The sequence below is a fragment of the Planococcus sp. NCCP-2050 genome (assembly GCF_023708025.1).
GTDB lineage: Bacteria > Bacillota > Bacilli > Bacillales_A > Planococcaceae > Planococcus.
In genome coordinates this window covers 57,672-115,342 of record NZ_BRCX01000001.1, presented here as the reverse complement: position 1 = coordinate 115,342, position 57,671 = coordinate 57,672, and the positions used below count along the sequence as shown (strand labels likewise).

Annotated in this window: 53 protein-coding genes, 1 riboswitch and 1 other annotated feature (2 of these 55 cut by a window edge); of the genes, 7 read left to right on the top strand and 46 right to left on the bottom strand. The window is 45.6% G+C overall.

The features are described from left to right. From NFU07_RS00555 to NFU07_RS00535, 5 genes are all read right to left on the bottom strand, one after another. A protein-coding gene (locus tag NFU07_RS00555; RefSeq protein ID WP_251473094.1) for an ABC transporter transmembrane domain-containing protein crosses the window boundary here: on the bottom strand, positions 1 to 482 show its beginning. Its footprint begins 1,273 nt before the window's first position; only the first 482 of its 1,755 coding nucleotides appear in the window; it begins with the start codon at positions 480 to 482; the stop codon falls past the left edge of the window. Between the two features lie 265 nt (positions 483 to 747). After that, positions 748 to 2,121, bottom strand: a complete 1,374-nt coding sequence (gene argH / locus NFU07_RS00550; protein WP_251473091.1) for an argininosuccinate lyase — start codon at positions 2,119 to 2,121, stop codon at positions 748 to 750. Beyond that, the gene (locus tag NFU07_RS00545) at positions 2,118 to 3,350 is read right to left on the bottom strand and encodes an argininosuccinate synthase (protein WP_285835914.1); all 1,233 of its coding nucleotides are present in this window, start codon (positions 3,348 to 3,350) and stop codon (positions 2,118 to 2,120) included. The genes argH and NFU07_RS00545 overlap by 4 nt, the downstream gene beginning before the upstream one ends. A 196-nt stretch (positions 3,351 to 3,546) precedes the next feature. After that, entirely contained in the window at positions 3,547 to 4,101 is a 555-nt protein-coding gene (locus tag NFU07_RS00540) for a YobA family protein (protein WP_251473085.1), read from the bottom strand. A gap of 116 nt (positions 4,102 to 4,217) precedes the next feature. After that, positions 4,218 to 5,165 (bottom strand): MBL fold metallo-hydrolase, encoded by a 948-nt coding sequence (locus tag NFU07_RS00535; RefSeq protein ID WP_251473082.1) that lies wholly within the window; start codon positions 5,163 to 5,165, stop codon positions 4,218 to 4,220. Between the two features lie 119 nt (positions 5,166 to 5,284). Then, positions 5,285 to 5,492 (top strand) — a binding site (T-box leader). Between the two features lie 80 nt (positions 5,493 to 5,572). Here NFU07_RS00535 and proC point away from each other — a divergent pair. Together proC and namA are read left to right on the top strand one after the other, a co-directional pair. Next, on the top strand, positions 5,573 to 6,376 hold the full coding sequence (gene proC, locus NFU07_RS00530) for a pyrroline-5-carboxylate reductase (protein WP_251473079.1): 804 nt from the start codon (positions 5,573 to 5,575) through the stop codon (positions 6,374 to 6,376). A gap of 56 nt (positions 6,377 to 6,432) precedes the next feature. Further along, complete coding sequence (gene namA, locus NFU07_RS00525; protein WP_251473073.1) at positions 6,433 to 7,449, top strand: NADPH dehydrogenase NamA; 1,017 nt, start codon at positions 6,433 to 6,435, stop codon at positions 7,447 to 7,449. A 435-nt stretch (positions 7,450 to 7,884) separates the two neighbouring features. Here the strand turns inward: namA and rnz are convergent, their stop codons facing one another. From rnz to mce, 5 genes are all read right to left on the bottom strand, one after another. Further along, positions 7,885 to 8,844 (bottom strand): ribonuclease Z, encoded by a 960-nt coding sequence (gene rnz, locus NFU07_RS00520; RefSeq protein WP_251473072.1) that lies wholly within the window; start codon positions 8,842 to 8,844, stop codon positions 7,885 to 7,887. A 7-nt stretch (positions 8,845 to 8,851) separates the two neighbouring features. Next, positions 8,852 to 10,087, bottom strand: coding sequence for a DNA polymerase IV (locus NFU07_RS00515; protein ID WP_251473069.1), 1,236 nt, complete (start codon positions 10,085 to 10,087; stop codon positions 8,852 to 8,854). Between the two features lie 91 nt (positions 10,088 to 10,178). Beyond that, complete coding sequence (locus tag NFU07_RS00510) at positions 10,179 to 11,300, bottom strand: M20/M25/M40 family metallo-hydrolase (protein ID WP_251473065.1); 1,122 nt, start codon at positions 11,298 to 11,300, stop codon at positions 10,179 to 10,181. Positions 11,301 to 11,741: 441 nt separating this feature from the next. Next, positions 11,742 to 13,283, bottom strand: a complete 1,542-nt coding sequence (locus NFU07_RS00505; protein WP_251473062.1) for an acyl-CoA carboxylase subunit beta — start codon at positions 13,281 to 13,283, stop codon at positions 11,742 to 11,744. 15 nt (positions 13,284 to 13,298) lie between these two features. Then, positions 13,299 to 13,697, bottom strand: coding sequence for a methylmalonyl-CoA epimerase (mce, locus tag NFU07_RS00500; protein ID WP_235199118.1), 399 nt, complete (start codon positions 13,695 to 13,697; stop codon positions 13,299 to 13,301). A gap of 167 nt (positions 13,698 to 13,864) precedes the next feature. Here mce and prli42 point away from each other — a divergent pair, with 167 nt between their 5' ends. Further along, complete coding sequence (gene prli42, locus NFU07_RS00495) at positions 13,865 to 13,960, top strand: stressosome-associated protein Prli42 (protein WP_199876604.1); 96 nt, start codon at positions 13,865 to 13,867, stop codon at positions 13,958 to 13,960. A 60-nt stretch (positions 13,961 to 14,020) separates the two neighbouring features. Here prli42 and NFU07_RS00490 read toward each other — a convergent pair whose 3' ends face one another. Continuing rightward, positions 14,021 to 14,632, bottom strand: a complete 612-nt coding sequence (locus NFU07_RS00490; protein WP_251473060.1) for a 3'-5' exonuclease — start codon at positions 14,630 to 14,632, stop codon at positions 14,021 to 14,023. Between the two features lie 103 nt (positions 14,633 to 14,735). Here NFU07_RS00490 and NFU07_RS00485 point away from each other — a divergent pair, with 103 nt between their 5' ends. Then, positions 14,736 to 14,915 carry a CsbD family protein gene (locus NFU07_RS00485; RefSeq protein WP_235199116.1) on the top strand — a complete coding sequence of 60 codons (180 nt, stop codon included), beginning with the start codon at positions 14,736 to 14,738 and terminating at the stop codon, positions 14,913 to 14,915. A 44-nt stretch (positions 14,916 to 14,959) separates the two neighbouring features. Here the strand turns inward: NFU07_RS00485 and NFU07_RS00480 are convergent, their stop codons facing one another. From NFU07_RS00480 to NFU07_RS00420, 13 genes are all read right to left on the bottom strand, one after another. Beyond that, positions 14,960 to 15,952, bottom strand: a complete 993-nt coding sequence (locus NFU07_RS00480; RefSeq protein ID WP_251473057.1) for an aromatic acid exporter family protein — start codon at positions 15,950 to 15,952, stop codon at positions 14,960 to 14,962. Between the two features lie 113 nt (positions 15,953 to 16,065). Then, positions 16,066 to 16,506, bottom strand: a complete 441-nt coding sequence (locus tag NFU07_RS00475; protein WP_235199114.1) for a BrxA/BrxB family bacilliredoxin — start codon at positions 16,504 to 16,506, stop codon at positions 16,066 to 16,068. 65 nt (positions 16,507 to 16,571) lie between these two features. Beyond that, complete coding sequence (gene meaB, locus NFU07_RS00470) at positions 16,572 to 17,639, bottom strand: methylmalonyl Co-A mutase-associated GTPase MeaB (protein WP_251473055.1); 1,068 nt, start codon at positions 17,637 to 17,639, stop codon at positions 16,572 to 16,574. After that, complete coding sequence (gene scpA / locus NFU07_RS00465; RefSeq protein WP_251473053.1) at positions 17,639 to 19,786, bottom strand: methylmalonyl-CoA mutase; 2,148 nt, start codon at positions 19,784 to 19,786, stop codon at positions 17,639 to 17,641. Before scpA ends, meaB begins: the two co-directional genes overlap by 1 nt. Further along, positions 19,783 to 21,483, bottom strand: coding sequence for a methylmalonyl-CoA mutase family protein (locus tag NFU07_RS00460; protein ID WP_251473046.1), 1,701 nt, complete (start codon positions 21,481 to 21,483; stop codon positions 19,783 to 19,785). Before NFU07_RS00460 ends, scpA begins: the two co-directional genes overlap by 4 nt. 139 nt (positions 21,484 to 21,622) lie before the next feature. Continuing rightward, positions 21,623 to 22,966: a dihydrolipoamide acetyltransferase family protein gene (locus NFU07_RS00455; RefSeq protein WP_251473043.1), complete on the bottom strand. Its 1,344-nt coding sequence runs from the start codon at positions 22,964 to 22,966 to the stop codon at positions 21,623 to 21,625. A gap of 289 nt (positions 22,967 to 23,255) precedes the next feature. Next, positions 23,256 to 24,239, bottom strand: coding sequence for an alpha-ketoacid dehydrogenase subunit beta (locus NFU07_RS00450; RefSeq protein WP_251473040.1), 984 nt, complete (start codon positions 24,237 to 24,239; stop codon positions 23,256 to 23,258). Beyond that, the gene (locus tag NFU07_RS00445) at positions 24,239 to 25,243 is read right to left on the bottom strand and encodes a thiamine pyrophosphate-dependent dehydrogenase E1 component subunit alpha (RefSeq protein WP_251473038.1); all 1,005 of its coding nucleotides are present in this window, start codon (positions 25,241 to 25,243) and stop codon (positions 24,239 to 24,241) included. Before NFU07_RS00445 ends, NFU07_RS00450 begins: the two co-directional genes overlap by 1 nt. A 13-nt stretch (positions 25,244 to 25,256) precedes the next feature. Then, on the bottom strand, positions 25,257 to 26,684 hold the full coding sequence (gene lpdA, locus NFU07_RS00440; protein ID WP_251473035.1) for a dihydrolipoyl dehydrogenase: 1,428 nt from the start codon (positions 26,682 to 26,684) through the stop codon (positions 25,257 to 25,259). 17 nt (positions 26,685 to 26,701) lie between these two features. After that, positions 26,702 to 27,793, bottom strand: a complete 1,092-nt coding sequence (buk, locus tag NFU07_RS00435) for a butyrate kinase (protein WP_251473033.1) — start codon at positions 27,791 to 27,793, stop codon at positions 26,702 to 26,704. Between the two features lie 22 nt (positions 27,794 to 27,815). After that, entirely contained in the window at positions 27,816 to 28,910 is a 1,095-nt protein-coding gene (bcd, locus tag NFU07_RS00430; RefSeq protein ID WP_251473031.1) for a branched-chain amino acid dehydrogenase, read from the bottom strand. Between the two features lie 25 nt (positions 28,911 to 28,935). Then, the gene (gene yqiS, locus NFU07_RS00425; protein ID WP_251473020.1) at positions 28,936 to 29,844 is read right to left on the bottom strand and encodes a phosphate butyryltransferase; all 909 of its coding nucleotides are present in this window, start codon (positions 29,842 to 29,844) and stop codon (positions 28,936 to 28,938) included. Positions 29,845 to 29,976: 132 nt separating this feature from the next. Beyond that, on the bottom strand, positions 29,977 to 32,022 hold the full coding sequence (locus tag NFU07_RS00420; protein WP_251473015.1) for a sigma-54 interaction domain-containing protein: 2,046 nt from the start codon (positions 32,020 to 32,022) through the stop codon (positions 29,977 to 29,979). Positions 32,023 to 32,145: 123 nt separating this feature from the next. Between NFU07_RS00420 and NFU07_RS00415 the strand changes: the two genes are divergently transcribed. Further along, positions 32,146 to 32,391 carry a DUF2627 domain-containing protein gene (locus NFU07_RS00415; protein ID WP_052651730.1) on the top strand — a complete coding sequence of 82 codons (246 nt, stop codon included), beginning with the start codon at positions 32,146 to 32,148 and terminating at the stop codon, positions 32,389 to 32,391. A 27-nt stretch (positions 32,392 to 32,418) separates the two neighbouring features. Here NFU07_RS00415 and NFU07_RS00410 read toward each other — a convergent pair whose 3' ends face one another. From NFU07_RS00410 to NFU07_RS00320, 19 genes are all read right to left on the bottom strand, one after another. Further along, complete coding sequence (locus tag NFU07_RS00410) at positions 32,419 to 33,144, bottom strand: glycerophosphodiester phosphodiesterase (RefSeq protein WP_251473012.1); 726 nt, start codon at positions 33,142 to 33,144, stop codon at positions 32,419 to 32,421. A 136-nt stretch (positions 33,145 to 33,280) separates the two neighbouring features. Next, positions 33,281 to 34,039, bottom strand: a complete 759-nt coding sequence (gene spo0A / locus NFU07_RS00405) for a sporulation transcription factor Spo0A (protein WP_251473009.1) — start codon at positions 34,037 to 34,039, stop codon at positions 33,281 to 33,283. Between the two features lie 33 nt (positions 34,040 to 34,072). Further along, on the bottom strand, positions 34,073 to 35,770 hold the full coding sequence (gene recN, locus NFU07_RS00400; RefSeq protein WP_251473006.1) for a DNA repair protein RecN: 1,698 nt from the start codon (positions 35,768 to 35,770) through the stop codon (positions 34,073 to 34,075). Positions 35,771 to 35,787: 17 nt separating this feature from the next. Beyond that, complete coding sequence (gene ahrC / locus NFU07_RS00395) at positions 35,788 to 36,237, bottom strand: transcriptional regulator AhrC/ArgR (RefSeq protein WP_052651734.1); 450 nt, start codon at positions 36,235 to 36,237, stop codon at positions 35,788 to 35,790. A gap of 194 nt (positions 36,238 to 36,431) precedes the next feature. Further along, positions 36,432 to 37,256, bottom strand: a complete 825-nt coding sequence (locus tag NFU07_RS00390; RefSeq protein WP_251473002.1) for a TlyA family RNA methyltransferase — start codon at positions 37,254 to 37,256, stop codon at positions 36,432 to 36,434. Beyond that, the gene (dxs, locus tag NFU07_RS00385) at positions 37,253 to 39,154 is read right to left on the bottom strand and encodes a 1-deoxy-D-xylulose-5-phosphate synthase (protein ID WP_251472999.1); all 1,902 of its coding nucleotides are present in this window, start codon (positions 39,152 to 39,154) and stop codon (positions 37,253 to 37,255) included. Before dxs ends, NFU07_RS00390 begins: the two co-directional genes overlap by 4 nt. 93 nt (positions 39,155 to 39,247) lie before the next feature. Next, complete coding sequence (locus tag NFU07_RS00380) at positions 39,248 to 40,126, bottom strand: polyprenyl synthetase family protein (RefSeq protein WP_251472987.1); 879 nt, start codon at positions 40,124 to 40,126, stop codon at positions 39,248 to 39,250. Next, positions 40,123 to 40,359: an exodeoxyribonuclease VII small subunit gene (xseB, locus tag NFU07_RS00375; protein ID WP_235199098.1), complete on the bottom strand. Its 237-nt coding sequence runs from the start codon at positions 40,357 to 40,359 to the stop codon at positions 40,123 to 40,125. The genes NFU07_RS00380 and xseB overlap by 4 nt, the downstream gene beginning before the upstream one ends. Then, positions 40,352 to 41,713 carry an exodeoxyribonuclease VII large subunit gene (xseA, locus tag NFU07_RS00370; protein WP_251477001.1) on the bottom strand — a complete coding sequence of 454 codons (1,362 nt, stop codon included), beginning with the start codon at positions 41,711 to 41,713 and terminating at the stop codon, positions 40,352 to 40,354. The genes xseB and xseA overlap by 8 nt, the downstream gene beginning before the upstream one ends. Before the next feature lie 72 nt (positions 41,714 to 41,785). Further along, on the bottom strand, positions 41,786 to 42,661 hold the full coding sequence (gene folD, locus NFU07_RS00365; RefSeq protein WP_251472983.1) for a bifunctional methylenetetrahydrofolate dehydrogenase/methenyltetrahydrofolate cyclohydrolase FolD: 876 nt from the start codon (positions 42,659 to 42,661) through the stop codon (positions 41,786 to 41,788). A 14-nt stretch (positions 42,662 to 42,675) separates the two neighbouring features. Then, complete coding sequence (nusB, locus tag NFU07_RS00360) at positions 42,676 to 43,065, bottom strand: transcription antitermination factor NusB (protein WP_251472973.1); 390 nt, start codon at positions 43,063 to 43,065, stop codon at positions 42,676 to 42,678. A 228-nt stretch (positions 43,066 to 43,293) separates the two neighbouring features. Beyond that, complete coding sequence (locus tag NFU07_RS00355; RefSeq protein WP_251472971.1) at positions 43,294 to 43,689, bottom strand: Asp23/Gls24 family envelope stress response protein; 396 nt, start codon at positions 43,687 to 43,689, stop codon at positions 43,294 to 43,296. Positions 43,690 to 43,706: 17 nt separating this feature from the next. After that, positions 43,707 to 45,056 (bottom strand): acetyl-CoA carboxylase biotin carboxylase subunit, encoded by a 1,350-nt coding sequence (gene accC, locus NFU07_RS00350; RefSeq protein WP_251472969.1) that lies wholly within the window; start codon positions 45,054 to 45,056, stop codon positions 43,707 to 43,709. A gap of 14 nt (positions 45,057 to 45,070) precedes the next feature. Beyond that, on the bottom strand, positions 45,071 to 45,580 hold the full coding sequence (gene accB / locus NFU07_RS00345; protein ID WP_251472959.1) for an acetyl-CoA carboxylase biotin carboxyl carrier protein: 510 nt from the start codon (positions 45,578 to 45,580) through the stop codon (positions 45,071 to 45,073). 229 nt (positions 45,581 to 45,809) lie between these two features. Then, positions 45,810 to 46,370 carry an elongation factor P gene (gene efp, locus NFU07_RS00340; protein WP_251472950.1) on the bottom strand — a complete coding sequence of 187 codons (561 nt, stop codon included), beginning with the start codon at positions 46,368 to 46,370 and terminating at the stop codon, positions 45,810 to 45,812. A 17-nt stretch (positions 46,371 to 46,387) separates the two neighbouring features. Then, positions 46,388 to 47,455 carry a M24 family metallopeptidase gene (locus NFU07_RS00335; protein WP_285835913.1) on the bottom strand — a complete coding sequence of 356 codons (1,068 nt, stop codon included), beginning with the start codon at positions 47,453 to 47,455 and terminating at the stop codon, positions 46,388 to 46,390. Between the two features lie 6 nt (positions 47,456 to 47,461). Further along, on the bottom strand, positions 47,462 to 47,893 hold the full coding sequence (gene aroQ, locus NFU07_RS00330; RefSeq protein WP_251472944.1) for a type II 3-dehydroquinate dehydratase: 432 nt from the start codon (positions 47,891 to 47,893) through the stop codon (positions 47,462 to 47,464). 240 nt (positions 47,894 to 48,133) lie between these two features. Next, positions 48,134 to 50,692 (bottom strand): vitamin B12-dependent ribonucleotide reductase, encoded by a 2,559-nt coding sequence (locus NFU07_RS00325; RefSeq protein WP_251472941.1) that lies wholly within the window; start codon positions 50,690 to 50,692, stop codon positions 48,134 to 48,136. Between the two features lie 177 nt (positions 50,693 to 50,869). Continuing rightward, positions 50,870 to 51,706 carry a lipoate--protein ligase family protein gene (locus NFU07_RS00320; RefSeq protein WP_251472937.1) on the bottom strand — a complete coding sequence of 279 codons (837 nt, stop codon included), beginning with the start codon at positions 51,704 to 51,706 and terminating at the stop codon, positions 50,870 to 50,872. 98 nt (positions 51,707 to 51,804) lie between these two features. Here NFU07_RS00320 and NFU07_RS00315 point away from each other — a divergent pair, with 98 nt between their 5' ends. Beyond that, a complete protein-coding gene (locus tag NFU07_RS00315) occupies positions 51,805 to 52,188 on the top strand; it encodes a rhodanese-like domain-containing protein (protein WP_052651746.1) in 384 nt (127 codons plus the stop codon). A gap of 78 nt (positions 52,189 to 52,266) precedes the next feature. Next, the gene (locus NFU07_RS00310) at positions 52,267 to 53,538 is read left to right on the top strand and encodes an AAA family ATPase (protein ID WP_251472934.1); all 1,272 of its coding nucleotides are present in this window, start codon (positions 52,267 to 52,269) and stop codon (positions 53,536 to 53,538) included. Between the two features lie 58 nt (positions 53,539 to 53,596). On the opposite strand, the gene gcvPB is transcribed toward NFU07_RS00310, so the two are convergent. From gcvPB to gcvT, 3 genes are read right to left on the bottom strand one after another with little or no spacing between them, the layout of a single operon-like run. Continuing rightward, the gene (gcvPB, locus tag NFU07_RS00305) at positions 53,597 to 55,060 is read right to left on the bottom strand and encodes an aminomethyl-transferring glycine dehydrogenase subunit GcvPB (RefSeq protein ID WP_251472926.1); all 1,464 of its coding nucleotides are present in this window, start codon (positions 55,058 to 55,060) and stop codon (positions 53,597 to 53,599) included. Continuing rightward, a complete protein-coding gene (gene gcvPA / locus NFU07_RS00300; RefSeq protein WP_251472906.1) occupies positions 55,053 to 56,420 on the bottom strand; it encodes an aminomethyl-transferring glycine dehydrogenase subunit GcvPA in 1,368 nt (455 codons plus the stop codon). The genes gcvPB and gcvPA overlap by 8 nt, the downstream gene beginning before the upstream one ends. A gap of 27 nt (positions 56,421 to 56,447) precedes the next feature. After that, a complete protein-coding gene (gene gcvT, locus NFU07_RS00295; protein WP_251472904.1) occupies positions 56,448 to 57,557 on the bottom strand; it encodes a glycine cleavage system aminomethyltransferase GcvT in 1,110 nt (369 codons plus the stop codon). A gap of 111 nt (positions 57,558 to 57,668) precedes the next feature. After that, positions 57,669 to 57,671, bottom strand: a riboswitch (glycine riboswitch) (it continues 73 nt past the right edge of the window).

Sequence of the window (57,671 nt, the reverse complement as noted above, 5' to 3'; positions counted from 1 at the left end):
GTCAACTTCCAGCTGATTGTCAACGCCATGGCCGCAATGACAAACCCGCCAGTAGCCAAGGAATCGACAAGCGTCAAAACTCCGGCCCCTGCAGTCTGCTGGACGGCTTGAATATCATTCGTTGCATGAGCCATCAAATCGCCGACCCGCCGCTTCTGATAAAACGCCGGAGACATCCGGGTAAAATGCCGGAAAAGCTGTTCCCGTAAATTTCTTGCCAAAAGAATCGAAGATCCAAAAATCATGATCCGCCATGCATAGCGAAGTGCGTACATGGCAAGTGCTGCACCGGCCAACACCCCTAGCCACATTAGCAGATAAGATTTTGTCAACGTCCCTTTGCTGATTTCATCCACTACAAAACCGATAATCCGCGGTGGCAACACTCCGAGAAATGCCACAATCAGCAGCATGAAAATACCGACAGCATAATGAAGTTTCCGTTCTTTAAAAAACCATCCTAACTCGAAAAACACACGCATATTCTCTTCCCCTTGCTGTTCGATATGGAACTACCTGTCTTATTTTATCAATACCATTATGTAAAAGGAATAAATATTTCGATTCTTGAAGTAAATCAGACAATAGACTGAGAATTTTCGAGATGAGCGTTCTTTCCATCATAGGTTTCCTAGTTAATCCTGTTTGAGAAATCAAAAAAGCGGAATTCCTAAGGGGGATAGGAATTCCGGTCAAAGGTGCCGATAGCGGGTACCAAGCGCTACGGCTTTATAAGATTGGACTTGATTACCCGATGAGTTGCTTGGCAAGTCCCAACTGGTGGTGTACTTGTTCAAAGCCGGTGCCGCCAAGTGAGTTGCGGCGTTTAACTGCGGTTTTGGGCATTAAGGTCTCATAAATATCTTCTTCTATCAACACACTTGCTTGCTGCAGATCGGCAAGCGGAAGATCTTTTAAATAATAGCCTCGTTGAATGCACGTAAAGACCAGTTTTCCGGTAACATCATGCGCTTCGCGGAATGGCATGCCTTTAGCTGCCAAATAATCGGCAAGTTCTGTGGCATTGGAAAAGTCGGAATGGACGGCTTTTTCCATCGAATCGGTACGGACAATCATCGTCCGGACCATGCCTTCAAATATCGGCAATGAACCCATTAATGTATGGACAGTGTCAAACATGCCTTCTTTATCTTCTTGCATGTCTTTATTGTAAGCGAGCGGCAACCCTTTTAAAGTCGTCAGCAATCCAAACAGATTGCCGTAGACACGGCCTGTTTTGCCGCGGATCAGTTCCGCCATATCCGGATTTTTCTTTTGCGGCATGATGCTCGATCCTGTAGAAAAAGCATCATCCAGTTCAATAAAGCGGAATTCTTCGCTTGACCAAAGAATGATTTCTTCAGCAAAACGCGACATATGCATCATCAACATCGATGCATTGCTTAGAAATTCCACAATGAAATCTCGGTCGCTCACGGCATCCAGGCTGTTTTGGTAGACGCCTGAAAATCCGAGCAGGCTCGCTGACAATTCCCGGTCAATCGGGAATGTCGTTCCGGACATCGCCCCAGCGCCAAGCGGCGAAAGGTCGATGCGTTTTAAGGATTCCGACAAACGTTCCTTATCGCGTTCAAGCATCCAGAAATACGTCAGCAAATGATGGCCGAATGAAATCGGCTGGGCACGCTGAAGATGTGTATAACCGGGTACAATTGTTTCCACATGAGTTTCAGCCTGATCGACGATAGCCGACTGGAATGCTGTCACAGCTTCTATTATTTCTGTTACCCGATTTTTCAAATAAAGATGCATATCTGTCGCAACTTGATCATTCCGGCTTCTCGCCGTATGAAGCTTGCCGCCGACCGGACCGATTTCATCAATCAAGAACTTCTCCAGATTTAAATGAATGTCTTCGTTTGCCACGCTGAATTCCAAATCGCCTGCCGCTGCTTTGCCTTTCAAGGTCTGCAGCCCAGATAAAATAAGAGCTGCATCTTCTTCTGAAAGGATGCCGCAAGCCGATAGCATTTTAACATGGGCCGTGCTGCCTTCTAGATCTTCTAGTACAAGTTTTTGGTCAAAGGAAATCGATGCGCCGAACTCATCCACCCACTGTTCGGCCGATTTCTGGAAACGGCCTCCCCACAGTTTGGTCATGATTGAACGCCTACCTTCACGTTTTCAGGGATCGCGACTTCTTTCTTATTGACTTGTGCATTGACCACCGTTGGAAGCCCCCACAATTCGATAAATCCGACTGCCGATTCGTGGTTGAATGTATCATCAGTCGAATAAGTAGCCAATTGTTCGCTATAAAGAGAATTCGCTGACTTACGGCCTTCAACGATTGCATGGCCTTTAAACAATTTCACACGCACTGTGCCGTTGACAAAGGTTTGCGTTTCTTGCAAAAATGCTTGAAGCGCTGTACGAAGCGGCGAGAACCAAAGGCCTTCGTAAATCAATTCCGTCAATTTCTTTTCAATTACCGGCTTGAAATGCGCCATTTCTTTTACGAGTGTAATGTCTTCAAGCTCTTTATGCGCTGCAATTAAAGTCATCGCAGCTGGAGCTTCATAAATTTCACGTGATTTGATGCCGACGAGACGGTTTTCAACATGGTCGATTCTGCCGACGCCGTGCTTGCCTGCAAGCTTGTTCAATTCAAGGATCAAATTGGCGAAGGTATAAGAAACTCCGTCCAACTGGACAGGAACGCCATTTGCAAATTCAATTTCCACCACATCCGGTGTATCCGGTGTATTTTCCAAAGAGTTTGTAATGTCATATGCTTCTTCTGGCGGTGCAGCCCATGGATCTTCTAAAACGCCGCATTCGTTGGCGCGGCCCCATAAGTTTTGGTCGATTGAAAACGGGCTGTCCAAGTTGACCGGAATCGGCACATTGTTTTCTTTCGCATAAGCAATTTCTTCATCACGTGACCATGCCCAAGCACGAACCGGGGCGATTACTTCAAGTGCCGGGTTCAACGATTTGATGGAAACTTCAAAACGGACTTGGTCATTGCCTTTGCCCGTACAGCCGTGCGCTACTGCAGTCGATCCTGTCGCTTCTGCAATTTCCACCAATTTTTTCGAAATCAATGGACGGGATAACGCGGAAACAAGCGGATATTTGCCTTCGTATAGCGTATGAGCCTGCATGGATACAAGTGCATATTCATTCGCAAATTCTTCTCTCGCATCGATCATATAACTTTCAACCGCTCCGACTTGAAGCGCTTTTTGTTTAATGAAATTCAAATCTTTTCCTTCCCCGATATCCAGGCACACAGCGACGACGTCGTAGCCTTGTCCTTTCAGCCACGGAATGGCCACCGATGTATCTAATCCACCTGAGTATGCGAGTACGATCTTTTTATTCAATAGGAAAACCTCCAATGTATTTTTATGCATTATTTAATATGAATATTCATATACTAACACGGAATATTTATTAGTGCAAGTGAATTTAATTACATTCAAATAAAAAAAAGAAAAGCAGCCGCAGCTACCTTTCTTGTTGAAATATTCGCACAAATAAACAGATTTTCTTAAAGAACTCTCGTTTAGAAGAGAAAGTTTATTCTCCCCCAATTGTATATTCATGTGTATCTAAATCGATTTTGACTTCAGACATTTTGCCGTTCTCCATATTGGTGAACAGGAAGCCGATTTCGTTTTCGCGCACAATCGGCTGGCCAAGCATCAATAAGCGCGGAAGTTTCTCGCCTTCGATAAAGGCAGTCAAAGCTTCGGCTTCTTCTAATGACGCTTCATCTTCTTGGATAGACACGGTTTCAGCCTTGCCTTCCATCGGGAAGGAATCTTCGAGCGGACCTTTATAATCAACAACCACTTTCATGCCGGTGCGGATATCGCTGATTACACCGTCTTTCTGTTCCTTGCCATCATCATGCTTTATGCTAACTTCTTCAGGAATCGTGAAGTAAATATTATTGACGAGGATCTGGTCTGTCGTAACTTGAGTGATAAATCCTTCTTCTGTCATCTCTTGCTGCTGCTCCGTCGCCACTTCTTCTTTTTTAGGTTCTTCAACTTTCGGCTTTGCCTCTTCATCATTTGAACACGCGGCTAAAAATAACAAACTTGCCATCAACATAGTGAATTTCTTCAAAATAATCCATTCCTTTTCGTGTTAATCTCAGTTGTGCTGTCCATATTTTGAAAAGTCCAACGGCTTTATTTTAACCTTTAAACCGGCATTACGCAATAACAAACCAATGACGGCAATTACGCTTTTTGGTAATAAAACAGGCCATCGCCATCCAGCCTTTCGGTAATGAGCCCATCCTCCAATAGATAGTCGATCTGGCCGATCGTTTCGGAAAGCGTCAATCCAAGTTCTTTCACATACGCATGCGGGAACAATTCCTTAGCAAGCATATAGACGGTCTTTTCTTCGTCTTCAATCATTTTCAATACTTTCATGGCACGGAGATGCTGCTTTTCTAAGCGTGCAGTAATCAACTCTTTCATATTTCGGACTTCTTCACCATGACCGCTATAAATGACATCAATCGGCATCTTCAATAGTCTCCCGAGCGATTCATTGTATTGAAGCAATGATTTCGGACGCCCTTGATCCGGATCAAGCGGCGGTTCAATTAGCGGATTTGACGATACTTTCGCGATGACGTGGTCGCCGCCGATCATTTCACTTGTTTCCGTATTCCAAAAAGACAGATGGCTTTGGGCGTGCCCGAGCGTCTCCATGACTTTCCATTCCTCATGGCCTGGCAGGACATCGCCTTCATTGATCGACATATCGAGCGGACGGCTGCCCATTAGATTCAACGGCCGCTTCATCTTTTTAACCCAATATTCCAAGTCATCCGGTACGCCTTCTTCTTTTAGGCGTTCCATATAGAAGGCATCGTGGTATTGAAAAAAGGCTTCATCTCTTCTTAACCACAAGTCGTTATAAGGATGGCCATATAATTTAGCATTCTCAAAACCATCCACCCAGCCTGCATGGTCGGGATGGTGGTGCGTTAAAACAACTTGCTCGATATCCTGCGGACGCAAATTCACTTCCTTAAGCCCCGCTTTTATCGCTTCCCATGCTTCCGGAGTTTTTGGCCCAGCATCTATTAAAGTAAGGGCATCGCCTTTTAATAAGTAGGAGTTCACATCTCCTACTGCAAAAGGTGTTGGAATAATAATCTTATGTACACTCATAACTTCAGCTCCTTAAAGAATGAATGGCTATTCATCTATCATACAGCTTAAAAACCGAGCCGTCACGCCTAAAAGCCATTTGACAAATATTCAGCCCTCCCCCTATAATGCAGTTACATAGTCGAGCGAAGAAAAAGACCAGTAAAGACGGTGATGGTGTATAGAGAGTGCGCTTTTGGTGAAATGTGCATCCCCGCTCCCTTCTTGAACCTACTTTTGAGCTGCCGTGAAAACACGGACGTTTTATCCGCGGTAAGGATTTCGAGTCGTGCCGTTTACCGGCAAACTTAGGTGGTACCGCGGAAACCAAGCGTTTTCGTCCTTGCAAATGCTGGGACGGATGCGCTTTTTTTAATGCGTAAAAACATGCTCGCATTTTCTTACTTATGACAAAGGACGTGATGAAGATGGATATCGTATGTGTAGGCGCTGGGTCGATGGCAGAGTCCATGGTGCATGGATGGATCCAGAAAAAGATTTTAAAGCCGGAAGAAATTTCCGTGATGAATAAATCCGATAAAGAACGGCTCGAATTTTTGAAAGATGAGTACGGTGTGAAAATTGTCCAGAAAGAGAAAAAAGAATTGAGGCAAGCCGATTTTATTTTATTGGCGATGAAGCCGAAAGATGTAGCAGCCGCCCTTACCGATATTAAAGACAAGCTTTCTGATAAAACGGTTATTCTTTCCGTGGTGGCTGGTGTTTCCATTGAAACGATCCAAAAATATGTCGGCAATTTGCCGGTGGCTCGCGCCATGCCAAATACTTCTGCAAAAATCGGCAAATCCGCGACTGGGGTCGCATGGAGCCGCTACGTCTCCACGAGCCAACAACACGATTTAAGAAATTTGCTTTCCTCGATTGGCGGCGTCACCGTTGTCGAAGAATCCCAGCTTGACGCCGTGACGGCTGTGGCTGGCAGCGGGCCGGCATTCATCTATTATTTTGCTGAGGCGATGACGGAAGCTGCCATTCAAAACGGCCTGTCTCCTGGAGATGCAAAAAAACTAGTACGCCAAACTTTCTCCGGCGCAGCTGACATGCTGCAGCAAGACGACTTTGCAGAGCTGCGAAAAAAAGTCACTAGCCCGAACGGCACAACTGCAGCAGGCATTGCTTCGCTTGAAAAAAATAATTTCAAAGGGACGATCGGGCAATGCATCGAACAGGCTGCGGCAAGATCCCGAGCTTTGGGACGAGAGTTCGAATAAGGTATTTTGCTATACTTAAACTCTAATTGTTTTGTAAATTAGAGGAGGCATTTGGAATGGCAAAATTATTCGAAGAATACACCATTAAAAACACCACGTTTAAAAATCGCATCGTCATGGCTCCGATGTGCATGTACCAAAGCGATAAAGAAGACGGCCAAGTCACCGATTGGCACCGCATCCATTATCCGGCGCGTGCTGTCGGCCAAGTTGGGCTGATCATATTAGAGGCTACCGCTGTCCAGCCTCAAGGCAGAATCTCTGCGCAAGACCTTGGAATCTGGGAAGATGGCCATGTCGAAGGTCTGGCTGAACTCGTCCGCCTGATGAAATTGCACGGTTCGAAAACCGGCATCCAATTAGCACATGCCGGCAGAAAAGCGACCGTAGACGGACCGATTCAAGCTCCGAGTGCAATCGCTTTTAGTGACCAATACAAATTGCCGGTAGAAATGAGCGTCGAGGAAATCCAGGAAACGGTCGAGGCGTTTAAGATGGCTGCCGTACGTTCCAAGCAAGCTGGATTTGATGTAATTGAACTGCATGCGGCACATGGTTATTTGATCAACCAGTTCCTGTCGCCGCTAAGCAATAAACGCAGCGATGAATACGGCGGATCGGCGGAGAACCGCTACCGCATTTTGAAAGAAATCATCGATGGCGTCAACGAAGTGTGGGATGGCCCCTTATTTGTCCGCATTTCTGCTCATGACTATACAGAAGGCGGCATGACGCCAGAATTATATGTGGAAATGACGAAGTGGATGAAGGAACAAGGCGTAGATTTGATTGATGTCAGTTCAGGAGCTGTCGTTCCTGCAAAAATCAACGCTTTTCCAGGATATCAAGTTCCGTTTGCAGAAACCATAAAGCATAAGACACCTATTGAAGTAGGCGCAGTCGGATTGATTACAAACGCCCTGCATGCAGAAGAAATCCTGCAAAATGGACGCGCTGATTTAGTCTTCCTGGCCCGCGAATTGCTTCGTGACCCTTATTGGGCATATACCGCTGCTAAAGAGTTGAACGCGGATATCGACGTGCCAGTGCCCTATAAGCGCGGATGGGTGTAAGGCAGTTGCAAAAAACTCAAAATTTAGTATACTAAAGGTAACTCAATGAAGAATGGACGGGTCTGATTTCGATTCAGATTTGGACTTCTTCAAAAAAAACCGAATGCAGAGCGCATTCGGCCAGCTGCATACCGCTTGAGAGCGGTTCGGCTGGAATTAGGCTTTGAAAAATAACCGTCATTCCTCACCACAGGGACGGTTATTTTTTTTTATTGATGACGAGAATCATTGAAACGACGAAAGTCAATGCACTAATGGTCAGGCCAATGCTCGTAAAAACAAGGCCGAATGATTCTGTAATCGTCATGTTACCACCCCCTTTCCTGGGGAATGGCCTTACCGCCCTCTGCAGCTGTACCTTTATTTTAACACAAAAAGAACGTATGTTCTATTATTTGCATAAAAAATTTTGAACTCTCAAAAAAAGCCATCTTTTTATCGATGGCTTTCCAGTTTCTTCTTGAATTTTCGTGTATGCAGGTTCCAATCAAATTCCATAAAATCCCGCGCAATCACAAGATCTGGAAATATGTCTTTGACTTGATTTTTTAAGATTTTTTCATCTTCCGGCAAAAATCTTGCGCTGATGTGGTTGGCAATCAGCAAGTTGGCCTCAGCTCTCCGCGCCGTTTCAGCTGCGTCGGAAATTGTGGAATGGCCATAGTCTTTCGCCAATTTTTGGGTCTCAGCATCGAATGTGGCTTCGTGGACTACCGCATCCGCCCCGCGGCTTAAATCAATCGCGGCTTGGCAAAAACGGGTGTCTCCCAAAATGGATAGGATAAACCCAGGCTGCTCCGCTTCCGTCACTTCTGAGCTTTTTACCATCTTGCCGTCTTCAAGCTCTACATCTACCCCGCTTTTCAATTTCGCGAGCAACGGGCCTTTCGGAACACCTAGAGCGGTTGCTTTTTCAATATTTAATTTCGGTGGCCGCGGTTTTTGCGTGATCCGGTAGCCGTAGGAAGGGATGACATGGTCTAGCAAAGCCGTTTCTACGGTCATCGTGTCATCTTCAAAAATTCGGCCTTCCAGCTTCTCGTTAAAGAGAATCGGATACGTAAGATGAGTCCGGCTGATTTTCAAGACGCTTTCTACGAATTCCTTGATGCCTTTCGGTCCATAGATTTCAAGCGGCTGATCGCTCCCTTGGAAAGACCGGGAGCCAAGCAATCCCGGCAATCCGAAAATATGGTCGCCATGTAAATGGGTGATGAAGATTTTCTCGATTTTCCGGGGTTTCAAGGTCGTATGAAGGATTTGATGCTGAGTAGCTTCTCCAACGTCGAAAAGCCAGATGGTGCCGCGTTCTTCGAGCAATTTAAGTGCAAGCGAACTGGTATTTCGCTGTTTGGACGGCATGCCCGCTCCTGTCCCAAGAAATAATAATTGCATAATTCCCCTACTTTCTTTCGTGGTCATCCAAGAAGTCTTTGCTGAAGCTCGTTTTGGAATCATATGAGGGTTTTTTAAGTTTAACCCCTTTGCTCAGCACATTTTTGCCGAATTTGGTTTCAAGCTGCGAAATCAAATTCAGAATTGGCTCTTCTTTGGCATGTTCTTGAAAATTAAAAATGGATAATTGCTCGGTCATGTCTTCTTTTGCCGCTACATTCGATACGGTTACACCGACTAAGCGCAAAGGCTCCCCGTTCCAATTCTTGATGAACAACTGCCAAGCGTTGCGAAAGATATCATCGGCTTTCCATACCGTATTCCGTAAAGTCACACTGCGTGTCCGGTTTTTCCATTCTGAGCTGCGCGTCTGAATGCTGACAGTTGGTCCAGCCAATTCCTTTGCTTCCAACCGGTTTGCCACTTTTGCACTGAGTTTCCGGAAGATAGCTTTTAAATTTTCTTCATCCGTTTCATCAATCGGCAAGGTAGTGGAAGTTCCAACGCTTTTTGTATCGTATATGGATTCAGGATCCACAGCCCGGTCGTCGATTCCGTTCGCCCGATTTTGCAGCCTCAAGCCGTTCTTGCCCATTTTTTCTTTGATTAATCCGGCATTTGCCTGAGCTAAATCGCCGATTGTCGCAATGCTTAAGTTTTTCAGTTTGTCTGCTGTACTTTCGCCGATGCCATGCATTTCAATGACTGGAAGCGGCCACAGCTTCTCTCGGATTTCCCGTTTCCTCAAAATGGTGATGCCCATCGGTTTCTTCATATCCGAAGCTGTTTTTGCCAGAAATTTATTCGGCGCTATGCCAATCGAACAAGGAAGGTCCAGTTCCGCCAAAATCCGTTGCTGAATTTCTTCTGCCAGCGAAACGGCATTCCGTTCCTGGGCTAATTCCGTCATATCGATATAGCCTTCGTCTATCGACACCGGCTCGACCAGATCGGTATAGGAACGCAGAATTTCGAACATGGCTTTTGAGGCAATGCGATACCGTTCAAAATTAGGAGGCAAAAGAATCAATTCCGGAAACTTGCGCTTCGCTTCAAAAACTTGCATGGTCGTGTAAATGCCGTGCGCCCGTGCTTCGTAAGAACATGTCACGATGATGCCGCGCCGTTCTTTCGGGTTCCCGGCAATCGCAATAGCTTTCCCTTTTAAGGACGGGTCATGAGATTGCTCGACTGATGCATAAAAACTATTCATATCAATATGGAATATCACTCGCCCGCTCATGGAAATCGCTTCACTTTCGCTTTTTCTTTCATTCTAACAAAAAAAGAGAGAACAAACAGCTTGTTCTCTCATTGTACAACTTATTCGATTATTAGTAGGCTTTAGTTGATTCTTTAACGATTTCAATCAGCAACTCAGCTAATTTCTCTAATTCTTCCACCGGAATGCGTTCTTTTGTCGTATGGATTTCTTCATAGCCCACACAAAGATTTGCGGTCGGAATGCCAAAGCCATTGAAGATATTCGCATCGCTTCCTCCACCGCTCGTCAAAACAGGCGATGGCCGGCCTATTTTTTCCGCTGCTCTCTTCGCAATCTGAACAACGCGTTCCGTTTCTTCAAAATGGAAGCCTGGATACATCAATTTAACTTCGGTTACAGCCTTCCCGCCCATTTGTTTCGCGACTGTTTCAAAAACGGATTCCATATGCGCCGTCTGGGCAGCTAATTTATCTTCGCTGATTGACCGTGCTTCAGAAAGGATATGCACTTCATCGCAGACGATATTCGTTGCTTGTCCGCCTTCGAAGCGGCCGATATTGGCTGTCGTTTCCTCATCGATGCGGCCAAGGTTCATCTTCGCAATTGCTTTTGCGGCGATTGTAATTGCTGAAATCCCTTTTTCCGGTGCAACGCCCGCATGCGCCGTTTTCCCATGGATGGTCGTCCATAGTTTCGCTTGATTTGGAGCTGAAGTGACAATTCCGCCGACTTTCCCATCGCTGTCAACAGCATAGCCATATTCTGCAATCAATAGGGACGGATCCAATTCTTTCGCTCCAGCGAGTCCGCTTTCTTCTCCAGCCGTTATGACAAACTGGATATCGCCGTGTTCGACTTGCTGTTCTTGGATTGTCCGAACCATTTCAAACAAAGCGGCAATCCCTGCTTTATCATCAGCACCAAGTATGGTTGTACCATCCGAAACCACATAACCGTCGCGCACTTCCGGCTTAATGCCTTTTCCTGGCACTACCGTATCCATATGCACGGTGAAATAAATGGCAGGCACTTCCGTAAAGGCACCGCGCAATGTCGCAATTAAATTATTCGCACCATGTCCGTTGCGGACAGATGAATCGTCTTCCGCCACATGGAAGCCGATATCCTCTAATTTTCGTTTTAAAACCGAAGCGATTTCCGCTTCATTTTTTGTTTCCGAATCAATCTGGACCAATTCCAGAAACTCATTTAATAATCTATCCTTGTTCATCTGGCACCCCTCTTTTATAAAATCTATGAAAGTAAAGACATTCCAGTTTGAAAAGGAATGGAAAGGAACTTGTCTTATTCGGACAACTGTTTCTCTTTTCTTTAATTCTTGCAGCGTGAAGGGCCTTCAGAAATACGATGGCCGCTTCCGCTTTTCTTATGCCTGTCGAACCTGAACGGCCGTTTACGCTTTTCTTATTGTCTAGACTCCAACGGCCAGGGTCTCGGACATAAGCCATTCTGGCTGTGCGGCAAAAAGCGCCGCTTCGCCAGCTCGCCTTATGCCTGTCGAACCTGAACGGCCGTTTACGCTTTTCTTATTGTCTAGACTCCAACGGCCAGGGTCTCGGACATAAGCCATTCTGGCTGTGCGGCAAAAAACGCCGCTTCGCCAGCCCGTCTTATGCCTGTCGAACCTGAACGGCCGTTTACGCTTTTCTTATTACAAAGGCATATTTCCGTGTTTTTTCGCTGGTCGTGTATCTTTTTTATTGCGCATCATTTCAAGTGCCTGGATCAGTTTGATGCGGGTTTCACGCGGGTCGATGACGTCATCAACCATTCCCCGGGCAGCTGCCACGTAAGGATTCGCGAATTTCTCGCGGTATTCCTCGATTTTAGCAGCTCGTGTTTCTTCCGGATTATCGCTTGCCGCAATTTCGCGGGCGAAGATGATATTCGCTGCTCCTTGAGGCCCCATCACTGCAATTTCAGCATTTGGCCATGAATAAACAAGATCAGCACCGATTGACTTCGAGTTAAGCGCTACATATGCACCGCCGTATGCTTTTCGAAGAATAACCGTCATTTTCGGAACTGTCGCTTCTGAATAAGCGTAAAGGATTTTCGCGCCGTGGCGGATAATGCCCCCGTGCTCTTGTTTAATGCCCGGGAAGAAACCCGTCACATCTTCAAATGTGATCAACGGAATATTAAATGAATCACAGAAACGGATAAAGCGCGCTGCTTTATCGGATGAATCGATATCCAGGCCTCCAGCCATCACTTTCGGCTGGTTGCAGACCAACCCGACTGTTTCGCCTTTAATGCGCGCAAGTCCAATGACGATATTGCGGGCAAACTCCGGCTGTACTTCCATGAAGCTATCCGTATCCACCACTTGTTCCGCCACTTTGCGGACGTCATAGGGACGGATTGCTTCAAATGGAACGATATCTGCAAGATCCGGACGGTAATCGTCTTTTTCATCCACTTCCAATCGCGGCGGCATTTCCTGATTATTTTGCGGTAAGTAGCTGATCAAGCGGCGCACCATCTTCAGCACTTCCTGTTCGGAATCCGAACGGAAATGTGCATTTCCGCTTATTGCTGTATGTACACGAGATCCACCAAGGTCTTCAGAAGAAATCTTTTCTCCTGTCACTGTTTCAATTACTTTCGGTCCTGTAATGAACATCTGGCTCGTTTTATCGACCATGAACACAAAATCCGTGATAGCTGGCGAATAAACTGCACCCCCTGCAGAAGGCCCCATAATGACCGAGATTTGAGGGATAACGCCTGAATAGATGGAATTCCGGTAGAAAATATGGCCATAACCATCCAGCGACAAGACGCCTTCCTGGATGCGGGCTCCGCCTGAATCGTTCAACCCGATGAACGGCGCTCCATTTTTAGCAGCTAAGTCCATGACGTTGGCGATTTTTTGGGCATGCATTTCGCCGAGTGCCCCGCCGAACACTGTGAAGTCTTGCGAAAACAAATAGATTGGACGTCCGTTCACTTTCCCGTATCCCGTAACAACTCCTTCGCCTGGCCCTTTTGCCATGCCGAAATCAGTCGTGCGATGTTCCACAAACGGGCTAAGTTCGACAAAGGAACCTTCATCGACAAGCAATTCGATGCGCTCCCGGGCAGTCAATTTCCCTTTTTCGTGCTGTTTGTCTATCCGTTCTTCCCCGCCTCCGAGTTCAATCTCCCGTTTGCGATCGTATAATTCATTGATTCTTTCGTAAATGTCCATTTCCCCACTCCTCAATCATTGCTTTTCACAAAGTTCGTATAATACGCCATTTGAAGATTTCGGATGCAAGAAAGCCACTAAAGCGCCGCCTGCCCCTGGATTTGCATGTTCACTTAACAATTGTACCCCATTTTCACGAAGTTCTTTCATACGGGATTCGATGTCATCCACTCCGAAAGCGATGTGGTGGATGCCTTCGCCTCTTTTTTCGATAAATTTATAAACTGCTCCAGCACTATCCATTGGCTCGAGCAATTCCAGTTTAATATTGCCGGCATCGATAAAAGCCACACGCACCTTCTGCGATTCCACTTCTTCAATTTTCAATAAAGGACAGCCGAGCGTTTCCGTATAATAAGGAAGCACTTCGTTAATGTTTCGTACCGCAATTCCGATATGGTCGACTTTCTTCATTAAATTCACTTCCTTTTTTTATGTTCTCTTTTATTGTACAGATTCAGATAGGAAAACTCTAGTTCTTCTTGAATATTTGGATAATGCCAGAGCTCCGCCTATAAAATGCGCTCGAACTATGCTATTATAGAAACAAAGTTCAACTATCTATAAAGGAGTTTCGATGGATGAGAAATAGTGCTTTCCGAAAAGTGATCGTCTACACAATGGTCGGTTTAATGCTGCTTTCAAGTTTGCTAATGGGCATCAGCTTCATCATTTAATGACTGCAAAATAGAAAAAGACGGAAAATCGCACATGCCGATTTTCCGTCTTTTCTTTTGTCAGCGCAGCCGCTCCACACAAAATTGATAAATGGATGCTGTCGCGAGGCAATCCCCTAAAGCATCATGCGCATCATGCTCCAATTTCAAAAAAGCGGTCAGCGTCGTCAGCTTATGGTTCGGCGTTTCCGTAATGGCTCTTCTGGCAAGTTTGACCGTATCGATGACTGTGTATTCCGGAATCGGCGTAATGTCTTCTAACGCATAAAGAAAACCCATATCAAACGGGGCATTATGTGCGACAATCGGCAGTCCGCCAATGAAGGCAATCAGTTCATGTGCCACTTCTTCAATTACGGGTGCATTTTCAACATCCTTATTCGTAATGCCGGTGATCCGGGTGATGGTTCCAGAAATTGGACATTCCGGATTCACCATTAAATACATCGTTTCTTTGCGTTCATGCTGAATGTATTTAACCGCTCCGATCTGGATGATTTTATCACTGCCGGAACGGAGCCCGGTCGTTTCAAAATCCAGTACCACATAATCTTCAGGTGTTTGCGTAGTCGATCTATATTTTTTAGGGCGCGCAGATTGGTTTCTTGTCCACTTCGGCCGCGTCTCTTTCATTTTTTGTTCAAGAATTTGCCTGGCATCGCGTTTTTCCATGCTTTCCCTCCTCGGTTTCATGCTTTTATTATACGCGAGTTTGTTTTAAATTTCCGTTTTAAGGCTATACAAAGAGTAAGACAACATCGAGGAGGAACACAAAATGGCAGAAAACAATGGTTTGGGTGACAAACTTAAAGGCACGGTCAGCAAAGCAAAAGGCGAAATGAAAGACCAGATCGGCAATGCGACTGACGACCCTAAAATGCAGCGTGACGGAAAAGCAGACAAATTAAAAGGCAAAGCACAAGATGCCATCGGCGATCTTAAAAACAAAAAATAAAACATAAGACCGGTGAAAGCTTTTCTTTCACCGGTCTTGTGTTTTTATAAGGATGCCGCAGGTTTCGCGCTTTTAAATCCCTTATAGGAAGATTTGATTTCCAAATAAGCTTCCATCTCTTCAATTACTTGATATAAAGCGGCCATGGCCAGGAATTTGTCATGGCTGTCCGGCAGCGGCATATCCGCAAACTCGTCTTTGACGGCTTCCAGCTTTCCAATATAACGGTAGGCGGTATTTCCCGAATGGACGTGGTTTGCAAGATCTTCCAAGAAATCAGCAATGAGATGAGAATGCCCAACAATTACCGGCAAAGCTGTAATTTTAGGCAAGATGCGTTCAATGATTTCCAGTTGCTGCTCCCTCATGTCGAAGTAATGATAATACTTATTTTCAAGGCGGGTCACATGATTTTCAACATCCTGATAGGCGAGTGCTTTTGCATTTTTCAGCAGCTCTGTGCTTTCCATCAATTCTTTTCCTGTCCAGGCTGATTCCCCTTGCCGGAGATAATTTGCGATTTCCGAGAAAATTGAGGAATACAATACCTCAATCTGGTAGCGGTAATCGTCTAATTTCTTCTCGATGCTCGGCATATACATATTGACTGCAAGAGCGGTTCCGAAACCTACAGCCATCAGCGTCAATTCATTGAAAAATAAATCCAGCGTCAAGTTCTGGGAATCATAAATATGCAAAAGGATAACCGAACTCGAGACAAAACCATCCGCAAATCGGAACGTCACCAATGTCGGAATGAATAGCAAAATCATGACGCCAATGGTCAAAGGATGATACGCAATCCCTTCAAAAAATATAAAGGCATACGTAATTGCGATCAAACTCGCGACCAGGCGGGAAAAAGCAGCGCGTATCGATTTCTTTTTTGTCGGCTGAATGCAAAGAATCGTCAAGATTCCAGCAGAAACGTAATAATCAAGCTGAAGCAACTGGGCTAACGAAATGGCGATCGCCACCCCAGCAGCCGTTTTCATCGTACGGTAGCCAATCCTGTATTTCTTAAGTTTCATAGGCATCCCCTTATTAGAAAAGCGTAGGCAGCCGTCTAGATTCGACAGATAAATAACGAACCTTACAACCTACACATTCTTCTCAATAAAAAAATGCCCCTTTTTGAGGGGCATTCTCTTTAGATTTCTTCGCAATGCTCTTCAAAGATTTCTTGAATATGCGTGATAACAGACATTGGGTCATGCCCTTCGATTTCATGTCTGCCGATTTCATCGACCATTTTGCCGTCTTTCATGAAGACGAAAGATGGAGATGAAGGCAAGTGGTCGTCGCCGAAAATCGCACGTGCTTGAGCTGTTGCTTCTTTGTCCTGGCCAGCAAATACAGTTACAAGGCGGTCAGGGCGTTTGTCATAATGCACAGCATGCGTTGCTGCTGGACGGGCAATCCCGCCTGCACAGCCGCATACAGAGTTGATCATCACAAGGCTAGTGCCTGGCTGAGCTAAAACATCCGTCACTTCTTCCGGCGTCTGCAATTGTGTATACCCAGCATCGGTCATTTCTTGTCGAGCTTGAGTCACTATATCATTCATAAGAAAATTAAAATCCATTGCCATATCGAACACTCCTTATTTATTACTCCATTTATCATAGCAGGACTTGAAAAGAGTTGCAAAAAAGCTTACTCGAACAAATCCGCAATTGCCTGGGAAACCGTCAATTTTTCTTGAAGGACTTCATGTTCCAGCATTTTCACTTGCTTGCTGCGGCTAGGGTCTTCGTAAAAGCGGCTCAGCAATTCATCCGTAATCATCGAACGGAACCAGTCCTTCGTTTGGTTTTGGCGCCGTTTTTGCCAATAGCCGCTCGACTTGATCTGTTCTTCAAATTCTCTGATCATGGCCCACGTTTCCTGAATTCCGGTTTTTTCAAATGAGGATGCCGGAAGCGCTTGCGTTTTCCAGCCTTCTGTTGCACGCTGCATGAAATGAAGGATTTGCTTGTATTCGCGTACCGTTTTTTGGGCCAACGCTAGATTATGCTGGTCTGCTTTATGGACAATAATGGCATCAGCAAGTTCGAGGATGCCTTTTTTCATGCCTTGCAATTCATCGCCTGCCCCGGTTAAGACAAGCAGCAGGAACATATCGACCATGCCCCTCACCAAGGTTTCGCTTTGCCCTACGCCGACCGTCTCAACCAATATGATATCGTAGCCTGCCGCTTCGCATAGAAGCATCGTTTCCCTTGTTTTTTTATGGACACCGCCGAGCGTACCGGCTGTTGGAGAAGGCCGGATGAAGGCATTTGGATTTTTGGCCAATTGCTCCATCCGTGTTTTATCTCCTAAAATACTGCCCCCGGTAATCGAAGAACTTGGATCGATGGCAAGAACCGCTACACGATGGCCACCTTTCGTCAGCATTTCGCCGAAAGTTTCGATAAACGTGCTTTTGCCGGCACCCGGTACACCAGTGATGCCAAGTCGAATGCTTTTGCCGGTATAGGGCAGAAGCCGGTTCAACAGCTCTTGCCCATTATTCTTATCCTGAGGATTCGCACTTTCCAATAAAGTGATGGCTTTTCCGAGATGCAGACGGGAGCCGCTGCGAACGCCTTCAGCCATTGCGGCTGCATCAAACGGTTTGGATTCCGGCTTCTTGAATTTTTTCCGCGGAGAAGACTTCATGCCGTCATGTGTTGCTTTAACACCTTCCATGACACGACGCGATCCTTTTTGGCGGTCCATCAGTCTGCCACTTCCTCATATCCAAGGCGCACATAAATTTCCTCAATGACTTTTTGGGCAGCGACAGGAATGACCGTTCCCGGTCCGAAAATCGCACTCGCCCCATTATTGCGAAGGAACTCGTAATCTTGCGCTGGAATTACACCGCCGACCACAATCAGGATATCTTCACGGCCGATTTTTTTCAGTTCCGCTGCAAGATCTGGCACTAAGGTCATATGGCCTGCTGCTAGCGAACTGACCCCTATGACATGGACGTCATTTTCTGCTGCTTGCTGGGCTGTTTCTGCCGGCGTTTGGAATAAGGGCCCGATATCCACATCAAATCCAAGATCGGCAAATGCCGTGGCGATGACTTTCGCTCCGCGGTCATGGCCATCTTGTCCCATTTTCGCAACCAAAATACGGGGGCGCCGTCCTTCATTTTCAATAAAGTCCTCCGTCATTTCTTTGACTGTCTCCATTTCCTGCTGATTGGAGAAATTCGAACTGTAGACGCCGCTTACAGAACGGATCACCGCTTTATGTCTGCCGGACGCGACTTCGATCGCATCTGAAATTTCCCCAAGTGTTGCACGGTATCGTGCTGCTTCAACTGCGCATTCCAGAATATTCGCATCGCCGGTTTTTGCAGCTTCCGTCAGTTTAGCCAAGGCTTCCTGCACTTTTGCATCATCGCGATCCGCTTTCATCCGTTCGATCCGCTCAATCTGCTTTTTGCGGACCATTGTATTGTCGATATTCAAAATATCGATCGGATCTTCCTCGTCCAGACGATAACGGTTGACTCCGATGATCACTTCTTCATTGGAATCGATCTGCGCTTGTTTTTTAGCTGCGGCTTCTTCGATTCTCATTTTTGGGAGGCCGGTTTCAATCGCTTTTGCCATTCCGCCGAGTTCTTCCACTTCCTCGATCAACTGCCATGCTTTTTCCGTCAATTCTTTTGTCAAAGATTCCACGTAGTAAGAGCCGCCCCAAGGGTCGATCACTTTTGTCATCATGGTTTCTTCCTGCAAAAATAATTGCGTATTGCGGGCAATGCGCGCAGAAAAATCAGTTGGAAGTGCAATTGCTTCATCTAGCGCATTCGTGTGCAGCGATTGGGTATGGCCCATAGCCGCTGCGTTTGCTTCAATCAATGTCCGGGTTACGTTATTAAACGGATCCTGTTCCGTTAAACTCCAACCGGAAGTTTGGGAATGCGTCCGCAAAGCCAATGATTTTTCGTTTTTCGGATCAAAGCTTTTCATCATTTTCGCCCAAATCTCGCGGGCAGCACGCATTTTAGCGATTTCCATGAAATAATTCATGCCGATGCCCCAGAAAAATGACAAACGCGGCGCAAATGAATCAATGCCGATTCCAGCTGCGAGGCCGGTACGGACATATTCCAATCCATCGGCTAATGTATAAGCAAGTTCGATATCCGCGGTAGCTCCTGCTTCCTGGATATGATAGCCCGAGATCGATATGGAATTGAATTTCGGCATTTTAGTTGATGTGTATTTGAAAATGTCCGCAATGATTTGCATCGACATTGCCGGCGGATAAATATACGTATTGCGGACCATGTATTCTTTCAAAATATCATTTTGAATGGTCCCTGCCAATTGTTCAGGCGTGACTCCTTGTTCTTCAGCGGCAACGATGAAAAATGCCATAATCGGCACAACTGCCCCGTTCATTGTCATCGACACGGACATTTGGTCAAGCGGAATCCCGTCAAATAAGATCTTCATGTCTTCCACACTGTCGATCGCAACTCCCGCTTTTCCTACATCCCCCACTACGCGCGGGTGGTCAGAGTCATAGCCTCGATGTGTTGCGAGGTCAAATGCGACCGATAACCCTTTTTGCCCCATTGCCAAGTTTCTGCGGTAAAAGGCATTGCTTTCTTCTGCAGTAGAGAATCCCGCATATTGGCGGACTGTCCAGGGACGCGAAACATACATGGTCGAATACGGCCCGCGGACATTTGGTGCAAATCCAGGCAGGCTGTCTTCGGTACTTGCCGCGTCTTTGGAAGTGTAAAAAGGTTTCACGGCAATGCCTTCATTCGTTTCAAATGCCTCTTGCTGATATTCTTCTGTTTGAGAAGCTTTAATCCCATTCAGATCAACTTTTGTAAAATCCGGCTTTCTCATTCTTGAACAGCCTCCTTTCCTAACTTCAAAATTTGCTCGAGCTTCGAAGTAATGTGTTTGCCAGTATAAATAGCGTCATCGATACGGAAAACTTTCCATTCAGCCATTTGCTGTTCCGGATACTTGCCTGCCACGTCAATTACTGCATCCGTAGTCATACCAGTGGCAACTTCATCAATTTTTTCTTTCCCGCCGCATAATACTGCATACTGGATTTGATTTTCTGCAAGGAACTGATTTAATTCTTGCGCCGTCTGGATTTCAGGGCTGATCATCGGCTCGATTCCGCCAACGGCTAAAAATCCTTGGACAAAATCAGACTGTGCTTTCACGGCTTTTAATGGGCCGAGATGGACAATCGCTGTCTTCAGCATCACTTCTTTGCTGCGCGCCCGTAATTTCTCAAACGGTGCAGCTAAACGCTTAGCTGTCATATACTCCAGATGCGTCTCATCAATTTGCCCGTCCTTAACCAGCTCTTGTGGATTTGCATAAACATTCGTACCGATCAGCGACATGTCGCGGACTGCCGCTTTTTCCTTGCGCTCGATCCACTTCGCTTGAATATCATCGGTCAGCCAGCCAGAATTCATCGCTTCCGAATAGCCGCCAGCTCCTTCAATCTCCAAGAAATAGCGCCACGCTGCATCGACATATTCATTCGTCAATGTTTCAATAAAGTAAGATCCTGCGCTTGCGTCCATGACATGATTGACATGCGTTTCTTCTTTAATAACCAACTGGACATTGCGTGCAATCCGGCGGCTTTGGGCGTCCGAAACGGTCAAGAAATCATGTGGATGGACAGTATGCGCATTCGTGCCTCCAAGGACTGCCGAAAAAGTGGCATTGCCTGCGCGAAGCAAGTTTACGTATGGATCCAATTTCGAATAAGAACGGACCGATGTTTCGGTGAAAATCGGAATTGGGGGAGCTTCTTCTCCGTAAGCTGAACAAAAAGCCGTCCAAAGTACGCGAAAAGCGCGCAATTTCGCAATTTCCTGGAAAAATGCCGTATCGACTGCAAAACGCACCCACATGTTTTCAGCTTGTTTTTGAAAATCCTCTTTAGTGACCGTCTCCGCTAAAATGCTGAGTGCCACGCCAAGTTCGTGGATGATGGTGCCTCCTGCATGATGTACCGGTATCGTATCAATTAGCTGGGTGCGTACTTTTGCAGGCGCTTTCACAAATTCTTCCGAATAAATCACACCTTGGACATTCGTCAGCTTTGTCTCTTCCACAAAATCGAAAACCCGCAGAATTTGTGTGTCATCTGAAGTTAGTCGGAAGTATAATGGGAAACGCTCAATCAGCGATGCCAATTCCTTTAGCTCGCTGTCATTCCATTCCAAGCGCTGATAACTTGTGTAGACAATCATTTCATTGCCGCGCGCTAAGTCCTCTTTAACAGCCGTTAAATAATCCGTTGCAGTCGCCGCTGCTGTTTCCTGCGCGATAAACCATCCAGGCAATTGCTTTCCACTGCGGACGGCTTGGATCTGCTGTTCGATCATTTCACCGGATTGCCCCAGCATTTCTTTCGTGTAAAGAGGTTCAAGGGTTATCCCTTCAAGAGTTTTGGTTTTTAAAGTTTCATTGAACGGTTTGCCTTTCAACGCTTTTTCAGCGGCAGCTTGCCATTCTTCATATGTACGCTCCGAAAATTTGGTCTGTTTCATGGACTCGATTGTCACTAGGTTCCCTCCTCAAAGGCGATCTATCTTCATTTTACCCGAGTAAGCACCGACATTAAAGAAAAAAAAGCCCGAAGTCCTAAGACTCCGAGCTTTTCTCTCTATTTTCAAAGGATGCAAATCCTCCTGCTCAACTAAATTAATAAACAGAAGTATTGCCTTTGTTCATATTTTCAAGAATTTCTTTCACGCGTCCCATGAATTGGCCGCAAATGAGTCCATCCAATACGCGGTGGTCAAGAGACAAACATAAATTGACCATATCGCGTGCCGCAATCATGCCATTGTCCATGATAACTGGACGTTTAACGATTGACTCGACTTGCAGAATCGCCGCTTGCGGATGGTTGATGATGCCCATGGATTGCACTGAACCAAACGATCCTGTGCTGTTCACAGTAAATGTTCCGCCTTGCATATCAGCTGATTTCAATTTGCCGGAACGGGCTTTAACAGCCAATTCATTGATTTCCTTGCCAATGCCTTTAATTGATTTTTCATCCGAGTTTTTGATGACCGGGACAAATAACGCATTGTCAGAAGCGACAGCAATTGAAATATTGATGTCTTTCTTCTGGATGATTTTATCTCCCGCCCACATTGAGTTCATCATTGGGAATTCTTTCAATGCCTGAGAAACCGCTTTGACGAAAAATGCGAAATATGTGAGGTTAAAGCCTTCTTTGCTCTTGAATTCCGTTTTCAGGGAATCACGGTAAGAAACCAATTCCGTCACATCGACTTCGATCATCATCCACGCATGCGGCGCTTCATGTTTGCTCTTCAGCATATTGGCTGCAATCGCGCGGCGAACACCCGTGACAGGAATTTCAATGTCGCCAGGCGCACTTTCGATCGGTACAGATTTCTGTGCTGGCGCAGATGACGTTTGAGCTGGCGCAGACTCACTTGCAGCTGGACGGCTTTCTTCTTTCGCAGGAGCTGCTTGTACATCTCCGGCTTTTGGAATATTGCCGCCTTCGATTAATGCAAGCAAATCTTTGCGCGTGATGCGCCCTTCGTTTCCAGTTCCCTGCACTTGTGTCAAGTCGATATCATTATCTTGGGCCAAACGCAGAACTGCAGGCGAGTAGCGGGCTTTTGAGCCTTCCGGACGTACAGGCTGCGATGAACCTTTCGTTCCTTGCAAGCCTTTTGTCACTTCCGTATCTGCAGCTGGCATAACATTTTCTTTTCCGGTTTCAGCCGGTTTTGCTTCTTCAGCAGGCTCAGAACCTCCGCCTTCAGTTTCGATTGTACAGACAATCGCTCCGACTTCCAGCGTATCACCTTCATTTGCAATCAATTCTTTGATGGTACCAGTGAACGAAGAAGGTACTTCAGCCGTTACCTTATCCGTATTGACCTCAGCCAAAGGATCGTATTTATTAACGTGGTCTCCTGGCTGAACCAACCATTTTTCAATGGTTCCTTCAGTCACACTTTCGCCAAGCTGCGGCATTTTAATGTTTTCTATAGCCAAAAGGGATTCCTCCTTTATTGAGTGCATCTTTTACTATTCTTTGTCCAGACTCCAGCGCCCAGATTCTAGTGTCATAAGCCAGTCCAGCTGTGCGGCTGAAAAAATGCCGCTTCGCCAGCCTGTCTTATGCCCGTCGAATCTACATGGGCGCTTGCGCTTTCCTTTGTCCAGACTCCAGCGCCCAGATTCTAGTGTCATAAGCCAGTCCAGCTGTGCGGCTGAAAAAATGCCGCTTCGCCAGCCTGTCTTATGCCCGTCGAATCTACATGGGCGCTTGCGCTTTCCTTTTTTAAAATTCCGCTAGTTCCCGCATCGCTTTTTCCACTTTATCCGGGTTGATCATGAAATACTTTTCCATTGTCGGCGCATAAGCCATTGCTGGAACGTCAGGACCTGCTAGGCGTTTGATTGGCGCATCAAGGTCGAAAAGGCAGTTTTCAGCGATGATCGCCGCCACTTCTCCGATAATGCTTCCTTCTTTATTGTCTTCTGTGACAAGCAATACTTTGCCTGTTTTCTTCACAGCTTCAATGATGCCTTCTTTATCCAATGGATAAATTGTCCGAAGATCAAGAACATGTGCAGAAATGCCGTCTTCTGCCAAACGTTCAGCAGCTTGCAACGCGAAATGGACAGCCAAGCCGTAAGTGATGACGGTAATATCTTCGCCTTCTCGTTTTACATCAGCTTTTCCGATTTCAACTGTATAATCGTCTTCTGGAACTTCACCTTTGATCAAACGGTAAGCGCGTTTATGTTCAAAGAACATGACCGGATCTTCATCGCGGATAGCCGCTTTCAACAATCCTTTTGCATCGTATGGTGTTGACGGAATGACAATTTTCAAACCTGGCTGGTTCGCAAATACCGCTTCTACAGATTGCGAATGGTAAAGAGCACCGTGTACTCCTCCGCCAAATGGTGCACGGAAAACGATCGGGCATGACCAGTCGTTGTTCGAACGGTAACGGATGCGTGAAGCTTCCGAAATGATCTGGTTGACAGCTGGCATGATGAAATCAGCAAATTGGAATTCTGCGATTGGGCGCATGCCGTACATAGCCGCTCCGATCCCGACGCCGGCAATCGCCGATTCAGCCAGCGGCGTATCGACAACGCGGTCTTCTCCGAATTGATCGTATAGTCCTTGCGTCGCTTTGAACACGCCGCCTTTTTTACCCACATCTTCACCAAGGACAAAAACGTTTTCGTCACGTTCCATTTCTTCTTTCATGGCAAGCGTGATGGCGTCAATATAATTCATTACTGCCATTATTCGTTTCCTCCTTTTTCCGCATAGACATATTTAAGCGCATGTTCCGGTTCTGCGTATGGCGCATTTTCAGCATAATCTGTCGCTTCATTGACAATAACCATGATGCGGTCGTTGATTTCTTTCTCTAATTCGTCATCCATGATGCCATTTTCTTTCAAATAAGCACCGAAAGTCAGAATCGGATCTTTTTCCTTTTGCGCAGCCAATTCATCAGCTGAGCGATATTGGCGGTGATCATCATCCGATGAATGGGCTGTCATCCGTTCTGAAACGGTTTCAATCAAGCTCGGGCCTTCACCGCGGCGTGCACGGTCAGCTGCTTCTTTAACGTGTTTGTAAACTTCGATTGGGTCATTTCCGTCAATCGTCACGCCTGGCATGCCATAGCTCGCCGCGCGGTCCGAAACGTTTTTGCTCGCCACTTGGCGATCAAATGGTACAGAAATGGCGTATTTATTGTTTTCGACCATTGTGATGACCGGCAATTTATGGACGCCGGCAAAGTTTAAGCCTTCATGGAAATCGCCTTGGTTGGAAGAGCCTTCACCAAGCGTATTGAATGTAATGAAATCCTGTTTCTTCATTTTCCCGGCAAGCGCTACGCCTACTGCATGCGGCAATTGCGTCGTTACAGGTGAAGATCCAGTCAAAATACGGTTTTTCTTCTGACCAAAATGTCCTGGCATTTGGCGTCCGCCGGAGTTCGGGTCTTCCGCTTTCGCAAAAGCAGAAAGCATAATGTCTTTAGGCGTCATGCCGAAATGCAAAACAACCCCTAAATCGCGGTAATAAGGTGCAATGTAATCTTTAGTGTTATCCAGTGCATAAGCCGCTCCGACTTGAGCCGCCTCTTGCCCTTGGCATGAAATGACGAATGGGATTTTGCCAGCACGGTTCAAGAGCCACATGCGCTCATCGACACGGCGGGCCGTCATCATCGTTTCATAGATCTTCAATAAATCTTCTGTTGTCAAACCTACTTCTTCATGTTTTGAAGCCATTTGAATTCCTCCTTTAACTATGGATCGCTTTTCCGTCTACAGCAAGTGCCGCTTCGCCCATTACTTCAGACAAAGTCGGGTGCGGATGAATCGTCTCTGCAATTTCCCACGGCGTTGCATCAAGCACCATCGCAAGGCCAGCTTCAGAAATCATATCCGTTACATGCGGCCCGATCATATGGACACCAAGAATATCGTTAGTTGCCTTGTCAGCGATGATTTTCACAAAGCCATCTGACTCGCCGTAAACAAGCGCTTTGCCGATTGCTTTAAACGAAAATTTGCCGACTTTGACGTCAAAGCCTTTTTCTTTTGCCTGGTCTTCTGTGATACCGACGCTTGCAGCTTCCGGATTTGAATAGATGCAGCGTGATACTAGATCGTAATTGATGGCGTGCGGGTTATTCCCTTTAATATGTTCAATCGCCGTAATTCCTTCGTGTGAAGCCACATGCGCGAGTTGAAGGCCGCCAATAACGTCTCCAATTGCGTAAATATGGGATTCTTTTGTCTGGAACGTATTTTTTACTTGAATAAACCCTTTTTCAACAATAATGTCTGTATTTTCAAGGCCGATGTTTTCAACATTTGCCTGGCGTCCTACAGAAACCAGCATTCTTTCAGCTGAGAAAGATTCAGTGCCGTTTTTCGTTTCTGCCTGGATCGTCACACCGTTGTCGCCTGTTTCAAGGGTTTCAGCCATCACTTTAGCGCTCGTTGCGAACTTGATTCCTTTTTTCGCCAGAAGCTTCTGCATTTCTTTTGAAATATCTTTATCTTCTGTTGGAATGATGCGATCTGCATACTCGATAACCGTAACCTCTACACCGAAATCATTGAGCATGGATGCCCATTCGATGCCGATAACGCCGCCGCCGACAATCAGAATCGATTTTGGAAGTTCTTCCATTGCAAGGGCCTCGTCTGAACTCATGACGAATTTCCCGTCAATTGTAAGACCCGGGAGCGTTCGCGGACGAGATCCGGTAGCGATGATTACATTATTTGGAATCAGCATTTCATTTTCTTCTCCGTTGTTCATTTCAACTGAAATGGTACCCGGATTCGGTGAAAAGATAGATGGCCCTAAAATACGGCCGATGCCTTCATATACATCGATCTTGCCTTTTTTCATCAAGCCTTTGACGCCTGCGTGCAATTGATCAACGATGCCTTGTTTGCGCTGCTGGACACGTGAGAAGTCCAATGAAACTTCGCCTGTGTTCACACCGAAGTCTGCCGCATGGTTTTTCGTCGTCGAGTAGACTTCTGCACTGCGAAGAAGCGCTTTGCTTGGAATACAGCCTTTATGCAAACATGTACCGCCTAAATTTCCTTTTTCAACAATTGCCGTTTTCAACCCTAATTGTGCCGAACGGATAGCAGCTACATAACCGCCCGTCCCGCCTCCAAGGATAACTACATCATAATTTTGTGCCATGAGTGAAGATGACCTCCTTATTCTGATAATGCTGGGTAAACTTTTGCGTCTTCTTCATTTTTTAAAACCCGGACAGCTCCTTCAGCCAATGCCTGAAGCTCGTTTTCACCCGGTTCAATAATTACATCTGAAATCCAGTGGATGCGCTTCGTGATTTCTTCGGTTAAGGCTTTGCCGTGCACTAACGCCCCGGTCAAGATGATGGCATCTATCCGGCCTTCAAGAACTGCGCTCGCCGCCCCGATTTCTTTTGCTACTTGATAAGCCATCGCGTCATAAACCGTTTTCGCTGCCAGATCGCCGTTCTTAATCCGCCGTTCGATCCGGACACTGTCGCTCGTTCCTAAATATCCTGCAACTCCAGAATTTCGGACAAGCTTCAGCAGCATATCCCGCCGGCTATAGCGCCCGGAATAACACAATTCCACCAAATCACCGGAAGGGATCGTACCTGCACGTTCCATACTGAAAGGGCCGTCGCCGTGAAGGCCATTATTGACATCGACTACTTTGCCTCCCTGATGGACGCCTACGGTAATCCCTCTGCCTAAATGGGCGACAATCAGTCGAACATCTTCATAGCTTCGCCCACGTTCTTTGGCATATCTGCGGGCAACCGCTTTCTGATTTAACGCATGAAAAATCGATTTTCGTTCGATGCCGTCAAAGCCCGAGATTCTGGCCAGCGGAGATAACTCATCAACCACTACCGGATCGACAATGAAAGAAGGGATATTCAAGCCGTTTGCGATTTCATACGCAACAATGCCCCCTAAATTGGAGGCATGCTGACCTAATATCCCTTTTTTCAAATCTTCGAGCATTGCTTCATTCACCAAGTAAGTCCCGCCTTCTATCGGACGAAGCAATCCTCCTCTTCCACATACTGCCGCCAGATTCGAGACATTCATGCCTTCTTCATCCAACGCTTCAAGAATCGCTTGTTTTCGAACGGCACTTTGACCTGCTAATGAAGCAAATTCATCAAATTCGCCTGAAGAATGATGGAGCGTTTTCTCCATAATCAAGATGTCGTTGTCAAAAACGCCGATTTTAGTCGCATCTGAAGCGGGATTCAGGACCAAAATACGATGATGCTGTTCTTGCACAAGCGGACCCTCCATTTCTCTATTATCTTCTGCTTAGGATGTCATGTCCGTTGCGCAAAAATTGTGATCTTGAATTTCTCACGCGGTTGATGCGTTCTTCTGCCATGCGCTCTGCAGCGATATAGCTAGGAATGCCATCACGTTTTGAGATTTCAAAAATGCGTGTGATGCTGTCATAGATTGTTTCAACGCGTTTCATCGCACGTTCGTTGTTGTAGCCGTATAATTCATCAGCAACGTTGATTACGCCGCCTGAGTTGATTACGAAGTCAGGAGCATAAACGATGCCTCTCGCTTCCAATTCATCGCCGTGGCGCTCTTCTTTCAATTGGTTGTTTGCAGACCCTGCAACAACTTTTACTTTCAATTGAGGAATCGTATCGTCGTTGATGATTGCGCCCATCGCACATGGAGCGAAAATATCCGCTTCTTGTGAATAGATATCATTTGGTGCAACAGCTACTGCGCCGAAATCATTTACTGCACGTTGTACCGCTTCTTGGTTGATATCCGTAACGATCAATTTTGCGCCTTCTTCGTGAAGGTGTTTGCAAAGTGTGTAGGCAACGTTCCCTACGCCTTGGACCGTAATCGTTTTGCCTTCAAGCGAATCGTCGCCGAACGCTTCAAGAGCAGCGGCTTTCATGCCGATGTAAATTCCGTAAGCTGTTACCGGTGAAGGGTTGCCTGAAGAACCGAATGCAGGTGAGATTCCAGTGACGAAATCTGTTTCTTCATGGATCAAGTCCATATCTGCAACTGTCGTACCCACATCTTCAGCTGTTATATAGCGGCCATTCAAGCCTTGGATGAAACGTCCGAAAGCACGGAACATTTCTTCGTTTTTGTCTTTTAACGGATCGCCGATAATAACTGTTTTACCGCCGCCAAGGTTTAATCCGGCAGCTGCGTTTTTATAAGTCATTCCGCGGCCAAGGCGGATTGCATCTTCGATTGCTTCTTCTTCTGTTTCATAATTCCACATGCGTGTACCGCCTAGAGCTGGTCCAAGCGTCGTATCGTGAATGCAGATGATTGCTTTCAAACCTGAGTTCTTATCTTGGCAAAATACTAATTGCTCGTAGTCGTGCTGTTCCATTCTTTTGAAAATTTCCATTGTAAATTCCTCCTAGTGGGTCTCATTAAATGCTCGATGAGCGAATGGCTAGAGCAAGCGAGAACAATTTCGTTTCTGCGCTGTCTGCCCGGGAAGTCAAGACGATGGGCGCTTTCGCCCCCACAATGACGCCTCCCACTTTCGCTTTTGAAAAAAAGACTAATGATTTATACAAGATGTTGCCTGATTCAATATTGGGGACCAGCAAAATATCAGCTAATCCAGCTGACTTCGTGGCAATCCCTTTGTGTTTGGCTGCTTTTAATGAAATCGCGTTATCGAGGGCAAGCGGCCCGTCTACAATGCAGCCCGTTATCTGACCGCGCTTATTCATCGCAGTGAGAGCAGCGGCATCTACTGTCGCTTGCATAACGGGATTGACGACTTCAATTGCAGCGAGCGGCGCAACGACCGGCATGCAGATTCCAAGTGAATGCGCGAAAAAAACTGCATTCTGGAGTATCTCAGCTTTTCTTTGCAGATCCGGGTTGATGTTCATCCCCGCATCCGTCACAAACAGCAGCCGTTCAAAACCTTCGATTTCAAAGGCGGCAACATGTGATAAAATCTGATGGGTCCGCAAGCCAAATTCCGATTGTAAAACCGCTTTCATTAATACAGCTGTTGGTATATGCCCTTTCATCAATACGTCAGACTCTTTTTTGGAAACTGACTTCACAGCTTCTTCAGCTGCAGATTGAGGATCGGCTGCATGGTGAATTTGTATTTTAGGATGATTGCTCAGATATGGATGGCTTTGTTCAATTGCATACCGCAATTTTCCCATATCATCGAAAAGCCTGAAACTGGCAAGATTTCGTTCGAGCGAGCGATGGACTGCTTCAAGTACCTCTGAATCAGCTGCAGCCGCAACGGCTACAATCGTTTCTTCGCTGCTCGCCGTACTTTCCAGGATTTCAGTTAATGTGGCCATCAAAATCACCCCGTTCCTTCTTTATTAAAACAGATTAAAAGCTAATATATAAGAGATGAAAGCGCTTTATTTCCTTTTTAAGGCTATTTACCGTGCAAATTATTGCAAAACCCTGCAATAACTTGCACAGATTCATGATAAGCCATATTTTTCGAGTTTGTAATATAAGGTGCGAAGCGAGATTTCCAATTGCTTGGCAGTCTTAGATTTGTTTCCTTTGAATTGAGTAAGCGCATGATGCAAAATGCCGCGTTCTACTGCATCCAACTGTTCCTGAAGCGGTACAGAAGATTCAACTACCACTTCGTGCTTTGCTTCAGCCGCCTTCAGCATATTCCGCGGAATGTGTTCTTCGGTTAAAGTCTTGTCATTCATCTGCATGAAAATCATCGAACGGCTGATGACGTTCTCCAGTTCCCGAACATTTCCCGGCCAATCGTATACTTTTAACAATTGCGTCGCTTTTTCCGTGACCGCCTCTACATTCCGGCCGTATTCCTGATTCAATTTCAGCAAAAGCCGTTCCACGATTTGCGGGATGTCCTGCTTTCGTTTGCGCAGCGGCGGAATTAAAATTGGCATACGGTTCAGCCTGTAATAAAGATCTTCACGGAAGGTGCCGTCAAGAAGCGCTTTTTCCATATTCGCATTTGTCGAAGCGATGACACGGACATTGACGGGAATGGGCGTTGTACCTCCGATGCGCAGCGTCTCATGTTCCTGCAGCACACGAAGGAGCTTGCTTTGGAGAGCGGGAGACAATTCCCCGATTTCGTCAAGGAAAATACTGCCGTTGTTCGCTTCTTCGAACAAACCGCGTTTGGCTCCGCTGTTGACGCCAGGAAGTGCCCCTTCTTCGTAGCCGAACAATTCACTGTCGAGCAGCGATTCCGATAAAGCCGCACAATTGACCCGTACGAATTTATTGAATTTCCGCTCGCTGGCACTGTGGATGGCGTGTGCAAACAATTCCTTGCCGGTTCCGGATTCTCCGCGGAGCAATACGGTCACCAAGGTCTGTGCGGCAAGCTTAGCCTGCTGAAGGCTCAATTGCATTTCAGAAGAATAGCCGATAATGTCATCGAAAGTGTATTTCGATTCAAGCGTCCGGATGATGCTCCGTGCCCGGTCCAATTCTTTCATCAGCGACCGGATTTCTGTCGTATCGTGGATAACGCCGACACTGCCTTTTAATTGATTGTCTACGATAATCGGCGCCACGTTGACAATGACTTCCCGGTTCGCAGGGCCGACTTTCAAATTAACCCCCCGGTAAGGCTTGCGTGTTTGCAGCGCTTTTAAGTGCATGCTTTCCCCTTCCGATATATCTGCAGAGGCCGGCTGCCCGATTACATCTGCCATCTGCAAACCGGTAATGCGTGTATAAGCCGGATTCACCAACAATCCATTGCCTTTTTCATCGACTACGGAAATGGCATCATCACTGGACTGGATAATCGCTTGCAGCATCGTTTGGACTTCTTTTAAATCCGTAATCTGCTCCGCTAAAGAAACGACTTCACTGATGTCTTTAAAAACAGCAAAAGCGCCGATGGTATCCCCGTTCTCATCAATCATCGGAAAACGGGAAGTGACAATTTTAGTGCCGTTTTTTAACACCAGTTCCCGGTTCAACTCAGTGCGCGCAGTTTCATAAATGCGCGAAAGTTCACTCGAAGAAATGATTTCATTGACGGGCCGGCCAATGGCAGATTCGATATCCACATTGACCATGCGGGCAGCGCTTCGATTCATGAAATTGACATGTCCGTCTTTATCGATTCCGATCATGCCTTCTTCTATGGAATTAAAAATGATATTCTGCTTATGGCTTTCTTCACTCAGCAACGAAATCAAATGTTCTTTTTCAATCAACAGGCGGACAAGGGCATTGGCGATGCTGCCGGGTATGATTACCGTATTTTCCGAAAAAAATTGCGGCAATTCCTTTTGCACATTTTCACTTCCCGTTACGTTAAAGACCATATCCACTTGTTCTTTGTTAAAGTCCCGGTAATTATCCGTGACAAATATTCCTTCGATACGCGCAGTATGAATCGCCGGCGCATCCAAATTCGTGTCTGCAATGCCGATGACCTGCATATAATCCGATTCCAATAAAATCTGTAAAATGGCAGAGCCGCCAGCGCCGCCGCCGATAATCACTACGTTTTGCAAATGGATTCATACCTTTCTCATACATCTTGCAATAAATTGCAGTCTCTTTTTAAAGGGTACATCAGGAACGAATTCTTGACAACTTAATCAGAATTGGAAACAATGGATGAAAGGAGTGAAAAGATGGGCCGTTTAATCGCATTTATTATTTTGCTGATTCCAGGTATCTTGGCTGCTTATGGCATTAAGCTTATGCGCGATACTTTGTTCAATAAATTATTGGAGCCGTACCCTGCATTATGGCTGCAATTTACACTAGGAACACTGTTTGTTGTTATCGGAATTGGATTTTTTGCCGGCTTCTTATTGAACCGGGACCGCAAAAAAGGGACCGTCGCTGAGAAATTTCAAAAGCGCCCCCAAAAATAAGAATTTACACCTCAAAAAAATTGCGTCTTACCTTTCATAGGCAAGACGCAATTTTTCTTTTATCCGATCCGGGTAATCCGTAATTACGCCAACCAGTTCTGGCGCAAGCTCTCTTAAAGCAGCTTCTCGTCCGAGCAGGCCATAGACGCGGATATTCTTTTTCATTTTAAGCAAGTTCTTCAAAAATTCCATGGAATACAGCCGTTTATGGAGATGGATGCTATCGATCCAAACCATTTTTTCAATCTTTTCAAGCGGCATTCCTTTTTTAATGATCAAAGCCATCTCAGTGCCAGGCATCAAGTCTTTCATCTTGCGCAGCAATTCTGCGTCGAATGACGAAAGATGAAAGTCTCCCGCCCCTTCAAGCATCGCCGCCAAAATTTCAGGTCCTTTCGGATGGGTAGATACCGATTTTTTCATTTCTATATTCAAAGGCACATTTTTTTCTTTCGCCCATTGAAACACTTCGTAAGCAAGCGGAATGGAATGGCTAGTGAACCGCCGTTTCCAGCGTTTGCCGATTTTAATATCCTTCAGTGATTCGTAGTTATGCTCTTCTATTAAGCAGTTCTTTCCGCTGAGCCGCTTTAAATTGTCGTCGTGATAGACCACTACAACTCCATCTTTCGTTATTTGTACATCCAACTCGATGCCCACTCCGAATTCACATGCTTTTTGGAAAGCGCTCCATGTATTTTCCAACATGTAGCCGGAGGCGCCGCGGTGAGCGTACACTTTAACTTCAGACACGTTTTATCATCCTCTTTCTAATATAAAAAAAGCCAGGCTTGTTTCCCCGGCTTTTCTTTCTATTTTTACTCCGATGAACAGACATTAGCTGAGTTTTTAAGTCCAACGATTAAATAGAATCAATCGCATATTCTTATTATAAATGATGATCGTGGCGAATGCTATCGGCAACCATTGCAATGAATTGCGAGTTGGAAGGCTTCGACTGCAGATGCTCTTCGCTATAGCCGAAAATCTTGGAAATGTGGGTGGTCTCGCTTTTATTCCACACCAATTCAATCGCATGGCGGATCGAGCGCTCCACTCTGGCAGGGGTCGTATCGAAAATATCGGCGATTCCCGGATAAAGGGCTTTTGTGATCCGGTTTAAGATATCCGGATTTTCAAGCACCAACGAAACTGCTTCTTTCAGATAAACATAGCCTTTAATATGCGGAGGAACGCCGATATCTTTCATCATCGTACTGATGCGTTCTTCTTTTAAGGTTTCCCCGCTCGCTGTCTGCTGCGGAATCGACCGATTTTGCATGATGTGGTTGATCTGCACAGCAAGGCGCTCGGTTTCAAACGGCTTCATGATAAAGTAAGAAGCACCGTATTGGGCAGCTTGGCTCATAATCGATTCCTGCCCGAATGCCGAAAGCATAATTACGTCGATTCCCCGTAAGTTATCATCTTCTTTGATCGCGTCTAAAACAGCTATTCCGTCTAGATAAGGCATGATGATGTCCAATACCAATATATCGATTTTCTGTTTTTTCAGCATTTCAATACACGTTTTTCCGTTGTATGCGATTGCGACAACTTCCATATTCGGTTCTTTGCTTAAATAATCGCTCATCAGCCTGACAAGTTCACGATTATCGTCCGCAATTGCAATTTTTATCTTATCCATCAACTTTTCCCCCTGTTGACTGCTTTTTGCATACTACCTCATGGTAAGTTTTCTGTCGCGCGCAAGCGTCAGTAATTCTTCGGCATGCTGTAAAGTCAAATCAGTAATTTCTGCTCCTGAAAGCATTCTGCTCATTTCTTCTGTCCGTTCATAGCCCTCTAGTTCATGGACCGCTGTAGTGGTACGCTGTTTCTCCACTTTCTTTTCGATGAATAAATGCTGGTCGGCCATAGCTGCCACTTGCGGCAAATGCGAAATGCACAGAACCTGGGAATGAACCGAGATGGCAGCGATTTTTTCGGCGATCGCTTGTGCCACTCTGCCGCTGACTCCCGTGTCCACTTCATCGAAAATAATGGAAGTAATGCCTTGGTGTTTTGAAAAAATCGTTTTCAGCGCAAGCATCATCCGCGACAATTCCCCGCCGGAAGCCACTTTCGTCAATGGCTTTAACGGCTCGCCAAGATTGGTTGAAATGTAGAACGCAATCGCATCACGGCCATTGCGGTCAAACCGCCCACTCGGCAGCGAGGCAAAATTCACTTCGAAAGAAGCTTTCCCCATATGGAGTTCACGCAATTGTTCCATGATGGCTTTGCTGAGCTTGGCAGCTGCTTTTTTACGCAAGATCGTCAGTTCTTCCGCTTCCACGCGCAGGTCTTCCGTCAATTCCTTCAGCTTTTCCTGGTCAAGCTGAATGCGCTGGTCACGATTGATCAATTTATCCAATTCATCCACTTGCGTTTCGTGATACAAAAGGATGTCTTCCACCGAAGCTCCGTATTTCCGTTTAAGCGATTGGATCAAGACAAGACGCTGTTCGATTTCATTCAACCGGGCTGGGTCGAATTCCATATCATCCAGTATCCGTTTAATATCAGTCGATACGTCTTGGATCAGATAAAAGGCGCTCGAAAGCGTTTCAGAATGGCTATTCAGCTGTTCATCCACTGAAGCAGCATGCTCGAGTTCCGACATCGCCGAACCCACCCAATCAAGTCCCTTAGACTCTCCCTGGATAGCTTCATGGGCGGCCGATACCGATTCGAAGATTTTATTGAAGTTTTGAAGTTTCTTGCGCTCTTGCTGAAGCTCTTCCTCTTCCCCTGCTACCAGTTCGGCAGCTTCAATTTCCCGCAATTGGAACGTCAACAAATCGATGCGCTGTGCAATTTGCTGCTCATTTTCATTATAAGAGGCAAATTCCCGTTTCAGCTTCATGTATTTATCATACGTATGGGAATAGCTTTCTCTCGCTTTGGTCAAGGTTTTTCCGGCAAACTGATCCAGCAGATAAAGATGCTGCTTTTCATCCATCAATTCCTGGGTCTCGTGCTGACCGTGTATGTCAATGAGGGCAGCGCCCACTTCGCGCAAAATAGAGATCGTGACAAGCTTGCCATTGATCCGGCAAACATTTTTTCCCCGGTCATTCAATTCCCGGCGCAGAAGAATATCCCCATCACTCGAATCGATGCCGAATTCCTCTAATTTGCGAAACACCGGATGCTTTTCATTATCCAGTGTGAACAATCCTTCGATTTCCGCTTTTTTAGCGCCATGGCGAATAAACTCTTGGCTGCCTCTTCCCCCAGCCAATAAATGAACCGCATCGATGATAATCGATTTGCCGGCCCCAGTTTCTCCAGTCAAAACCGTCAACCCTTCTGTAAAGCTCACTGTTAAGGAGTCGATAATAGCAAAATTGCGTATATCCAATTCCCGAAGCATACCCATCCACCTCTTTTTTAAAGCATTTCAATTAAACGCTGTTTTAAGATTTCGCGCTGTTCCACGTCACGGCAAATAATCAAGCACGTGTCGTCCCCGCAAATGGTCCCTAAAATTTCTTCCCAGTCCAAATGGTCAATCAAGGAACCGATAGCATGGGCATTTCCCGGCAAGGTTTTCATGATTAGGAAATGGCTAGCCCCGTCGATGCTGACAAACGCATCTGTCAACGCACGATGCAATTTTTGCATCGGGTTAAATCGCTGGTCTGCCGGAAGGCTATATTTATAACGGCCGTCTTGCAGCGGCACTTTCACTAAATGCAATTCTTTAATATCTCTTGAAACGGTCGCTTGTGTCACTTCATAGCCTGCTGATTTCAATAAGTCGACTAGTTCATCCTGCGTCTCGATTTCACGGTTCGAAATCAGATCACGGATTTTGATATGGCGTTGGCCTTTGTTCACGGTTTATCCTCCTAGAATGAATAAATATTCTATTTCCTTAATATCGTACCTTTAAACAGAGGCGCTGACAAGTCAATTAGAAAAACACGAAATTTACTGGTTAAATTGGCAGTTCTGAAATACGACCAATGAAATTTTCATTTGCCAAACAGGCCCATTTTCACAAAAAGAAAACACATTCCAAATGGAATGTGTTATAGACGCTCGTGTGCTTCCTGCACGGTAGCTTGAACAGTTTGTTCTGAGACCGCTGCAATTTCCTCGCCGTCCAAAGCGGACTGAAGATGGAAAAGAAATTCAATATTCCCTTCTCCCCCAGTAATAGGGGAAAAAGACATATTTCGCAGGTGGAATCCGGCATCCACCGCAAAGCCGCCGACTTTCATCAGCACATCGCGGTGAGTTTTCGGTTCACGTACAATCCCTTTCTTTCCAACAGCTTCACGTCCAGCTTCAAACTGCGGTTTCACTAAAGCGATGACATCTCCGCCTGGGACGATGATTTCTTTGAGTACCGGCAAAATGATGCGCAAGGAAATGAAACTCACATCAATCGTTGCAAACTCTGGCAAACCTTCTGTAAAATCTTCCGGTTTCGAATTGCGGAAATTGGTGCGTTCCATAACGGTGACACGTTCATCCTGCCGAATTTTCCAAGCCAGCTGGTTATAGCCGACATCCAGTGCATAGCAATGCTTCGCGCCATTTTGCAAAGCACAATCCGTAAAGCCGCCAGTCGAAGAACCGATATCGAGCATCAACTTACCCTCGACGGACAAATCAAACTCTGCTATGGCTTTTTCAAGCTTCAATCCGCCTCGACTGACATATTTCAAATCATTGCCTTTCATCTGCAGCGGTGCATCTTCCGGAATTTTTTCGCCAGGTTTGTTCATGCGCTCTTCATTGGAATAAATGATGCCAGCCATGATGGCGCGTTTTGCTTTTTCCCGGGTTTCACAAATTCCCCGTTCCACGAGGAGAATATCCACCCGTTCTTTTTTCACTTTATTGGTCATACGTTCGTTTCCGCTTTCGCAGACGCATTTACACGGTTTTTGATGACTTTAACAACTTCATCGCTGTTCAAATGGATTTCATCCATCAATTCTGCCACATCGCCGTGTTCGATAAATTGATCCGGAATACCAAGGCGGTCGATGACTGCGCCGCGGTAATCATTTTCTTCAGCAAATTCAAGAACGCCGCTGCCGAAGCCGCCTTGCAGCACTGCTTCTTCAATCGTTACGATCGGCACATTGCGTCCGAAAATTTTATGGAGCATGGCAGTATCCATCGGTTTGATGAATCGTGCATTGACCACTTCTGCCTGAATGCCTTGTTCACGCAATTGTTCCGCTGCATGGAGCGCCATTGGAATCGTCGTTCCGAAAGTCAAGATTACAGCATCTTTGCCTTCTTCTAACACTTCCCACGAACCGATCGGCAATGTCGTCAAATCAGCATCCATCTCAACGCCTAAACCATTTCCGCGTGGGTAGCGGAGTGCGATTGGGCCGTCATTGTATTCGATGGCAGTTTTCACCATGTGCTGTCCTTCGTTTTCATCTTTAGGCATCATGATCACCATATTCGGCAAATGGCGCAAGAACGCAATGTCGAATACGCCTTGATGCGTTTCGCCATCCGCTCCAACTAATCCCGAACGGTCGATGCCGATGAAAACATTCAAGTTTTGGCGGCAAATGTCATGGACAACCTGGTCATAGGCACGCTGAAGGAACGTAGAGTAAATCGCCAAAAATGGTTTCATGTCTTGCGTCGCAAGCCCTGCAGCCATCGTTGTTGCATGCTGTTCCGCGATGCCGACATCAAACATGCGGTTAGGGAACTCAGAGGCAAATCCTTCAAGCTTCGAACCGACAGGCATTGCTGGTGTAATGGCTACAATGCGATCATCTGTTCTTGCGAGTTTCCGTACTGTTTCTGCAATCAAGCCGCTCCAAGAAGGCGCTTTTGAAGATGATTTCACAAGATCTCCTGTTTCCATCTTATAAGGCCCGATGCCGTGCCATGTTCCGATGCGGTCTTGTTCAGCAGGCAAATAACCTTTGCCTTTTTTCGTAATCACGTGCAAAAGCACTGGCCCGTCCATCTTTTTCGCATATCGAAGATTTTCTTCCAGCTCTTCCAGATCATGGCCATTGATCGGCCCAAGATACGTAAAGCCTAACTCTTCAAAGAACATGCCAGATACTAGCAAATACTTCAAACTATCTTTGACGCGTTCTGCTGTAGAAGCCAATTTCCCGCCGACAGCCGGAATTTTCTTCAACAGATATTCCAAATCGTCTTTGACTTTATTGTATTTGCCAGCTGTCCGCATTCTTCCGAGAACGCTGTGCATCGCGCCGACATTCGGTGCAATCGACATCTCGTTGTCATTTAAAATGACAATCATATTCGTTTTAGCATGCCCGATGTGATTGAGTGCTTCAAAAGCCATTCCGCCGGTAAGCGCACCATCTCCGATAATAGGAACAACATGGTTTTTAGCTTTTTTGATATCGCGCGCAGCTGCCATTCCCATAGCAGCGGACAAGGAAGTGGAGCTATGTCCGGTCTCCCAAACATCATGCTCACTTTCGTTGCGTTTCGGGAATCCGCACAAGCCTTTGAATTGGCGCAATGTATCAAATTGGCTAGCGCGTCCTGTCAAAATCTTGTGGACGTATGACTGATGCCCTACATCCCAAATGAATTTGTCTGCTGGACTGTTGAAGACTCGGTGCAAAGCGATAGTCAGTTCAACTACACCTAAATTCGGACCGATATGCCCACCTGTTTTTGATAAATTTTCAATAAGAAATTTCCGGATATCTTCGCTTAATTCAACGAGCTGTTTATGATCCAGCTCTTTTAAGAAAGATGGACTAGTAATCGTATGCAGATCCATTCCATCACACACCTTTTTCTATATTTTTCACCGTAAAATTACCTTTACCTATTATAACAATCTATTCCAAATGTACAAACTTGAGCGCATCGCTTAATTTTTTCGTTTTACGATCAAAGCGGTCAATTCCTCAAGCAACTGCATATTCCCGCCAAGTGAACGAATGGCCGATAATGCTTCAGAAGCATGGTAATCCAGCTTTTCTTTCGCTTTCGGCAAAGTTAAGAGACCTGGATATGTGCTTTTTTCGCTCGATTCGTCTTTTCCTGCTGTTTTGCCCAGCTCCTGCGATGTTCCCGTAACATCCAAGATATCATCCTGAATTTGGAAAGCGAGCCCGATATGTTCCCCGAATTTTGAAAATGCCAGGATTTGTTCAGGCGTCGCCCCGCCTAATATAGCGCCAGCTAAAATGCTGTACGTCAGTAAAGCCCCTGTTTTCAAACGATGGACTTGCTCCAGTTCTTCCAAACTCAATTTCTTTTCTTCGCCTTCAATATCCAGCACTTGGCCACCGACCATGCCTTCAGCCCCTGCTGATACACTCATCAAATCGATCAGACGGATTTTGTCATCGCTTGAAACATGCTGCAGACGTGCCACAACACCGAAACTATAAGTCAATAAGGCATCCCCAGCTAGAATCGCGACCGCTTCGCCGTATACTTTGTGATTCGTCGGCATTCCCCGTCTCAAATCATCATTATCCATGCTTGGTAGATCATCGTGGATCAGCGAATACGTATGGATCATTTCAATGGCTGCTGCCACTTTTAAAGCATCCGGATGGCTGCCGCCAAGTTCATGGACCACTGCCAGCAATAAAATCGGCCGGATCCGTTTGCCGCCGGCTTGCAAGGAATAATCCATGGAATCTTTTAATGAAGCCGGAATTTCCAATTGCTTGATTAATGACGCTAATTCATTTTGGATTAACGGTTCGTTCACTTCTCGGAATGTAGTCAGATTCATTTGGACGTCCCATCCATTTCTACATCAATTGAAACTTCTTTGCCGTCATTCATCATCGTGACCAGCTGCTTCTCCGCACTCTGCAATTTATCGTGGCACACTTTGGAAAGCTCCATCCCTTTTTGATAAAGCGTCAAAGCTTCTTCAAGCGGTACATCCCCTTGCTCTAACTGACGGACTATCTCTTCTAATTGTTCCATCGCTTGGTTAAACATGATCTCTTTTTCAGCCATTTTCTTTATCTCCTTCACTCGTAAGATTTCGTTCAGTCACTAATGCCTTTAATGTGCCATCTTGTAAGGAAACGGTTAATTCGTCGCCCTTTTCAACTTGTTTGACGCTTTTTACGACTTGCCCTTCTTTATAGGAAATCGAATAGCCGCGATCCATAATTTTCAAAGGACTCAAAGCATCCAAGGTCCGCATCGCAGATGAGAATTGCTGCTGATTCGAACGCAGCTGGGCAGAAAGCAGATGATCGAGCCTCCGCTCCAATTGGCCAATATCGATTGCAGACTGCTTGATGCGCTGAACAGGTGTGCGATTTGCCAATTGATTATGCAAATAATTATGTCGCTCCTTCGCCCGTATAATCAGCTGATCCGTTTCGCGCTGCAACGAATCCGTCGCTCGTTCGACCCGTTCAATAAATGGGCGGTATAGACGGTCCGGATATGCAAAAGGCATTGAATTCATCAACCGGTTTAATGCAGTTTTATCTTTTGTAATCATATTGGATGTCATGCGGTACATGGCTGACCGGTAACCGAGCAGCCGGTCTATCAATTCGGCTTTGCTTGGCACTGCCAGTTCCGCAGCGGCAGTCGGTGTAGGAGCCCGAAGGTCAGCAACAAAATCGGAAATGGTCGTATCCGTTTCGTGGCCAACTGCGCTAATGATCGGAATTTGCGACTGAAAAATCGCTCGTGCAACCGCTTCTTCATTAAATGCCCATAAATCTTCGATCGAGCCGCCGCCGCGGCCAACGATCATCACATCAAAATCACTTTTTCCAGCCGCTTGAATGGACTGGACAATCGACTGTGTTGCTTGGGCACCTTGCACCAGAGTTGGGAAAATAACCACTTTAGCCAGCGGATAACGCCGGTTCAACGTGGTGACGATATCCCTAACCGCTGCGCCGGTTGGAGCTGTCACCACTGCAATCCGCTTTGGAAAACGTGGGAACGGCTTTTTATGCGCAGCATTGAACAAGCCTTCTTTTGCCAGTTTTTCTTTCAACTGTTCGAAAGCCAGATAATAATCCCCTATTCCGTCTGCTTGCATCGATTGGGCATATAATTGATATTGCCCAGAAGCTTCGTAGACATTGACATCTCCCCGAATCAAGACCGTCATTCCACTTTCCGGCTTGAATTTAACGGATTTTGCATTAGCTGAAAACATGACTGCAGCGAGACGTGCAGATTTGTCTTTCAAGGTAAAATAAATATGGCCACTTGTGTGGATTTTGACATTCGACAATTCCCCTTTAACGTAAACATCGCGCAAATGGGGATCTGCGTCAAATTTCTTTTTTATGTATTTGGTTAATGCTTTTACTGATAAGTACGGGTCGGCCGACAACAAATTTCAACCCCTGTCTAAGAAATTAAAAAGCTGTCTTTCTTTCGAAAAACAGCTTCATTTCTATCCATTTTACATCGTTTTACCGGTTTTGTCTTTCGCCAAACCGTTTTCAGCCGATTGAAGCGTATTTCCCATTAGCATCGCGATGGTCATCGGACCGACGCCGCCGGGAACAGGTGTGATATAAGAAGCTGTTTCGAAGACATCGTCAAAATCCACATCCCCGCATAATTTCCCGTTTTCATCACGGTTCATGCCGACATCAATAATGACAGCACCTGGTTTGATATAACGATGGTCGATAAACTTAGCTCTCCCGATTGCAGAAATCAAGATATCCGCCTGTTTTGTATAAGAAGGAAGATCGTTTGTTCTTGAATGGCAATACGTAACTGTCGCATTTTCCTGCAGCATCAATTGGCCCACTGGTTTGCCGACGATATTGCTGCGCCCGATCACCACTACATGTTTTCCGGCTGGATCGATTTGGTAATGCTCGAGCAATTTTACAATGCCATGCGGTGTGCATGGAAGGAATGCTTCGCGTCCGATCATCATATTGCCGACAGAGACGGGATGAAAGCCGTCTACATCTTTTGATGGATCAATTGTCAGAATTACTCCAAACTCATCGATATGGGCTGGCAGCGGCAATTGCACAAGGATACCATGAATTTCAGGATCGTTGTTCAGCCCTCTAATTGTTTCAAGCAATTCGTTTTCACTGATTGTATCCGGATATTGATAAAGATCGGATCGCATTCCCAGCGCTTCACAGGTTTTTTTCTTGTTTTTCACATATGTAAGAGATGCAGGATCTTCGCCAACAATAACGACTGCTAGACCAGGCACCACACCTTGTTGTTTTAAATTTTCCACTCGCGTTTGCACTTGCTCTTTAATTTTTCGGCTTACTGCTTTACCATCAATGATTGTTGCAGCCATTTAAAACCCTCCAATTAGTTTGCCAGTTCGTCAGTGAATTTCGATAAAACCCCGTTTACAAATCGGTTGGATTTATCGTCTCCAAATGTTTTGCTCAATTCGATTGCTTCGTTCATCACAACATTTGAAGGTGCATCTTCCATAAAGGAAAGTTCAAATACAGCCATTCTTAGAATAGTGCGTTCGACTTTCGGAAGGCGCTCAAGCGACCAATTCTCCAAATGCCCTTTTAATTTATCATCGATTGACGGCATATTTTGGAAGGTTCCTTGGACAAGTAAACTATAGAAATTGTCTTGCTCTGTCCCCATCACATGCTCAATCGCTTCTTCGATCGTCAATTCGGTACCGTCCAGCTGAAATAAAGTCTGGAGTGCCTTTTCACGTGCTTCATGTCTTTTCATATCTATTCCCGATCTCCTTTTCACAACTAATTACCCCTCATTATACAGGTATTCAGCCTGAACTTCCATGTTTGAAATCTTTAGACAAATTCCTCTAATTCTAGAATTCGCGCTGATTTCAACCACCAAATGAACCGGGTACGGCCACATTTCACACAGAACAGCCAGCGAAAAGCAAAACAAAAAGCCATACCTTTTCCCCATTTCCGGAAAAGGTATAGCTTAACATTATTCGCCTGCTGGTGTATCGAACTGGATTCCAGTTATATGCACATTCACTTCTTGAGTTTGAAGAGATGTCATATTTTCAAGTGTTTGGCGCACTTGTTCTTGTATTTTCAATGCTGTTTTCGGAATGGAAACTCCGTAATTGACCACACAATACACGTCAATCATCAAGCCTTCTTCTGATAAATCGGTTTTAATGCCTTTGCCGTGAACTTTTTTCCCAAGACGCTCAACCACATCAGAAGCAAAGTTTCCGCGCATGCTGGCAACTCCTTCAATATCTGTTGCAGCAATGCTTGCAATAATCTCCAATACTTCAGGAGCTACTTCGATATTGCCAAGGTCTTGAGCGCCTTTTGATTGCATGCGTACATAAGGTGCAGTTTTTTCAGCCATCGGTTGGTATCCTCCTTTTAGGATTCCAATACATCATATTTCTCTAGGAATTTTGTATTGAAGTCTCCAGATTTAAATACTTCGTGATCCATTAATTTCGAATGGAACGGAATGGTCGTATGAACGCCTTCGATTACAAACTCGCCAAGCGCACGCTTCATTTTTGCAATTGCTTCTTCGCGTGTATCTGCAAATGTGATCAATTTCGCGACCATTGAATCGTAGTATGGCGGGATGCTATACCCTGGGTACATCGCTGAATCGATACGGACTCCAAGTCCGCCTGGCGGAAGGTACATATTGACTTTCCCTGCTGATGGCATAAAATTCTTAGCCGGGTTCTCAGCATTGATGCGGCATTCAATTGCCCACCCTTTGAATGTCACGTCTTCTTGCTTATAAGCCAAGGTCTCACCGGAAGCTACCTTTAGTTGCTGCTGGATCAAATCAATTCCCGTAATCATTTCAGTGACGGGATGCTCAACTTGAATTCGCGTATTCATTTCCATGAAATAGAACTTTTGATTGACTGCGTCAAAGATAAATTCGACTGTGCCTGCACCACGGTATTGAACAGCTAAAGCAGCTTTAACTGCAGCATCGCCCATTTGTGCACGGATTTCAGGCGTCAATGCCGGTGATGGTGCTTCTTCGACCAATTTCTGCATACGACGCTGAATCGAACAGTCGCGCTCTCCAAGATGAATTGCATTTCCATGCGAATCTGCCAGCACTTGGATTTCCACATGGCGGAAATCTTCGATGAATTTTTCGATATAGACGCCCGGATTGCCAAAAGCAGCGGCCGCCTCTTTTTGCGTCATGCGAAGTCCAGTGACAAAGTCTTCACGATTGCGAGCTACACGGATGCCTTTTCCGCCTCCGCCTGCAGTTGCTTTGATGATGACTGGGAAGCCAATTTTTTCAGCGATTTCCAAACCTTCTTTTTCGCTTCCGACAATGCCTGTAGATCCAGGTACGACCGGCACGCCGGCTTTTCTCATCGTTTCACGGGCAACGTCTTTTGTCCCCATTTTAGAAATGGCATCAGAAGTTGGGCCGATGAACATGATATCGCATGCTTCGCAAAGTTCAGCAAAACTCGCATTTTCTGCAAGGAAGCCATATCCTGGGTGAATGCCGTCGCAATTCGTCAGTTTAGCGACACTCATGATATTTGAAAAGTTCAAATAACTGTCTTTTGAAAGTTTCGGACCGATGCAATAAGCTTCATCGGCGAGTTCCACATGCAAAGCTTCTTTATCTGCTTCAGAATAGACCGCTACGGTTTCAATGCCCATTTCTTTGCAGGCACGAATAATCCGGACGGCAATTTCCCCACGGTTTGCTATTAAAACTTTTTTCATGGCCATTCCCCTCCTCACTTCGTTTTGACGAGGAATAAAGGTTGGCCGTATTCGACTAGCTGGCCGTCTTTGACAAGAATCTCAGCAATTTCCCCATCCACTTCCGCTTCAATTTCATTGAATAATTTCATCGCTTCTACGATGCACACGACTTGATCAGCAGATACTTTTGTACCCGGCTGGACGTATGCTTCTTCTTCAGGAGATGGCGACTGATAGAATGTACCAACCATCGGAGAAAGGATTTTGTGCAGATTCTCGTCTTGGGCTGCTGGAACTTCAGGAGTTTCCTCAGAAATCAATTCCTCCGCTTTTGCTGCAGGTGCAGGAGTTGAAACTGGCGCGGTTGCTGTTTGAGCCGCCGGTTCAGCTGCAGGTGCCGACACTTGGGCAGGCGCTGAAGAGCTTACTGTGCCGCCGCTTTTCTTCAACTTCACTTTCGTGCCTTCAGATTCATATGTGAATTCATCAATTGAAGAATTATCCACTAATTTAATGATTTCTCGGATTTCTTGAATTTTCAATGTATCCAACTCCCTTTTATGTATGTAATGAACTACTCTACCATTTTAGACTTTTTTGAATGGTTTGGAAATAGCCTGATGGACATTTAAAAAAAGGCCTCTATAGGAAGAGGCCGGATTTTTTTAGTAAGAATAGCTCCATTGCGCCATTGCTTAATATTTCTAGTGCATAAATGGAACTAGAGACCTTGCTAGTGTCGCAACACGGGTCGCCACACATTTTTCAAGCTTATTGTGCGCGTGATACGTATGAAGAGTCTGTTGTGTTGATGATCAAATGATCGCCTTCGTTGATGAAGAATGGTACTTGTACAATCAATCCAGTAGTAAGCTTAGCTGGTTTTGATCCGCCGCTAGCTGTATCGCCTTTGATGCCAGGATCAGTTTCAGCAACTTCCAATACGACCGTGTTCGGCAATTCAACGCCCAAAACTTCTCCTTGGAACTGGATAACTTGAACTTCCATGTTTTCCTGCAAGAATTTCAATTCATACTCGATGTTTTTTTCGTTCAATTCGATTTGATCATAAGTTTCTGTATCCATGAAAGCATGCTCATCGCCATTTGCATATAGATATTGCATTTTGCGGTTATCAATCTGGGCTTTTGCCACTTTTTCGCCGGCACGGAACGTTTTTTCCGTTACGCTGCCTGTACGTAAATTACGCAGTTTCGAGCGGACAAATGCTGCACCTTTACCAGGTTTTACATGCTGGAATTCCATAACGCGCCAAATTCCGCCATCCACTTCAATTGTTACTCCTGTTTTAAAATCGTTTACTGAAATCATTTGAGTTCCTCCGTTTGTTATAAAATGCGTAGCTCTTTTGTGGAGTTAGTTAATCGTACGTTTCCTGACTCGGTAATTAGTATATCATCTTCGATGCGTACTCCGCCAATTCCCGGAAGATAAATTCCCGGTTCCACTGTTACAGCCATGCCTGGCTCAAGCACCGTCTGTGATTTAAATGATAACCCAGGACCTTCATGGACTTCAAGCCCGATGCCATGTCCCGTAGAATGGCCAAATGCTTCGCCGTAGCCTTTGGACTTGATGTAGTCACGCGCAATTGCATCCGCTTCAATTCCAGTCATTCCCGGCCCGATTTTTTCAACGCCAAGCACTTGTGCATCCAAGACGATTTGGTAGATTTCCTTCATTTTTTCAGAAGGTTCTCCTACCGCAACTGTACGGGTGATGTCAGAAATATAGCCGTTATAGAGCGCTCCGTAATCAAGCGTAATCATATCTCCTTGTTCGACGACTTTGTCTGTCGCAACACCGTGCGGCAATGCAGAACGAAGGCCTGAGGCGACAATCGTATCAAATGATGAAGACGTCGCGCCTTGTTTGCGCATGAAGAATTCCAGTTCATTTGAAATTTCAAGTTCCGTTTGTCCTGCTTTGATAAAACCGCAAATATGTTCAAAAGCATCATCCGCAATTTTTGCTGCAGCTTTTAAGATCTCGACTTCTTCCGGCGTTTTGATCATGCGGATTTTTTCAATCAAGCCACTGACTGGCTTTAATTCTGCAGCCATTTTTTCCTGATATTGAAGATAAGAAGAATAAGTCACGTAATCTTGTTCAAAAGCCAGCGATTTGATGCCGAGCTCTTTCGCTTTTCCAGCTGCTTCTTCGAGTAGATTCGTTTTTGCTTGAACAACTTCAAATTCCGTCACTTGTTCGGATGCTTGCTCCGTATAGCGGAAGTCTGTGATAAAAAATGCCTGTTCCTTCGTCACAAGCGCCAATCCTGCAGATCCCGTAAAGTTTGTTATGTACCGTAAGTTATAAGAACTGGTGACCAATAATGCTTCGATGTTTTGCTTTGCCATTTCATTGCGCAATTTTTGTAATTTCAATTTCGCCATTCCCCTCTAGTTTCGAAATAATAAAGCCTGCAAGCCAAGTCTATATACGTCTTTTCCAAATCCTGTGATCTGTCCGGCAGCTACCGGTGCAATATAGGAGTGGTGCCGGAATTCTTCCCGTTTATAAACATTTGAAATATGTACTTCGATTACTGGTACTTCTATTGATGCAATTGCATCCCGGATTGCAACGCTTGTGTGCGTATATGCCCCTGCGTTTAAGACGATTCCTTCTGTCCCGTCATCCGCCGCATCGTGGATCCAATCGATTAGAATCCCTTCATGGTTCGATTGCCGGCAATCCAACGTTATGCCGTTTCGGACGGAAAATTCCATTAATTCAGCTTCCAGCTCGGCCAGTGTAAATGTCCCGTAAGCTTCTTTTTCACGTTTGCCTAAGCGGTTTAAGTTCGGACCGTTCAAACATAAAACTTTCATTCCAAGCACTCCTCTCCTGCCTCACCCTTTTTATTTTATCACAAGCCTCCATTCGAGCAACTTCTTCCCATTTTCGTTCCTTTCTTGTTTCGTTTTTTGATTTTTTAAATACCCTTATGTAATAAGTTACATTTATAATTGCAAATGCCATTCTATCTGTTTTTATTTTTTAAATGAAATTCGGCAAAAAAAAAAAAGCGGTGGCATGAGCCACCGCTTCTGAAAATTTATGAATTGAACTTACAATCCGCATTTCAGCTGCGCATTGCAGTTTGTGCAGGTATTGCAGCCACCCATTTCTTCAACAGTCCCTTTTCGGCAGACAGGGCAAGTGTCGCCTACTTCAGAACCGATTGTCACGTTTGTTGAACGCAAATCTTGAATGGTATCAATAAGGACGATTGGACGTTTCCCTTTAACATCTTCCTGGTGATCTTCTTCAAATGTGTTTTCTTCCGCTTTCAAAGTCAGAACTTGTGAATCACGGCTTCCGTCTACATACACCGTTCCGCCTTTAGCACCGCCTTTATAGAGACGCTCATAAACGCCTTCCACTTGCTCGACTGTATAGCCGCGTGGTGCATTGACCGTTTTCGAGATGGACGAATCGATCCAGCGCTGGATGATGCACTGGACATCCGCATGCGCTTCCGGAGCTAGATCCATCGACGTAACAAATGCTTTCGGAAGATTTTCTTCATCTGCATCCGGATTGTTTTTCAAGTATTCACGGACAATATCCGCTTTTACTTCAATAAACTTGCCGAGACGGCCGCTGCGGTAGTATGTGAATGAATAATAAGGTTCCAGACCAGTTGAAACACCCACCATTGTTCCGGTAGACCCTGTCGGCGCAACCGTCAATAAATGAGAATTCCGGATTCCGTTTTCCAAGATGCCTTGGCGGACTTCTTCCGGCATGCCTTGCATAAAGCCAGTTTCAGTAAAGGCTTTGCGAAGCGCAGCTGTTTCTTCATCTGTGTTGCCGACTAGGAACGGGAAGCTTCCGCGTTCTGCTGCAAGCTCAGTTGATTGTTCATAGGCTGCGATGGCAATCGTCTTGAAGATTTCATCGACTAATTCATTGCCTTCCGGAGAACCATATTCCTTATCGCAGTAGATCAGTAAATCAGCAAGTCCCATGACGCCAAGGCCAACACGGCGTTCGCCTAAAGCCTGCACCCGGTTTTCTTCAAGGAAATAAGGCGTTGCGTCGATTACGTTGTCTTGCATGCGAACGCCGACGCGTACTGTTTCTTTCAACGCTTCAAAATCCACTTGCTTTGTTTTCGGATCCGCAAATTGCGCCAAGTTCACAGCTGCCAAGTTGCAGACTGAATACGGAGCAAGCGGCTGTTCGCCGCATGGATTTGTAGCTACGACTTTTTGTCCGTATGCACGGGCATTCGTTTTTTCGTTGGCATTATCGATAAAGAAAATGCCCGGTTCTGCTGAATAAGTTGCACAGACGTTGATCAGGTTCCAAAGGTCGCGGGCTTTCATTGTCCGGTAAGTACGGACTTTATGGCCCAAGCGTTCCCATTCGCGGACATCTCCAACTTCGTGCCATTGTTCGTTGTAAACGGCCATTTCTTCTTTCGAATAAGACTCGACTGCTGGGAAGCGAAGTTCAAAATCAGCATCTTCTTCGACTGCCTTCATGAAATCGTCCGTCAGCGTCACTGAAATATTTGCACCTGTCAAAAATTCTTCGTTATGGACAGAGTAGGTTCCGCCGTCGCGCAGCTTCGTTTCAGCATCGCGCATGATTTTTTCATTGAACCCGCCCATTCCAGGAATTGCACGGTAATTCAAGATGCCTTGATACATCGCTTCTTCCTGCTGGCTAAGCGGTTTGAATTTTAATTTTTCGTGAGCCAATTTTTTAATCGTTTCATCATTTGTATTTTCGATCAAATAGCGCAGAATGCGAGGATTCTGCATTTTTGAGATGATGAACTCTGCAATATCCGGATGCCAATCAGCAAGCATGATCATTTGCGCTCCGCGGCGAGATCCGCCTTGCTCCACCAAATGCGTCAATTTCGCAATATCATCAAGCCATGAAACCGATCCGGACGATTTGCCGTTAACTCCGCGCGCCAAGGTATTGCGAGGCCGCAAAGTCGAACCGTTTGTTCCGACGCCTCCGCCTCTCGACATGATTTCCATCACTTGTTTGCGGTGGTCGGAAATGCCTTCACGCGAATCTGCCACGAATGGCATTACGTAGCAGTTGAAATACGTAACATCCGTATCAGCGCCTGCGCCGTAAAGTACGCGGCCTGCTGGGATGAACTTCAGATCCACTAATTGTTTGTAGAATTTCTCAAACCATTCCTGGCGTTTTTCAGCTGTTTGTTCAACAGAAGCGAGTCCAGTCGCATTGCGTTTCGCGATTTGCTCGTAGTAAACCTCTAAAGGTTTTTCAATCACATCCAACGAGCGATTGACGATGCCGCTAGTGATTTCGTCTTCTTTGTCGATAGCACTCCGGTAATCTTCCTCAATCCACACTTTGGCGGTATTCGCTTGCTTATCGACTGAAACGATATAGCCTAGGCCGCGCGCAGGGAATTTTGGATCTTCCTTAACGGTAAGCACGACAAAATCGCCTGCTTTGAGTGTTGTCTTAGCAGTATCCTTAAAAGAATAGCGGTCAATCATGACCAGGCGGGAAACCCCTTTATGAGTTGTTTTCATGTCCGACGTAATTTCATGAACTTGCGGAAAAAGCTGAATGTCCTTGTTTAATAGATTTGGATCAAGTGTATATTGGGATTGTGCAACGGAAACCATTTGACAATTCCTCCTTTATATTATATGGGGTCAAACACTATATATAGTATTATTACATTTCCCATCATACTAGATATTGAAACTTTTTTAAATGACAAAATTATAGTTAAAAGATTAAGAAACGCGCAAAGCTGAATGCAGCAAGGTTTCCATTTTGAAAATGAGTCAAAAGTCTCCTCACACTCTGAAATTCCACGAATCAGATGCGTATTTTTCTTTCTCTAAGCCCTTGACATATTCCATTTGCTCCAAAGTCAATATGTATGGTTCCAATTCAATTTCGAGAGATGACCGAAAGCCTTCTTTAAATGCTTCGATGCACTCGTCCATCGTCGCTTCATGGCTGCGCAAGGAATTGATCGATACGGCCTTTTGCGGTATTTTAAGCCGCATTTTTTCCTTGGCTTCAGCGTCTGAGAAGCGGAATAAAGACAATAACTTCTCAGCATCCAGATCGATTAAAATGGCGCCATGCTGTAAAATCACGCCTTTTTGGCGAGTTTGAGCGCTGCCTGCCACTTTCTTCCCTTCGACGACCATCTCATACCAGCTCGGTGCATCAAAACAAACCGCGGATTTCGGCTTTTTCAGGTCTGCCAGTTTTTCTGCGGTATCCGGGACTGAAAAATATGCATCGAGGTCCAAATTTTTAAAACCCTCCAGCAATCCGCCGCTTAAAATCCGGTAAGCTTCCGTGACGCTTTCAGGCATATCGGGATGGTCCTCGCTAACGATAATGCTATAAGTCAGTTCATGTTCATGCAGAACTCCCCTGCCTCCTGTCGGCCGCCTGACAAATCCAAGGCCAAGCTCTTTCACCCGCTCTAAGTCAATTTCCGTTTCCGCTTTTTGAAAATAACCGATCGACAAGGCGGCCGGCTGCCATCCATAGAACCGGATGACCGGCGGAATCAACCCTTCACTATGCCAATTCAATAAGGCCTCATCAAGCGCCATATTATAAGAAGGGCTGCAATACCCTGAATTTATAAAAAACCATCGTCCATATTTCACAAGATCGCCTCCTAAATCCATTAATAAGTGTAACATTGCCATTGAATAAGAGTCACTCCTTCTTTTATAATAGAAGTAGAAGAGAAAGGGGCAAGACAATGGATTTTCTGTATGTTATTTTAGCAGTATTATTGATCGTCATTATCTTTGCGGTTATTTCCTATTACCGCATCAAGAAAGCTGTCACTACATTGACTCAAGAGCAATTTATCGAGGGGTACCGGAAAGCGCAGCTGATTGATGTCCGTGAACCGAAAGAATTCGCAGGCGGCCATATTCTAGGGGCACGCAACTTGCCGCAATCCCAATTGCGCCAGCGCTACAAAGAAATCCGCGCTGATAAGCCTGTATACCTTTACGACCAAAATGGCGCACGCAGCGGCCGTGTAGCTTTATTTCTAAAAAAACAAGGCTATACACAATTATATCAATTGCAAGGCGGTTTCAAGCAATGGACCGGCAAGATCAAGTCTAAATCATAATCCAAAAGCCTTTCCATCCCGGAAAGGCTTTTTTTCTACCGAATCAGCTTGACATCATTTGATCACAGGAGGCTACATATGAAAATACCCATCCTATTTCCCAATACGATTGAAGTTCAGGAAGTTCTTCCTTATTACGCCGCTTTTTCCATTGTTTCAGAAAAGATCTTTTCTATACTAAACGATCGTTCGAATGGACCATGGAAGCAGATCGATATCTCAGATCCCATTAACCAGCTTAGCACGCATCTTCTCGATATGATGGAAAATGGCGATCTGCCTCACGAGACGCTCTCTTATATATATGAAGCCAAACCTCTCGGCAAAATTACTAACGTGTCTGATGCCACTGATAAAGGCCATATTAAAATACAGAAGACTTTTGAAAACCGCTTAATTTATTTTCCTAGCCACGAGGTCGCTCTCGCCCAGATACCTTTTTTCACATCTTCTGAAAACAGCTGGCCAGAATTTCAATGCTTTGCCAAGTCCGTAGAAGATGCCTTTTCATTTCTTGAACACGCCAACGAAATGGTGCGCCAAGCCCTAATGAACAATATCACTTTCCTTGTCGATACGGAAGAAGGAGTGAAGCGCCGGAATTACGGAGAGATGGCGATTGTCTCCCGAGAAGACGTCATACTTGAACAAAAGGTGAAAACGGATATTTTCCGCTCGATTGACGAATTTTTCAAAGACGGCGGCCAGTTTTTCAAAGAGTACGGCGTTCCTTATAAACGGGGAATCTTATTGTACGGGGCTCCAGGCAACGGTAAAACGACGCTGGTCAAATCCATCACAGGCTCTACCAACGCACCCGTCATCTATTGGCAAATCACGGAATATACGAATAGCTATACGATTCAGGAAGTTTTCGGCATTGTATCCCGATTAGCCCCTGCCGTCCTGGTCATTGAAGATATCGATTCCATGCCCGAATTCACCCGATCCGTGTTCCTGAATACCTTAGACGGCACACAATCACGCGAAGGCTTGTTTATCATCGGGACGACCAATTATCCGGAGAAAATCGACCCGGCCTTGATCAACCGTGCAGGACGCTTTGACAGGGCCTATGAAATCCCGTCGCCGAATAAACAATTGCGAAAGTCCTACCTGGAAAAACTTGATGTCAAATCGATTTTCACCGATACCCAGCTGGAGCATATGGCTGAACTGAGCAAAGGGCTTTCCATTTCACAGATGAATGAATTGTATATGTCTTCTGCATTGAACTGGCATTACGAAGGCGATTCCAACTACGAAAACAGCATCCGTGAACTGCAAAAGCAAAACAAGCGCACCAAGCAGAATGATTGGGTTGAACAAGATACCACAATCGGTTTTTGAACAGAGAAAAGCCCGATGGTAAGATACCATCGGGCTTTTTTTGCGTTTTGTTTTTATTCTATTCTGGTTTAGTGTAGCGGAGCACCGGCTTGCGGGCTGCTTGTGTTTCATCCAAACGTTTGATGACCGTCGTATGCGGTGCATCTTGGACGATTTCCGGATTTTCTTCCACTTCTTTCGCGATTTGGACCATCGCGTCGATAAAAGCATCCAAGGTTTCTTTGGATTCTGTTTCAGTCGGTTCAATCATCATGCCTTCTTCCACATTCAATGGGAAGTAGATTGTTGGTGGATGATAGCCGAAATCGAGCAGGCGTTTTGCCATATCCAATGTACGAACACCAAGTTTTTTCTGACGGCGGCCGCTCAACACGAATTCGTGTTTACAATGGCGGTCATATGGCAAATCGAAATGCGGCTGCAATTTCCGCATCATGTAATTCGCATTCAAGACCGCGTATTCCGTAACAGCTTTTAAGCCGTCTGGTCCCATTGAACGGATATATGTGTAAGCCCGGACATTGATGCCGAAGTTGCCATAGAACGGTTTCACGCGTCCGATGGATTCGGGACGGTTATAGTCGAATGTCAAGCCTTGTTCCGTTTTAACAAGTACTGGTTTAGGCAAGTACGGAATCAAGTCTTTCTTCACGCCAACAGGACCAGATCCCGGGCCGCCGCCGCCGTGAGGGCCAGTGAACGTCTTATGCAAGTTTAAGTGGACGACATCAAAGCCCATGTCTCCTGGACGTGCTTTTGACATAACTGCGTTTAAGTTAGCGCCGTCATAATACAATTTCCCGCCGACTTCATGGATGATGGCAGCCATTTCAAGAATCTGCTCTTCAAATAAACCAAGCGTGTTCGGGTTCGTCAACATCAAAGCAGCCGTGTCTTCACCGACTACACGTTTAAGGTCTTCCAAATCAACGAGACCATGTTCATTCGATTTTACCGTTACGGTTTCAAATCCGGCAACTGTTGCAGAAGCGGGATTTGTACCATGTGCTGAATCGGGAACAATGACTTTCGTGCGTTTCATGTCGCCTCTTGACTCATGGTATGCCCGGATCATCATCAAGCCTGTCCATTCGCCGTGTGCTCCTGCAGCAGGCTGAAGCGTCACTTCATCCATTCCGGTAATTTCTTTTAAATGTTCCTGAAGATCAAACAATAATTCCAATGCACCTTGAACTGTCGATTCATCTTGCAATGGGTGGATATTTGCGAATCCAGGGAACCGTGCAACCGATTCATTGATTTTCGGATTGTATTTCATTGTGCATGAACCGAGCGGATAGAATCCAGAGTCCACACCGTGATTGCGTTTAGATAATGCAGTGTAATGGCGCATGATATCCAGTTCGGAAACTTCGGGAAGATCCGCTGCTTCATCGCGCATTAATTCTTCCGGAAATAGCTCGGCAAGATCGATTTCCGGCACGTCTAAGTCCGGCAGGCTATAGCCGATGCGGCCTTCTTTTGTCATTTCAAAAATGAGCGGTTGATTGTCCTTATGCATGAGTAGCCCCCACTTCTTGCACTTTCGCAGTCAATTCCTGCACAAATGCATCGATTTCTTCTTTTGTCCGCTGTTCCGTAACACATACGAGCATATGGCCTTCCAATTCGTCGTAGCTGCGGCCAAGATCGTATCCGCCAATAATTCCTTTAGCTAATAAGCCCGCATTCAATTCTTTGATCGGCGCATTGACTTTAACAACGACTTCATTGAAATGAGCGCCCCTAAATGGAATTTCGAAACCGGCTCCTTTAAGTTGCTGTTTCATATAATGTGTTTTCGTAATATTTTGGACTGCCATTTCTTTTGTTCCGACTTTCCCAAGAGCTGTCATCGCAACAGAAGCGGCGAGTGCATTCAAGGCTTGGTTTGAACAGATATTGGATGTCGCTTTATCGCGGCGGATGTGCTGCTCGCGCGCTTGCAAAGTCAACACAAATCCGCGGCGACCATCTTCATCGACCGTTTCACCAACTAAACGGCCAGGTACTTTACGCATTAATTTCTTGGTCACTGCGAAATAACCGCAATGCGGGCCGCCGAATGCTTCAGCGATTCCAAAAGGCTGTGCGTCGCCGACTGTAATATCAGCGCCTAATTTCCCAGGAGCCGTTAAAGCGCCGAGTGAAAGCGGATTTGCCGATACTGCAAATAGCGCTCCTGCCTCGTGGATGATCGGCTCCAATTCCTTCAAGTTTTCAACTTGGCCGAAGAAGTTCGGATACTGGATCATCACCGCTGCGACATTATCGTCGATCATGTTTTTCAAAGCTTCCAAATCGGTATGGCCGTCTTTCAACGGAATTTCTTCTACTTCGATGGATTGTCCAAGCGCATAAGTGCGGACAACATCACGGGATTCCGGATGGACAGCACGCGATACGAGAATTTTCTTGCGGCGTGTATGGCCAGCTGCAAGCATTCCCGCTTCCGCTAAAGCCGTTCCGCCGTCATACATGGAAGAATTGGCAATATCCATGCCTGTCAATTCGCTGATCATTGTTTGGAATTCGAAAATCGCCTGCAACTCACCTTGGGAAATTTCAGGCTGGTATGGTGTGTAAGCCGTATAAAATTCAGAACGTGAAATGACGTGGTCGACGATGATCGGTTTATAGTGATCATATACACCGGCACCGAGGAAAGAAGCAAACCGGTTGGAATCCGCATTCTTAGCAGCGAGTGCGGCTAATTCTTTTGTCAAAGAAGACTCGGATTTAGCCGGTTTGATATTGTATTCGCCTTTAAAGCGGACTTTCTCAGGAATATCTGCAAACAATTCATCGATTGATTCGATTCCGATAGCTTCCAGCATTTCTTTTTCGTCTTGAGACGTCATTGGTAAATAGCGATGTTTCATTGAGTGCTGACCCCTTTTCAAATTGAATTATTTTGAGCGTTTATAAAACGGCGTTTCGACAATTTTGGCTTTCAGGCGCTTGTTGCGGATTTCGATTTCAACTTCTGTTCCAAGCTCCGCATGTTCTTTGGAAATCAGGGCTAAACCAATATTTTTCTTCAAGCTCGGCGATTGCGTACCGGTTGTGACTTCGCCGATTTTTTCATCATTCAAGTAAACCGCATAGCCGTGGCGCGGAATTCCTTTATCGATCATTTCGATTCCGACGGATTTTCTTGGTATGCCGTTTTCTTTTTGTGAAGCTAGTGCTTCTTTGCCCATAAACTCTTCTTTGTTCAATTTCACGACAAAATTCAATCCAGCTTCCAAAGGTGTAATATCTTCGGAAAGCTCTTGTCCGTAAAGCGCTAAGCATGCCTCAAAACGCAGCGTATCGCGTGCACCGAGACCACACGGAACAAGGCCGTCTTCTGCGCCTTCAGCCAATAATGCATCCCAAAGTGCAACTACAGCTTCCGGGTTCCCGTAAATTTCAAAACCGTCTTCACCGGTATAGCCTGTCCGTGACACAATGACAGAATGTCCATCGATTGAAACATCCGTCTTAAAGCGGAACGCTTTGATTTCAGCCAAATTTTCTTCGGTCAGCCGTTGAAGGATTTTCTCTGCGAGCGGACCTTGCAAAGCAAGTAAGCCATAATCAGCTGAATGGTTTTCCAATTTCACGTCACCAAAAACCGTTTTTTGCATCCATTCAAAATCTTTTTCAATATTTGAAGCGTTGACAACCAACATATAATGGGCATCTTCAATTTTGTATATCAATAAATCGTCGACTGTGCCGCCATCTTCATAGCACATAGCTGTGTATTGGGCTTGCCCGTTTTGGATTTTGGAAACGTCATTGGTAACGAGCTGCTGCAAATAAGCCAAACTGTCATTTCCTGTTACGAAAATTTCGCCCATATGGGAAACGTCGAAAAGTCCGGCTTTTGTTCTCACCGCTTCATGTTCCTCTTTAATGCTTGAGAATTGTACCGGCAGTTCCCATCCGCCAAAATCGATGGTTTTTCCGCCATGCTTTGCATAAGATTCAAAAAGTGGTGTTCGCTGTAATTGGTTTGTAAGTTCTGCCATTCAACTTCCTCCTTATTTGTCAGATCCTTTACATGGCTAATCCGCCAAAATTCACTTTTGACTAGCATTTCACCACGAAAAAAGGACAGAGATTCCCCTTTAATAAGGGAAATC

Bases quoted from the DNA above. Each gene is read 5' to 3' on its own strand.
- gcvT (WP_251472904.1), bottom strand. From the start codon at position 57,557: ATGGCAGAACTTACAAACCAATTACAGCGAACACCACTTTTTGAATCT.
- recN (WP_251473006.1), bottom strand. From the start codon at position 35,770: ATGCTTCGGGAATTGGATATACGCAATTTTGCTATTATCGACTCCTTA.
- NFU07_RS00335 (WP_285835913.1), bottom strand. From the start codon at position 47,455: ATGGCGAAATTGAAATTACAAAAATTGCGCAATGAAATGGCAAAGCAA.
- prli42 (WP_199876604.1), top strand. From the start codon at position 13,865: ATGAGAAATAGTGCTTTCCGAAAAGTGATCGTCTACACAATGGTCGGT.
- NFU07_RS00485 (WP_235199116.1), top strand. From the start codon at position 14,736: ATGGCAGAAAACAATGGTTTGGGTGACAAACTTAAAGGCACGGTCAGC.
- scpA (WP_251473053.1), bottom strand. From the start codon at position 19,786: ATGAGAAAGCCGGATTTTACAAAAGTTGATCTGAATGGGATTAAAGCT.
- NFU07_RS00450 (WP_251473040.1), bottom strand. From the start codon at position 24,239: ATGGCAGTAATGAATTATATTGACGCCATCACGCTTGCCATGAAAGAA.
- mce (WP_235199118.1), bottom strand. From the start codon at position 13,697: ATGAAGAAAGTCGACCATATCGGAATTGCGGTACGAAACATTAACGAA.
- NFU07_RS00325 (WP_251472941.1), bottom strand. From the start codon at position 50,692: ATGGTTTCCGTTGCACAATCCCAATATACACTTGATCCAAATCTATTA.
- nusB (WP_251472973.1), bottom strand. From the start codon at position 43,065: ATGAAAAGACATGAAGCACGTGAAAAGGCACTCCAGACTTTATTTCAG.
- NFU07_RS00380 (WP_251472987.1), bottom strand. From the start codon at position 40,126: ATGAATCTGACTACATTCCGAGAAGTGAACGAACCGTTAATCCAAAAT.
- NFU07_RS00475 (WP_235199114.1), bottom strand. From the start codon at position 16,506: ATGGCAATGGATTTTAATTTTCTTATGAATGATATAGTGACTCAAGCT.
- meaB (WP_251473055.1), bottom strand. From the start codon at position 17,639: ATGGACCGCCAAAAAGGATCGCGTCGTGTCATGGAAGGTGTTAAAGCA.
- NFU07_RS00415 (WP_052651730.1), top strand. From the start codon at position 32,146: ATGGGCCGTTTAATCGCATTTATTATTTTGCTGATTCCAGGTATCTTG.
- gcvPB (WP_251472926.1), bottom strand. From the start codon at position 55,060: ATGCATAAGGACAATCAACCGCTCATTTTTGAAATGACAAAAGAAGGC.
- NFU07_RS00480 (WP_251473057.1), bottom strand. From the start codon at position 15,952: ATGCCTATGAAACTTAAGAAATACAGGATTGGCTACCGTACGATGAAA.
- NFU07_RS00490 (WP_251473060.1), bottom strand. From the start codon at position 14,632: ATGGAAAAACGCGATGCCAGGCAAATTCTTGAACAAAAAATGAAAGAG.
- NFU07_RS00315 (WP_052651746.1), top strand. From the start codon at position 51,805: ATGGATTTTCTGTATGTTATTTTAGCAGTATTATTGATCGTCATTATC.
- xseB (WP_235199098.1), bottom strand. From the start codon at position 40,359: ATGGCTGAAAAAGAGATCATGTTTAACCAAGCGATGGAACAATTAGAA.
- accC (WP_251472969.1), bottom strand. From the start codon at position 45,056: ATGAAAAAAGTTTTAATAGCAAACCGTGGGGAAATTGCCGTCCGGATT.
- rnz (WP_251473072.1), bottom strand. From the start codon at position 8,844: ATGCAATTATTATTTCTTGGGACAGGAGCGGGCATGCCGTCCAAACAG.
- spo0A (WP_251473009.1), bottom strand. From the start codon at position 34,039: ATGGATAAGATAAAAATTGCAATTGCGGACGATAATCGTGAACTTGTC.
- proC (WP_251473079.1), top strand. From the start codon at position 5,573: ATGGATATCGTATGTGTAGGCGCTGGGTCGATGGCAGAGTCCATGGTG.
- namA (WP_251473073.1), top strand. From the start codon at position 6,433: ATGGCAAAATTATTCGAAGAATACACCATTAAAAACACCACGTTTAAA.
- lpdA (WP_251473035.1), bottom strand. From the start codon at position 26,684: ATGGCACAAAATTATGATGTAGTTATCCTTGGAGGCGGGACGGGCGGT.
- NFU07_RS00510 (WP_251473065.1), bottom strand. From the start codon at position 11,300: ATGAACAAGGATAGATTATTAAATGAGTTTCTGGAATTGGTCCAGATT.
- NFU07_RS00535 (WP_251473082.1), bottom strand. From the start codon at position 5,165: ATGAGTGTACATAAGATTATTATTCCAACACCTTTTGCAGTAGGAGAT.
- NFU07_RS00355 (WP_251472971.1), bottom strand. From the start codon at position 43,689: ATGGCTGAAAAAACTGCACCTTATGTACGCATGCAATCAAAAGGCGCT.
- efp (WP_251472950.1), bottom strand. From the start codon at position 46,370: ATGATTTCAGTAAACGATTTTAAAACAGGAGTAACAATTGAAGTGGAT.
- NFU07_RS00445 (WP_251473038.1), bottom strand. From the start codon at position 25,243: ATGGCTTCAAAACATGAAGAAGTAGGTTTGACAACAGAAGATTTATTG.
- dxs (WP_251472999.1), bottom strand. From the start codon at position 39,154: ATGGATCTGCATACGATTACTAGTCCATCTTTCTTAAAAGAGCTGGAT.
- NFU07_RS00505 (WP_251473062.1), bottom strand. From the start codon at position 13,283: ATGGACATTTACGAAAGAATCAATGAATTATACGATCGCAAACGGGAG.
- yqiS (WP_251473020.1), bottom strand. From the start codon at position 29,844: ATGGCCACATTAACTGAAATCCTGGAAAGTACGGCGAGCAGCGAAGAA.
- NFU07_RS00390 (WP_251473002.1), bottom strand. From the start codon at position 37,256: ATGACCAATAAAGTGAAAAAAGAACGGGTGGATATTCTCCTCGTGGAA.
- NFU07_RS00515 (WP_251473069.1), bottom strand. From the start codon at position 10,087: ATGAGCGGGCGAGTGATATTCCATATTGATATGAATAGTTTTTATGCA.
- NFU07_RS00310 (WP_251472934.1), top strand. From the start codon at position 52,267: ATGAAAATACCCATCCTATTTCCCAATACGATTGAAGTTCAGGAAGTT.
- bcd (WP_251473031.1), bottom strand. From the start codon at position 28,910: ATGGAAATTTTCAAAAGAATGGAACAGCACGACTACGAGCAATTAGTA.
- gcvPA (WP_251472906.1), bottom strand. From the start codon at position 56,420: ATGAAACATCGCTATTTACCAATGACGTCTCAAGACGAAAAAGAAATG.
- aroQ (WP_251472944.1), bottom strand. From the start codon at position 47,893: ATGAAAGTTTTATGTTTGAACGGTCCGAACTTAAACCGCTTAGGCAAA.
- folD (WP_251472983.1), bottom strand. From the start codon at position 42,661: ATGGCTGCAACAATCATTGATGGTAAAGCAGTAAGCCGAAAAATTAAA.
- argH (WP_251473091.1), bottom strand. From the start codon at position 2,121: ATGACCAAACTGTGGGGAGGCCGTTTCCAGAAATCGGCCGAACAGTGG.